The organism is Acidobacteriota bacterium (assembly GCA_040754075.1).
Taxonomy (GTDB): domain Bacteria; phylum Acidobacteriota; class Blastocatellia; order UBA7656; family UBA7656; genus JBFMDH01.
Window position 1 is genome coordinate 1 of record JBFMDH010000035.1, and the last position, 57,671, is coordinate 57,671.

Genomic DNA, 57,671 nt, shown 5'->3' on the forward strand with positions numbered 1-57,671 from the left:
TTTTGGGATTATGTTTGGCAAGCACTTTGGTAATGGCGGCGGTCAAAGTGGTTTTGCCGTGGTCGATGTGACCGATGGTGCCGACGTTGACGTGCGGTTTACTGCGATCAAATTTCTCTTTTGCCATAATTCTCCTTAAATAATTAGCCGAATATTTAGCGAGTTATGATTTCTCAGCACGGGGCTGATTTGTTATTCGGGATTAAATGCCTGATGTATCTTCGCGGGTTGATAACATCGCGGAACCGATCAGGGTTAAGCCAGTTTCGATGGAGCCGCCGGTGAGGATTGAACTCACGACCTCATCCTTACCAAGGATGCGCTCTACCACTGAGCTACGGCGGCACACAAAAGCGGGAGACGGGACTCGAACCCGCAACAGCTAGCTTGGAAGGCTAGTACTCTACCATTGAGTTACTCCCGCCTGGAGTTAAGTAAAAAGTGAAAAGTAAAACCGAATATCTGATTATTTTTACTTTTCACTTTTTACTTGCAATGGTGCTGGGGGAAGGATTCGAACCTTCGTAGGGCGTTAGCCCGCCGGGTTTACAGCCCGGTGCCATTAACCACTCGACCACCCCAGCATTTTCAACAGCAAGGTTGAGTTTATCTTGCAACCTTCAACCCATCCGTTCATCTGAAGCCCTTTCAAACACACTTCTCTTGGCTTCTGAACGAAAATAAGAAACGGTCATTCTAAACGAAGATAGGATTTACACGCAAGGCGCTTTTTACATCAATCATCCCTTTGTTTCGAGATGCGTCGCTGAGTGCGCGGATTCCTTATTCTTTAAAGATAAAATAAAAAAGCGACCTTAATTAGGGTCGCCAGTCTTGATAATGCCGATGGAGGGAGTCGAACCCCCGACATCCTGATTACAAATCAGGCGCTCTGGCCAGCTGAGCTACATCGGCGAATGTATTGAAAAACAGCTTTCCAAACAGAAGGTTGATGATACGCATCGCCTTACTGCATTGCAAGCATAAAATAAAATTGCTCTCTCGCCTTTGACCTACGGCTTTGCTATTATTCGCCACCTATGCGCGGAATCGTTTTGGCGATAGCACAACGGTTATTGATTATCATTCCGGTGATGTGGGCAGTTGTCACCTTGGTTTTTTTACTCATTCACTTTGTGCCGGGCGATCCTGTCCGCCAACTCGTTGGGGAAAATGCTACCGAAGAACAATATCAAGCCGTAAAGACCGAACTCGGTTTAGATAAGCCTTTGCTTACCCAATACACCGACTATTGGAAGGGACTCGTTCGCGGCGATTGGGGAACCAATCCGGTGACCAGAGAACCGGTTCTCAAACGCATCGCTTCGCGTTACCCTTCAACGATTAAACTGGCGATTGCCGCAATGATCATTGCCATCTCAATCGCTATCCCCCTGGGAGTGACAGCGGCTACGCATAAAGGAAGTGCCATCGATAGTTTTTCAACTTTTCTCGCGCTACTTGGAATTTCGCTTCCCGGCTTTGCCCTGGGTCCCTTATTGATGCTGATATTTTCGGTTGAACTCGGACTGATGCCGGTTTCCGGCGCGGGAAGTCTTGCCCATATCATTTTACCTGCGGTAACCATGGGAGCCGCGATGTCTGCAATTTTGACGCGCATCGTTCGTTCAAGCGTTCTCGAAGAACTCGGCGAAGATTATGTGCGCACCGCTCGTGCCAAAGGACTACCCGAACGCACAGTCATCTATAAACACGTGTTGAAGAATGGTTTGATTCCGGTTGTCACAGTTATCGGTCTGCAATTCGGTGTATTGCTTGCCGGCGCAATTATCACCGAACGGGTTTTTTCCTGGCCCGGGGTTGGCAGTTTATTGATTGATAGCATCAGCGAGCGCGATTACAAACTCACACAAGGCTGCATTCTGGTGATTGCTTCAACCTATGTTTTCGTCAACACGGCAACCGATCTGCTCTACCGGTTCCTTGACCCGCGCATCAAAGTTGATTAATTGGGACTATGGGTTATTTGACCAAAAGTAAAATCATCCGACCGAAACATCGAAGCATGGCGCTGAATCGTATTTATAAAGGCAATAGTCTGGAACTAATCAACCGTTTGCCGGATGCCTTCATCGATTTAGTCATTTGTGACGGTCCCTATGGAATCACTGGAAATGATTGGGACAAGATTTCCGATATTCAGTCGTTCAACCTGAATTTAATTCGTCTGTTTTCGCAAAAATTAAAGCCCGGCGGCGCGCTTTATCTGTTTGGTAAACCCGATTGCATCGATTTTATTGATTATCGCGAGTATTTGAATCTGAATGCGAAACTCGTGTGGTATCAACCGAGCCGTTTGGCGCAAGGCAAAAAAAATTACACCAATAACTATGACCTGATTTGTTATTTCACCAAAGGAAAAGCGAAAACTTTTAACCTCGATGACATACGTGTGCCGCAACTGGTTGAACTCGAACATCGCAAACGCTGCGAAAACGTCCCATCAGTTCGGAATGGGCACTATGGCAAAACCAAATTCAATGCGCGCGGGAAAAATCCCGGTGATGTGTGGGGGGATATTAAACAACTGACTTATAAATCGCACGAATTGGTCAGTCGTGATCTGCTTCATACAATTCAAAAACCAATGAAACTCATTGAACGCCTGGTTCGCGCCAGCTCCAACGAAAACGAAATTGTCTTAGACCCCTTTTGCGGGGTCGGAACGACTGCCGTCGTTTGTCAAAAGCTCAGGCGAAATTTTATCGGATTTGAAATGAATCCTGCTTACATTGCGATTGCCAAAAAGCGCATGGTGCAGGCAATTCTGGAAGCTTGATTTTTTTTTGGCGTTTATAAAAGTTATTACAAAATCGTTGTTTCAATTATCAACTGAAATCATGAAAAGAAATTCAGGACATGAATAAAGTCGCAAAATTCGGATTGGTAGTAATTATTGTTTTTGTTTTGATGGCGGCGCTTTCGCCGCTCATTGCTTCATGGGAAAAAGTTCAACAGCAGGATTTGATTGCAAGGCTCGAATCACCTGACGCCACACACTGGATGGGGCGCGACCAGTTGGGGCGCGATGTGATGACGCGAATCATTTATGGGGCGCGCGTTTCCATGCTGGTCGGATTATCCGTGGTGACGATTTCATCGATTATCGGCGTCCTCATCGGTTCATTCGCCGGTTATAAAGGCGGTTGGACTGATCGGCTGATTTCCAGTTTTTTATTCAATGTCTTTTTATCGTTTCCGGGCATTTTGCTAGCCATCGCGATGGTCGCGTTTTTAGGGCCAAGCGTGCGCAATTTGATTTTTGCGCTGTCGATTATCGGTTGGGTCGGATATGCGCGGCTGATTCGCGCGCAGGTTTTGAAAGTCCGTGAATACGATTTCGTTACCGCTGCGCGGGCGCTCGGCGCAAGCGATTTCAGAATTTTACTCAAACACATTTTGCCCAATTCGATTCAACCGCTGATTGTGCAGGCGTCGCTTGGCATGGCGGGTGCGATACTGTCTGAAGCGGGGATGAGTTTTTTAGGATTGGGAGTTCCCGAACCGATTCCTTCGTGGGGCAAAATGATTGATGATTCGCGCGAGTTCTGGTTCACCGCGCCACACCTGTTTATCTTTCCGGGACTGATGATTGCGCTCGCCGTTCTGGCATTTAATTTTTTAGGCGATGGACTGCGCGAACGCCTGGACCCGCGCCAACGACCGCGCTAAAGAAGGTAAAAGCAAAAAGGCAAAAGTAAAAAAGCGGTAGATTAGAAATTAACCTCTTCCGTGTTGCCGCCGGTCTTCGGATAATGAAACAATTCGATTCAAGATGTCCGAGCCAAAAGATTATGCCAGGCTGCAATATATTTATGTGACGACCACTGGTCGTAAAAGCGGCTTGCCACGTGAAATCGAAATCTGGTTTGTCGAACGGGCAGGGAAGTTCTACATTCTCGCCGAACATTTTTTCAAAGCCAACTGGGTGCAAAACATTCAACAAAATCCCTGCATTCACCTTCGATTCGCCAAAGATGAATTTCCAGCGACTGCGCGAGTGCTTGATGAAACCCGTGATGCTGAAACCTGGCAAGCGGTGCAACGACTTTCACGAGAGAAGTATGGCTGGGGCGAAGGTTTGCCGGTGGAAATCAGCCTTGATGAGGGATGGTAAAGAACGTGGTCTGGTGAATCAGTTTCGGTTCTGACTCGGTTGTCGAATTGAGGCATCTCTCTTCTTGAATTGCGCTGACGGTTTGCCTGGAGACGTTAGTGAGCATTAGGCGATTAAGAATTTCTCTTGAGGAATAATCAACTTCGTTCAATATGCGAGATGCTTTTTTCGATAACCTTTTATAAAACCCAAGTGCTCCCCCTCCGATTACCGAAGAATATAAAGCAATGTTGGGAATTTCATAAATCCAAGGCATTGGTGAGAAATAGTATTCATCATTTGAATTAACCGCCAACAGCGCAGTGTATAAACACACAATGGTTCCGACTAAACCGGCACATAAACTCATTATCCCGATATTTTTCAGTGCCTTTAATCTGCTTTTTAATTCGATTTCGCTTTGCGTCAAGGCATACTCGTAGGCAACTGCATAAAAATCGTTTTCTTCGGCTTGGGTTGCACAAATATTTTGCTTGGTTCGTATAACCTCATAAGTCGAAGTAGCAAGGGGATGAGTTTTATAGCGTTGTGAAATTTTAATTGCCTCTGCGATTTGACTGGTGGTTAAAGCGAGTAGGATTCTGCGCGTGAACAATTTTAAATTTTTTTGTATGGATGAAAACGACAACTGTCTCTCGATAATGAGACCAACTGATGCAAAAAATAATATCCACAGTGAGAAATACAATAGCGCCAGGAACGCATCATTGTCCCATAGTGGGCGGTAATATTCATAAGATTCAAGAGGACAAGCCTGTACGACTATTGCCTTCGACTCATTGATTAAAGGGAGCGCAATGAGTAAGAACCAAGCGAATATCATATCGTTTGTAAGTGACGAATTTCTGGTTGATCGCATAGAGAACTCCTTAATCCATTCCTGCTTGCCAGAAAGCCTCAATGCTTAGCGCAAGTAGCCAGAGAGTTAGTGATGGTGAATTATTGAAGGAATATTCGGCGCTGCATCTTTAGACACTCTCAGTTCTGAAAAAGTTCCCCATCTGCGGCTTCACAAATCGCAAGCGAGAGTTTTAAATTAAACGAGAAACATCAAATTGAACAAAAGGAGAAAATTTTATGACATCGGCGATACCGGAAAAATATCTTGACCTGTTTGATAAGAAAGCTTTTGCGAGTTTAGCGACGATTTTGCCCAATGGCGCGCCGCAAGTGACTCCCGTATGGGTTGATTTCGACGGCACCCACGTCATTGTGAATTCGGCTCGCGGTCGGCAAAAAGATCGCAATATGAAACAAAACGCTGCCGTCGCGCTTTCGATTCTCGACCCGGAAAACCCCTACCGCTACCTGGAAGTTCGCGGTCACGTCAGCGAAATCACCGAAGAGGGAGCCGACGCGCACATTGATAAAATGGCGAAAAAATATATGGGATTGGATACCTACCCGTATCGAAGCGCCAATGAAGTGCGGGTGATGTACAAAATCACGCCTGAACATTTCACCCATATGGGCTAAGCGATTTAATGGGGATGTCAAAATGATGAAGGTTGAAAGCGTCTCTATCTTTTCAACCTTCATCAAGAAAAATATTCTAAACGAGAGTAAAAACTTATGCCTTATGTCGCGGTTTTCTTGAATTGTTCGGCAAGCATTTCATGGCGATAATCAAATAACCGCTGCAATTTTTTTCGCACGAAAGCGCCTGCCACCCACTCGCCCAACCAACCCATCGGCAATTCGTAATCGACTTCATCAATCATCAACGTCGTTCCTCTATCGGTAGGCACAAAACGATGCTGATGGAGCCAGCAGGCAAATGGCCCACGCCTTTGGACATCGATAAAAAGTTGGTTGGGAATATACTCGATGTGCTCAGCTTCCCACCTCTGCCACAAAAAGCCGGTTTTGGTTTTGAGCAACACTTTGGAACCTATTTGAATGCCCTTGGTGCGCTCAAGCACTTCGACCTTTTCCCATGGTGGTGTGAGAATTTCAAGAGCCTCAGGGGTTTCATGAAAGGCAAATACCTGGTCAATCGGAGCGTCGATTTCCGATTGCTTGATAAATTTCTGTTTCGACATTGGGAGTTTCACAGCGGGTTATTGGTGCCCGCCCAATCTGACAAGGTCTTTTTCGATTGGTGAAAATTTGCGATACAGGCGGCTTGCGTCCCTTTTTATTTTCCGTCCTGCGGAATCAATTTGTAAGCAATGTCTTTATAAACGATGATGGCGCGGTCAAAAGCCGAAAAGTATTTCTGCAAATCGGAATGTTTTTCAAGAATGCTCTTATAAGTGTCGCTATCTTTGACAACCGTAACCATAGCTATCTTTTTATCGCTGCGGAAATTTTCATCCGTCCAGACACCATCGACCAGCCAGAATCGTTTGCCGGAAATGCGGCGGGAATTGGCAGGATTGACGCGGTCGCGACTGGAAGGCTCTCGTAACGCGCTACCTGCACTGAGTGCCTTTGGCGTTCCACTTGAACCGCCGGGCGCACTTGCGCTTGGACTTGAACTTTCTGGGCGAATAGTTGGTTTACTCTCTTTTGATTTTGAAGAATCGGTGGTATTGCCCTTTTTTATAGTGACGGACTTGCCTGATTCACTGTCGGCTTCTACGCGCGTTGCATCTTTGGATTCTACGCGACCAAGCGGTTCAGCCGCAGGCGCGGGTTTTGCCGCTTCAGGTTGCGCGGTTGATGGCGCAGCCGTGGTGTCATCTGTTTTCGCTGCCTCATCACGTTTATCACTCGCAGCAGCCCGTTCTTCTTTTGCGGGTTCACTGGCTGGAGTCGTAGTCGGCTGGTCATCCGTTGTCGATGCACTGGCTGGCGCGGCTCCCGTTTCATCTTTGCCTGCGGTTGTCTGCGTTGCCGATTTTTCGCTTGGTTGTTCCGCCGGATTCGTTGAATTAGGGGGAGTGGAACTCGGCGGTGTGGCAGGATTAGCAACCGAACGCCCAGCATGTTCATGGGCATCTTCGGTAGCCGGCTTGGTTTGGGCTATTTCGGAGTTCGGATTTTTTTGCGTCAGTACCAGCGGAATCGCGATAGCGAGGATGATGGCGGCACTTGCCGCCAGCGCAAATTGCGGTGAAGCCAGTAGCCCAAGCCAGGCTTTCAGCTTTGCCAGCCAACTCGATTGTTCAATGCCTGATGATTTGACCTTATGATTATCGATGACTGGTGCTTGAGCCGCTCGGCTTGCCATCGCAGCCGCGGCAACAGCCTTCACCTCAATGCCATCGGCTTCGACCAGACGAGCAAGCGCGATAACATTCTGGCGACACATTGAACAGGCGGAAAGATGAAATTCATATTGCGCCTGTTCACTTTCCTTCATTGCGCGCTCAAGGTAGGCGTTTGCTAAATCCGGGTCGAATCCTTCGCACTGTAAATTTGGTTGCACCTGCCGCTTCAGATAATTTCGCAGCAGATGATCCATTACCCCATCTTCGGTTTTTCCTAACTTCTCCATTGCTCTTTACTGCTTCCTTGCAAGAGAACGCCTTTAAGCGTTCGGCTTGCGATTTTTTTTTAATTTTGCACAACGGCTTCACTACCGGTTTTATCCACTTCTCTATCGGAAGGTTCATACAAATATTCACGCACACTGATGTCCATTTCTTCAGCCGCCAAAGCGATGGCTTCGCTGACCTCCTGGCGGTTGAAGTTGTGGTCACGTGTCAAACTTTTTTCCACTAACTTGCGGGTATGTTTTTGTACCTTAGTAATCCAACGACTCACCGTCGCTTCGTGAACCTCGAACATCTGAGCAATCTCTTTGAGCGTCAATTCGTCGTAATAGTAATAAACCAGAAGCAACCGTTCACGCGCGTCAAGCCCATCAATTGCCCGCCGCAAAGCATCCGCGGCTGCGGTTTTATAGCGTTCACGAATAAAAGCGATTTCCGTGGTCGGCGCGTTTTGCGGCGATTCCGCCGAATGCGCCAGCTTTTCCATATCATCAGGTTCTTCGGGTTGCACAAAGCGACTGGTTTGCCTGTGCGAGTCGGCTGACAGTTGAAAAACCACGGCTCTTAACCACCCACGCAACGAACCGCGCCCTGAATAAAAGGTGAATTTGCTCACCCGCTGACCTTCGGATTCGCGCAACCCATACAGTTCTGCAAAGGTTGAATCAGCCAGTTGTTCGGCGGCTCCCGCATCCTGGGTCATGGTTCGCGAAATGTTTACCAGGTAACTGCGATAATCGCGGAAAAAATCTTCCCAGGCTTGATCGTCGCCCTTGGCGCAAGCCAGCGCTAAGGTTAAATCATCGAGATTGAGTGAGGCGAAATATTCCTTCAATTCAATTTTTGCCGTACCACTTAACTCCGCATTCGCATCGGCGAAATGTTGCGGCAGATATTTTTTTGCAGACGCATAGAGAGCGGTCGCGAAATCGTCTTCGGTGACGCTGAATTGATTCTGTATGCGCGCGAAGGTTTCGGCGATCTCTTCTCGCAACGCATTTCGGAAATCTTCAACACTCATGTGCGGTCTCCGCTCTTTTTTGAGCTGTTCACATCTGCGCTTTAATGATGATTCATATCCTAGCACAAACCGCTATTCATTCAAGAAACGATTTGCTCTTTAAGCGGTTCTTATCAAATTGGTTTCGCCGGTATTGATAAGACTGACACGCGGATTTGTGCGCCAATGATTGATGATTTAAACCGCCTGGGATTTTTTGCTGTCTGGCGCTTTGGAACTGAGATAGAATTTGCTTTGGCGCGCCACAACCTGCGCCAAAACAGGCAAATTGAATCGATAACCGATTCTCAATATAAAAATATTTTTTAATGGTTTTATGAGTGAAAAAAAATCTCATCTCCCGGTGTTTTTTGACCCGAATAACAAACGCTGGACCCGCCTGAGAAAGAGCATCTATTTCGCCGGACTGTTTTTTTCATTAGCCTTTGGCGTTTTGATACTCAGCATCCTGATTAATCCCAATCTGCCGAATTTAAAGATTGAAGGCAAAGACAGCAAAGGGCATCCGGTCGCCGCTCTATTTGACCCGCATCAGAAAGAACTGAACGATACCAAACGCAAAATTGAAAAAGAGATTGCCTTGCGCAGAGCCTCGATAAAGAAGCCGTTCAGTCAAAGCTTGCAAACCGGCGAACCGCTCTCGGTTGGGTTTTATGTCAACTGGGATGAGTCTTCCATGACTTCACTCAAAGACAATATTCAACGTCGAAACATTCAACTCGATATCCTGATTGTCGAATCGAAGCATCTGGCGGATGAGTCGGGAAATCTCGAAGATGATGATGCCGATAAACAAAGCGAAGTGCTTGAATTTGTCCACCAGCATAGTCCGCACACCCGTGTGATGGCACTGGTCAACAATGCCAGAGACGCGCAGTTTCAAAAAAACTTGCTTGCCAAAATGCTCGCGAGTTCCGAAGCCCGCCACCGCACAATAGACCAGCTTTTTCATTACGCCGAAGACCATAAACTTGACGGCGTGAGCATTGACTTTGAAAACCTTGATGATACCAGCCGCGCGCATCTGGTTGAGTTTATGAACGAGCTTTACCCGCGTTTTCGTAATGCGGGGCTTGATGTTTCAATCAATCTTCCGGCAGATGATGAAGCTTTCGACTACGGCAAACTGTCGGCGGCTGCCGATTACGTGATTTTGATGGTCTATGATGAACACGATTCATCATCAGGCGAAGACGGACCCGTTGCCAGCCAGGATTGGTTTCAAGATATTTTGCGACTCAGGCAACTGGATGTTCCCGCTGAAAAGACCATCGTCGCAATTGGCAGTTATGCCTACGATTGGGAAGTTGAAGATAAAAACGGCAAGCCGTTAAAGGCAGCGGGCGAAACCCGAACCTTTGAAGAAGCGATATTAACTGCCAAAGAATCTTCGTACCCGGAAGCTTCCGCAAATCCCCAAGACCTGATCAACATCGCACTCGACAGCGATTCGCTCAACCCTTATTTTGAATACGCCGATGATGAAGATAATGTGCATCGCGTCTGGTTTTTGGATGCCGTCACCGCGTTTAATCAAATGTCTGTAGCCCGCGCCTTTTCGCCGCGTGGTTTTGCGCTCTGGCGGCTCGGCAGTGAAGACCCTTCGATATGGGATTTCTTGGGCAAACCTGAAAGACTCAATAGAGATACCGCTGAAAGTCTCAGTAAAATCGTTTATGGATATAATCTCGATTACGAAGGCAAAGGCGAATGCCTGGAAATTGTTTCTTACCCCAGAGACGGCGAACGCGCTGTGTCCTATGACGATAAAAGCGGGGTGATTAAACAGGAAAGCTACCGGCAATTTCCTTCACCGTTTGTCATCAAGCGATATGGTTATGCGAAAAATAAAATTGCGTTGACTTTCGATGATGGACCTGACCCCAATTACACCCCGCAAATCCTCGACATTCTCAAAAAATATCAAGCGCCCGCGACATTTTTTTACATAGGCTTGCAAGGCGAACTCTATCCGGAAATTTTGCGCCGCGAATACGATGAAGGGCACGACATCGGCAGCCACACCTTCACCCACCCGAATGCCTCTTCGATTTCCGATATCCAATTTAATCTCGAACTCTCGGCAAATGATGTGTTGCTGGAAAGCATCATCGGTCATCGCACGACGCTCTTTCGTCCGCCGTTCGCGCAAGACGCCGAACCGACGACGCCATCGGAAACCCGCATGCTCAAATTCATTAACGACCGTGGCTATATTGATGTCGGCATGTTGATTGACCCGCACGATTGGCAACAACCGAAAGTCACGACCGATGAAATTGTTGAAGCTACCGTTGCCGAAGCCTTGAAGGGAAGAGATAAATCCAATGAAAGACCCGCCAATATTGTTTTATTGCATGATTCCGGCGGCGTCCGACAACGCACCATCGAAGCCTTGCCGCAAATTATTGAAAGGTTGCGCGACCAGGGTTTTGAACTGGTGACGGTTTCCGAATTGCTCGGCAAACCGCGCGACGAAGTGATGCCGCCGGTTCCAAGCGAGGGCAAATGGCGAATGCTGCCGGCGCGTGTTGCTTTCCAAACGATTAATATCGCTTCAATGGTTTTGCGCTATCTTTTTTTAGCAGGAATCGTTCTGGGAATTTTTCGATTGCTGTTTATCGGCACTCTGGCAATTATCGAACACGAGCGCGAACGTCACCTGAAATACGACAACGATTTCAAGCCGACGGTCGCGGTCATCGTTCCCGCTTACAACGAAGAAAAAGTCATCGTGCAAACTATCGCCTCTTTGCTGGCTTCGGATTTACCCGATTTTGAAATCGTCGTGGTTGATGATGGCTCAACCGATAAAACTGCCGAACGGATTTTGGAAAATTTCGCCAATGAAAAGCGCGTGCGCTTTTTCACCAAAGCCAATGCCGGGAAACCCGAAGCTTTAAATTTCGGCGTGCAACACACCGATGCCGAAATCGTCATCGCGCTGGATGCCGACACCATTTTCACGCGCGACACCATCCGTAAACTGGCGCGCCATTTTGTTGACCGCAAAATCGGCGCGGTTGCAGGGAATGCCAAAGTCGGCAACCGCATCAACCTGATGACGCGCTGGCAGGCGCTTGAATATGTGACCAGTCAAAACCTCGACCGTCGCGCTTTCAATGTCTTGAACTGCATTACTGTGGTTCCGGGCGCGGTCGGCGCGTGGCGGCGCGAACTGGTATTGCAGGCTGGAGGCTTTAACGATTTAACCCTTGCCGAAGATGCAGACCTGACGATGGCGATTCGCAAACTCGGTTATCGAGTCGCCTACGAAGACGAAGCCATCGCGCTCACGGAAGCGCCCGACACGGTGCGCGGATTTATCAAACAACGATTCCGCTGGATGTACGGCACGTTGCAAGCTGCCTGGCGACATAAAAACGCCCTTTTGAATCCGCGTTATGGCAGTTTAGGATTTATCGCGTTGCCGAATGTTTTGATTTTTCAAGTGCTGTTTCCTTTGATTTCACCGGTGATGGATTTGCTGATGGTGATTTCGTTGGCAAGCACCATCTGGTATCGCATTCAACACCCTGCGGACACCCCGAATGACACGGTGATGCGCGTGGCGTTTTTCTATGCGCTGTTTCTGGCAATCGATTTCCTGGCGGCGGCGCTGGCGTTTTTACTTGAAGCGAAAGAGAACAAGCGATTACTCGTGTGGCTATTCTTACAACGGTTTTTCTATCGCCAGTTGATGTATTACGTCGCCATCAAAGCGACCCTCGCATCCTTGAAAGGGATTGCCGTCGGCTGGAATAAACTGGAACGCAAAGCGACAGTGAAAGTTTGAAAATTTAAGTTCCGTTTAGAGGCAGTCTTTGATTGCCTCTTGCGCGTGAAAGACCAATTTTAACCAGAGGTCTAGTGATGAAAAAAAATGTTCTTGTCGGTTTGATTACCCTAACGGTTTTTCTTTTAACCACACACCCAACCATCTTCGCCCAAAACGGCGCAAACAAAAAATTAGAAAATGCGATTGCCGCCTTGAGAAATATTGATCAAGGCAAACTGAGCGAAGCACAAAAAGAAAAAAAGTCTCAAGAGATAGATAATGCCTGGCAGGTAATCAAAGCATCAGGGAAAGCAGGATTGACAAGGCTTAAACGCGAACTTCAACTAATTAAAAGCAACAACCGAAAAGATGATTTTTTTAAGCTCAACGCTGCGGCGCTTCTCTGGCAAATCGGCAAGTTTGACGAAGTTTCAACCATTCTCGATATTTGGAAAACCACACCGTTGAAGACCCAATATACTTATGTCTTTCTTACTGCCTTTGATGCGGCATTGACGCAAGACGAAAGAGCCTTGCCTCTGCTTGAAATCTGTTTAAGTGATAAAGATGGTGAACTCACAATCGCCTTGCATTCTTTGACTCTCCGCTCACCTTTAACGCATCAATTTTTATGGGAGACTTTTGGCGCGAAAGGGCTTCTGGCTTTGAACCGGATTTTGGAAACTTCCGATGATACGGTTAAGTTGCAAGCAGCGATTTATCTACTTGAACGGGCGCGTTATGAGAAATCGCTGCCGCGAATAAGAGAACTGGCGAAGAGCGATGACCCAAGGGTTCGTGGCACAGCCATAAAAGCATTAGGTGTATTCGGTCACCCGCAGGATTACAATTTTCTAATATCGGGATTGGATTCAGAACATCCGATGGATCAATACTCATTTGTTTATGCGCTCTACGAATATGAAGATTTACAAGCTGCGTCTTCACTGTATAAACTTCTGAGCGAAGAAACAAATGAGTTCCCAAAACGGGAAGCGGTTATTGCTTTACTGCATCTTCCATCGGTGCAATCACTCGATGTTCTACAAAAATATTGCGCTTCGGTAAAAACTCCGCACGAAGCGCAAATTTGTGGTTCCACGCTTGGATTCTATCTTGAACGCCAGGGCATGAAATGGCGTGGCTGGGATGCCTATGCAAAGATGACGGGAAAAGAGAAAGAGGCGTTGGTTGAAGAGCTTCGCAGCCGCTCCGATTATAACGATGAATCTATAAAAGCAATTGCAAAACCATCTCACGATGCATTCGTCAAAGCCGCCAATGAATGGAAAAAGAACCACCGCTTGGAATGTAAAAATGAGGATTGCGACATTGAAACTCTGCTTTCCGCTGCAACACCCGATGATATGGACTTGCTATTAGAGGTGCGGGCATCTTTGTATGCCCGGCTTTCTGATGAGTGCCTCTACGAAGTTGAAACCGTAGACAGAACGTTACGCAGGCTGGGCAGAAGCCGCTACCGTAAAATAGCCGGATTGACCGATAAAGTTGAAGCCAGAGAATAGGCTCGCTCTGGCTATTGCTTGGCTTTTATTTTCTCCAAAACCTCGGCGACTTTTTGCCGATGTTCTTCGGATTTTAAACAACGGGCAATGCTGGCGTTGATTCGCTTTTGCGCGGTCTTCATATCCAGGTCAATCAGTTCGCGGGTCAGGCGTTTGGTCTCAAATAACGCGGCGCGCGGTTTGGCTGCGAGAATTTCTGCCAACTTCATCGCTTCGTTCATCAAGGCTTCGCGTTCGCAGAGATGATTGACCAAGCCGATGCGATAGGCTTCGGCAGCGGTGATGTTCTGCCCGGTCATCGCCAATTCTTTAGCATTCGCCAAGCCAATGGTTTTATAAAGCGGGTGGATGATTTGTGTCAGTCCGATGTTGATTTCCGCCTGTCCGAATATCGCTTCGTGCGCGGCTAATCGAATATCGCAAAACGCCGCGAGATCAAAGCCTCCGGCAATCGCTGCGCCGTTGACGGCGGCAATCACCGGTTGCGGCAACCGCCAAATCCTGCGAAAAATTTTGGTCACGGTTTGTAAATATTTATTGGTCTCTTTTTTCGTCCAATCAACCAGCATATTCAAATCCAGTCCGGCGCAAAAATGTTTGCCCGCGCCGGTGATAATCACCACATTAATCGCCTCATCGTTTTTAATCGCTTTTAATTTCGCTACCAGTTCATCAACCAGTTCCGGGTGCAAGGAATTGCTTTTTTGCGGATTGTTTAAAGTGAGGGTTAAAATTGCCCCACGAGGTTCAGCGAGTATAAATTGATGTTCCATTTTGGTCTCCTTGGTTTTCAGTTTGAACCGCAGGGAAGTTGAAGCCGTATCATAAAACAGCAAACGGAGGGCGTAAATGTTTTGTCCGCGATGCAGCACCGAAAATCTCAATGAACCGAAATATTGCCGCAAATGCGGATTGCATTTGACCAGCGTCCATATGTCTCTGGACGGGCGACTGGATGAGGTCATCGAACAAGTCCGCAAAGGCGAAGGCATTTTAGGCGGCGGCGCGGTGACACTCATCATCTGTGTGGTCGCTGCGCTCCTCATTACACTTTTTGAGTCAGGGATAAATATTGGCGTCCTCTTTTATTTAGTCATTGGGCTGTTAGTTGCCGTACCCATGCTTTACGTAGGGATGAAACGCATTACCGGAGCGAAAAAATTAATTGAAGGCAAAGCCAGAGAATTGGAGAGTAATAAAAATATTCAATTGACCACTGCACCTACGACTGACCCTGTGCTTGCCCTACCTGCCGAAAGCCCGTCCGTCACCGAACACACGACTTATGATTTGCCGCCGGTTGAAACCGTCTCAACCAGACAAATGCAAAGTGAATAAATGAATTCTTATTGCCAACGTTGACAGCCAATCTATGCGAGAATAGCATTCTCATTCAATTGATCTTGTAATCATTGATAATTCATTCTACCAGGGAGAAATCAGATGGCTACCATTCATGCCTTTCGCGCTCAACGTCCCTTGCCAGCCAAAGCCGCAGCAGTTTCCGCAGTCCCTTATGACGTCGTCAACACTCAGGAAGCGCGCGCGCTTGCCGAAGGCAATCCGCTCAGTTTTTTAAGAGTCTCGCGACCTGAACTCGAACTTGCGGACGACACCAATCCTTACGCAGATGAAGTGTACGCGCGCGCCGCCGCCAATTTCGAGAAATTGAAACTTGCTGCGCCGCTCGTCGTTGAAGAGACCCCAAGCCTTTACGTTTACACTTTGCAGATGGGCAAACAGATTCAAACCGGCATCGCCGCCTGCGCTTCAGTTGATGAATACGACACCGACATCGTTCGTAAACACGAACGCACCCGCAAAGACAAAGAAGATGACCGCACGCGCCACATCGTCACCTTGCGCGCGCAAACCGGGCCCGTGTTTATGACCTATCGCGGGCGCGATGAAATCAATCAACTCGTCAATGACACCAAAGCGGGCGAGCCGCTTTATGATTTCACCGCCGCAGATGGCATCAAACACACCATTTGGCGCATGAGCGATGAAGCAACCGCGAAAACCAGCGAAGCCTTTAAAGCGGTGCCGCTTTTTTACATCGCTGATGGACACCATCGCGCCGCCAGCGCCAGTCGCGCACGCGCCGCGCTTAAAGCCGAAAACCTCAATCACACGGGCGACGAAGAGTACAACTTTTTTCTCACCGTGCTTTTCCCCTCAGACCAACTGCACATCATGCCTTATAACCGTCTGGTGAAAGATTTGAACGGAATGAGCGAAGGCGATTTTCTTGATGCGCTGTTAAAAGAGTTTGTGCAGGTCGAAGTCGGTTCCCCCACCCCCCCGCACAAAGGCGAAATTTCGATGTACATTGGCGGGCGCTGGATAACTTTAAAAGCGCAACACGTTGATGCCACCGACCCGATTCGCTCACTCGATGTGAGTGTCTTGCAGGAAAAAATTCTTGACCCGTTGCTTGGTATCAAAGACATTCGCACAGACAAACGCATTGATTTCGTCGGCGGCATTCGCGGCACTCAAGCTTTGGAACAAGCGGTTAATAGCGGACAGGCGGCAGTGGCATTTTCAATGTATCCGGTATCGCTCGATGAACTGATTGCGGTATCGGACGCCAATCAAATCATGCCGCCAAAATCGACCTGGTTTGAACCCAAGCTCAGGGACGGGTTGCTCAGTCATTTGATTTAGGATTCTGTACTTTGTGCTTTGTACTTTGTGCTTTGTACTTTGCAATTGAAGTTGGGAGGTTAAGTGGAAAAAACGAATTTTGAAAAATTACAGATTTATCAACTATCCGAACAACTTTGTGATGATGTTTGGAAGATGGTTGTTAAATGGGATGCATTTGCTAAAGATACTGTTGGGAAACAGCTTGTTCGATGTGTTGATAGCATCGGCGCAAATATTGCCGAAGGAACCGGACGCGGTGTGGCGACAAAAGATAACCAAAGGTTTGCCAGAATTGCCAGAGGCTCTCTGTACGAAACCCGACACTGGTTACGACGTGCGTACAATCGAAAATTATTAGGGATGGAGCAAGTCAATAAAATTAAACCGATATTAGATGAACTGACGCCCAAACTTAATGCATATTTGCGTTCAATAGGTAGCACTCAAAAGTCTTAAGAATGTAGAACCCAAAATACGAAGCACAAAGTACAAAGTACAAAGCACAAATTTAATGAGGACTTATGAAAATTTTAATCGCAGATAAATTTGAACAAAGCGGAATTGAGGCGCTGAAACAGGCGGATTTTGAAATCGCTTATGAACCCGATGCCAAAGATGATGCTTTACTGAAAGCGATTGCCGATAGCGGCGCAGATGTTTTAGTAGTTCGTTCAACGGTTGTCACTGGCGCGATGCTTGAAGCCGGACGTTTGAGCTTAGTAGTTCGCGCTGGCGCTGGCTACAACAACATTGACGTCAAGACAGCATCGGCACGCGGCATCTATGTCGCCAACTGTCCAGGCAAAAATTCCATAGCGGTTGCCGAACTCGCCTTCGGTTTGCTTCTCGCGCTCGACCGTCATATCGTGCAAAACGCCGTCGATTTGCAAAACGGCATATGGAACAAAAAGACCTATAGCAAAGCTCGCGGTATTTACGGCGCAACCCTTGGACTGATTGGCACAGGCAAAATCGGGCAGGAGATGATTAAACGGGCGCGGGCTTTCGGAATGCCGGTGGTGGCATGGAGTCGTTCGCTCACCGATGAAACCGCCGAAGCTTTAGGGATTGAGCGCAAAGCGACACCTTTGGAAGTCGCGGCGGTTGCCGACATCGTCAGCGTTCACGTCGCGCTCAAAGATGAAACCCGCAATCTGCTGAACGAAGCGTTTTTTAATGCTATGAAACCCGGTGCCTGTTTCATCAATACGGCGCGCGCCGAAGTGGTTGACCAGGAGGCTTTGGAAAAAGCTTTGAATGAAAAAAATATTTTCGCCGGACTCGATGTTTTTAAAGGCGAACCCACTGGCGGCACCGGCACGGTTGAAGACCCGATTTTCAAACACAAAAACGTCATTGGCACGCATCACATCGGCGCGTCAACCGATCAGGCGCAACAAGCAATCGCCGATGAAACCGCGCGTATCATTCGCGAGTATCGCGATAACGGGCGCGCGCCGAACGTGGTGAATCTCGCGAAAAAATCACCGGCTACGCATATGCTGGTGGTGCGCCATTTTGACCGTGTTGGCGTGCTTGCGGGCGTTTTCGATAGACTCAAAGAAGCGGGCATCAATGTGCAGGAGACCGAGAATATCGTTTTTGATGGAGCCGTTGCTGCTGTTGCCCGCATCCACCTTGATCAAAGCGCCGGTGAAGCGACTTTGAATTCAATTCAAGCCGACGAAAATATTATCGAAGTCAGTTTGTTGAATTTGTAGAAAAATTGACAGCGATGCGCATCAGTTGAACAAGCGGTCTTTGATTGCGCTATGGCATCAATAACAACTAACGGTTAAATGAGCGGTCTTTGACCGTGAAACCCGATTGGTGAATTTGTTTTCCGAAAATTGATGAATTAACAGCCCAAGTTAATCAAGAGGTGAAAAAAATGACAGAACGAATTTTTAATTTTTCCGCAGGTCCCGCAGTTTTACCTTTAACTGTTCTCGAAGAAGCTCAGCGCGATCTGGTGGCGCTTCCCGATGTGGGCATGTCTGTGCTGGAAATCAGTCATCGCTCGAAAACCTTTGACGCGATTATTCAAGGCGCAGAAGCCAACATTCGCCAACTCGCAAACATTCCTGAAAACTATCAGGTGTTGTTTTTGCAGGGCGGCGCGTCTTTACAATTTTCCATGCTGGCGATGAATTTTATGCCACTCGCAAACAAGGCGGATTACATCGTCACCGGCGTCTGGTCAAAGAAAGCCATTAAGGAAGCCCGGCGCGTCGGTCAGGTCAACATCGCGGCATCAACCGAGTCTGAAAATTTCACCCGCATCCCGACCGATGAAGAAATCAAACTCGACCCCGAAGCCGCGTATGTTCACTACACCACGAACAACACGATTTACGGAACCGAGTGGCATCGCGCGCCTGCATCGGGCGCAGCGCCGCTCGTTGCCGATGCCTCATCCGATATTTTCAGCAAACCGATTGATGTCGCCAAACACGCGATGATTTATGCCGGAGCGCAAAAAAATCTCGCGCCTGCGGGCTTGACGCTTGCCATCGTTCGCGATGATTTGCTGGCGCGATGTTCAGATAGTTTGCCTACCATGTTGAATTACAAAACCCACGCCGATAACAAATCGCTTTACAACACGCCGCCGGTTTTCCCGATTTATATTCTTCATCTGGTTACCAAGTGGTTGATTGCCGAAGGCGGACTCGAAGCGATGGCAAAACACAACGCAGAGAAAGCCCAAGTTTTATATGACGCGATTGATGCGACGGAATTTTATCGCCCGCATGCAACCGCTGACAGCCGGTCATTGATGAATGTGACATTCAGACTTCCGAGCGAAGATTTGGAAAAACAGTTTGTCAGCGAGGCGACCAGAGCCGGGCTTGACGGACTCAAAGGACACCGTTCGGTTGGCGGCATACGGGCTTCGATTTATAACGCCTTCCCGAAAGCCGGGGTTGAAGCGTTGGTCAGCTTTATGAAAGAGTTTGAACGCGCCAACGGTTAAATAAACATACTCAAAAATCTTCTCTGCAAAATCGCATTGCAAGAGTTGCCGGAATGCCCTGAAGAGGCATTTCGGCAACTGAGCATTTTAAAACCAGGCATTACTTCATAAACAACCGCCAGAGATTTTCAGGTGACCGCACACGCGCAAAAGCCCTTTCAGCATCCTTCGCAGAAGTGGCAATTGCTTGGTCAATCTTCATAGAGGTCGTCAGATACGGCGTCGCTTCACCAGGTTGATAAAAACTCTCAACCACGGTTAACGGTCGCCATATGCCTTTGCCGATGGTTACGAATTCCGAAAAATCTTTCCTGATGCGCAATTGTCCGCCGGCATCGAAAGTTTCAATACGTATCGGATGAGCTACAGGCGCTGTGCTGATGTAATAAACGGTTTTGCCAGCGCCGCCGGGAATCTGCATTTGCGGATAGGATTCGATAATTTTTACCAGATTATCGCCGACCGACTCCATCGCGTATTCGGTTTGCGGGAACAAGGTGATCCAAAAAGGTGAAGTTGCCCAACTCACCAGCGGTTTCATAAATTGGGCGTCGTAACATATGGCGCTTTTGATACCGGCGCTTGATGGCGCATAGGCATTGTAGCGATGTTGACCCCTTATGCCACTGAAAAAATTTGAACCGTCATAAGCCATATCTTCAACGATGATTTGTGAATCGTTGTCTTCAAGGGTTCCGCTTCGTGTATCGGTTATTGAAAATCGTCCATCATGGGTGAATGCGCCTTCAAGTTGATGGACATTGCGAACGACGCCGAGATTTCCGACTGAGCGAAAGTTATATTCAACGGTGGCGCGTAATTTTTTGATGCCTTCGACGCGCGGATGCAAGAGGTAACTCTGCGCCAACGCCTGCGGCAGGCTTTCGAGTGCGCGGGTTTGCATAGCGTTCAACTGTTCGGCGGTTTGTTTGATTGAGGGAGGTTGTTTGGCGAGGACTTTGGCGGGATTGCCTGAATAAAAGACAAAGTTGTCGCCACCCGTGACCACCAGGTTACTCAGTTCGCTTTCGTTAATCCGGTCAACTTCGCGAATCTGTGTGCCGGTCGCGCAAGCCTGTACGGATGCCGACCAGGTATTGACATCGCTGATTAAAGCCAACGGCTGACATTGAACCGCCGCGTTTGCCTCCTCAAGCGTTGTCGGTAAAGTGCTGGGAATTCCCGGACAGGGGTTATTCGAGGAATAAACCTTAACATTGACCTTATACCCGCGAGGATTGCAGTGTATTCCCGTCGCCGCAGGCCCACAACTGAACGTATCATCCGAGCGCACGGTTTTGCTGTTCGGACAAGCGGACGGACTGGTGAATGTCACCCCAAGTACGGTGATGCTCCACTGTGCACATTGTTGTTCGGTCTGCGATGTGCCGGCAGCAATTTGCAAAGTTCTCGATTGGTTGTTACATGCCGGAGCCACCCCGACACTGCCGCTTTGTTGCCCTGAAACCGCGTTTAGGCTGCCGACGATTAAGGTGAATAATAAACAACAAGCTAATAGAGTTTTCATGTGAAATCCTCCTGAGAATTTTGAATAGATATGGGTTCCTGTAGGTGAAGATTCAGGAATCGGAAAGGGAGATTTAACAGATGGGAGAGTTTGGCTGGCGCTCTATTGCGCACAAAGTATTCCAAATGATGCGAATGCAGAAAATGGAATACCGCGCACGACTATACGCCGGTTTACCACTGATCGTCAATCGCCGTTGCCGGAAAATAAAAAGTGTTGTTAATCAAAGTCAGATGTAGTAGAAGAGAATAGAACCTATTCAGGGAGTGAAATGGATGAAAAATCCGAGTGTTAAAGGTAAAGAAATGACGACTCCCCCTAAAACCTATTCGCCGGAGCAGATTCGCGATTATCTATCAGACCTCAAAGAGTTGCTCGATTATATCGAAGAATCGCAAACCCATTACGAAGTTCTGGATGTTGATGAACTGGCAACTACAGGTGAAATCAAAATCGCTTACATGCGCGCCGCGGCTTTATTGAATCCCGGACAATTCAACCTGGAGTTGCCGCAACCCGAAGACTTGCTGCCGCGCATTGATGAAGCTTTTGAAAGAGTATCCCTGGCATTTTCGGTGCTGGTCAACTTCACACGCCGCGCCGAATATGACGATACACTTTTTGAACGCGAATCCGATGAAGCGGCAGGTGCAGAGAACTTTGAGCATTTCGCTGCGACCGTGGAAAGCGAAATGCATCTCGCGGATATTGAAGAACGCCAGCGTGCCAACGAACGTCGCCGTCATCGCCGATTTGAACTGGCATTGCCGGTTACTGTCATGGGCTATAATCAAAATGGCGATAAATGGAACGAAATGACGCAATCGGTGGATGTCAGCGTTTCCGGCGTTTTAATGCATCTCACAACGGCTGTACAAAAAGGTCAGATTTTGAAAATCTCGATGCCGATGCCGATGACGCTTAGAAATCATGCCTTCTTTGAAAATTCCTATGAAGTTTATGCGATAGTCCGACGGATTGATGCCGGTGAACAATCGGCTAAATTCATTGGCGTGGAATTTATCGGTGAACAGCCGCCACAGGCTTATTTTGAAAAGCCCTGGGGCATCTTTCAAACCGACACTCCGAATATGGAAGAGCGCCGACGCACCCCGCGTAAAAAAGGCAAAAAGACTTTTCGCATCGAATATTACAACAATGAATTGATATTAATTGGCAAAGAAGAAGCCGTCAGTGAAGATTTCGGATTGGGCGGCATACGCTTATGTGTGAAAGAAGCGCCCGGCACCTTTAATCTGGTGCGGGTCATCAGCGCCAGCGGAAAATTTGACAGCCTCGCGCAAGTGACCAAACGCAGTCGCGGAAAAGACGGCATCGAACGCCTGAGCCTCGCCTTTATTCATAACAGCGAGCGGGTGAATTAACCCGGTTGATGCTCCGAAAATTTCTCCGATGAACGCCACTTAAATAACCTCCTTGAACTGAAAGCCACATCTGTCTGCCGCTCGCTTGTCCGCCCAGGCTCACCAATTATTCAATCGTCACTTCAGTAAATTGTTCGCCGATGTTGCCCGCCAAATCCGTTACGGTAAACCCAATTAGATATTTGCCTGCGGCAACATCCAGGCTTCCGACGGTAAGGTCGGTGTCCTGGGTGATATTAAAAATATCATTCGCATCATTGGAAGCGACCAATTGGGCGTCACCGTTACGATCAATCGAAACATAGACCGGACGAATCGCATCGCCGACTTCGAGTTCGATTTCGCGCGCTTGTTTTCCGTTAAAGGCGAAGGCATAGACGAATTCGCCGACAACCTCTTGCTCATTAAAATCGAGGTAAAAATAGAGCGTCACATCACGCCATTGTCGAGTGCCGCGCAAGCGAACCTGTGCGGGAACTTCGACATAAAAGGTATCCTGCGCGTCTTCGAGTTCCTCAAAATTGGTAATCGGACAAATCAATTCTTTTTTACCATCACTGATTGAAAACCAACTGCCGTCCCATTCTTCGCGCAAAATCCCTTTTTCATCCGGCGCGGTCGGAATCTCACCAATGATGATTTGTTCGTTGTCATTCAATTCGGCAAGCACGAAGGTTGCATCTTCGATATCGTCTGCCTTGACCTGCGCGCTGACCGTGATGACATCGTTTTGCGCGATGTCGTTATCTGTGGTTGCTACATTTTCGATTTTGGGAGCCTGAGTGTCGGGGGTTGGCAGATTTAGAAAATCCACTAAAAAGGGTGCCCATTTGCCGGTCAAGGAAAGCGGCGTATTGAGGTAATCGCCATTTGCGGTTTGCGGGTTGTTCGGAAAATAGATGGAAAGCCCGTTGGAGCGGGGACGCGCTTCACCACTGGTCTTGTATAAAATGGCAGATTTGACGGCGGCAATGACAGCGTCTGCGGCTTTGACAGTGTCAACATCAGGTTGTTCGCGCTTGAGATTCTCGGCGTAATCAACCAGGTCGTACAATTGCGAGCCGCCATCATCACCTTTGCCATATTCTTCCGTATGACTGCGGGCGCGCGACGTCTTTATCCAGTTATTGCGTCCGCCGGCTTTGATAAACGCTTGATTGCGAATCCCTAGATTGCTGAACGCCGTTTCCAGCGCAGAAACTTTGTCCAAATCAATAACGCTCAGCGTTGCGCCTTTGGCAATCCCATCTCTCTGGCTGTGAAGATAAAATTCGCGGAAAGCATCAACCACATATTTTCCGAGCGTCACCCCATCGATTTGCGGATTTTTAGTTAATGCCGTGATAACCGGCGTGTAGTTCCAACCATTGGCGGGTTCGACTTCTTCGGAGGCAATCATGGTTTTGCCAAACGGCGCGACCGCTTTCGCCGCTTCGAGGTTTGCCATCAAACAGGCATCAAACCCGATGAATTCAAATTTACCCGTTTGTGCGGCTACCTCTTTGAATCCGGCAGGCAATTCAGCCGATGTCAAGGAATCCCCGTCGGCGCTTCCGTCGCTGACAATACCGACCCAACCTGCGCCGTGATCGCCGAAAATCAAGCCATATTTTTTCGCGGGAAACTGCCCGGTTACGGTTTGCAGAAATTTTTTGAGCGTCGCCGGGTCGCCCATATTGACTTCGCCCCAATCGGCAAGCTCGCGCAGTTTGCCTTTTTCAATGACCATCAATTTGGCGGTCGTCCAGTTTTTCAGACCGCCGACCGGGAGATTGGTGTAACCGCGCTCATCGTCGCCTTTGACGCTGCGATCAGCCAGCACCACCAGATTGACCTGGGCAGTGCTTCCAACCGCCATGATTTCCTCCAAATCATTCAACTGTGGCGCTTCAAGATCATTGTCAGCATCCATATAAAACATCAACGTCCATTCGGCTTTGCCGCTATCTTGCGCGACCATCAACTGCGGCAACATACAGATTGTGGCAAACAAAATGATCGCTGTTAGCTTGCTTTTCATGGCTTCTCTCCCATCCTGTCAAAATAAGGTCTAAATGGGGAGAATGGCACGCAATCGAATTCAAGGCGGGAAACCTCTGTGTAATTGAAGTGCCATCCTCCTTTTTTGAGAATTGCAATCGGAAGTTAGTTGAGTTTGAACAGGCTCGGATTGTCCCTAATGATTTTCTCGGCTTTTGCCCCTAAATCATCGGCTTCTTTGACCAGTCCGCCTTCTTTTTTATTGTTGTCAGCGATTAACTGGTCGGTTTTTTCCACATCTTTTTCAGCCAGAAAAGTTTTGACAAACCCCGCTACGGCTTTAAAGCGCTCGGCTCGTTTCTTGAATTCCTGAGCTTTCAACCCGAGATATTCTTTGAATTTATCATCAACCTTCAACTTTGAAGCCTGTTCAAATTTTGCCGCAGCCTCACTGATACTTTTTTCAGATTGTTCGCTCAGACTGACTGCCTCATCAAATTTCGCTTGGTTGTCGGTTTTGTATGTTTCGGCATCTTCGGCTTTGGTGAGGTTTTCGCCCACCAGTTCGTTGAGCAGACGATCTGCCTTGTCGCTGGATGCCCTGGATTTATCAAGGATGCCATTTGCCTCGTTGATTAATTTATTGGCTTCATCGGTTTGCCCCGAACAGGCCACACTCAAACATATTAAACCCAGTAAAATCGCCAACCTGATAACGCTTTTCTTGCCAGACATGATTTTTCTCCCCTGATTTTTTATGCGCTTAAATCCCGATATGAATGTCTTCTCAATTACATAAACGGATTTTGGAAATCTAAAAGGGAATTGAAGCTAAAAAATATTTGAAAGAAAAAGGTGACATCGAAAGCCGCTCTCACAGCGATGCTCAATGCCGCGATTGGCAAAATAAACTCAGTGGCAAACGGTTGAGCCGTGAGTTGGATGGAGAACTGAGCAACGCAGAAATTTTGCAGCGGTGAATTGAGCGGATTGCAGGTTATTTGCCGGATATGCAGTCGGTAAATTCCACGCCAATCAACTTTTTGCCGCTCGATAATTTCATCACATGACGAACCATTGCCTTAACTGAATAGAGTTTTCTCGAATCATTAAACACCCGTAAATTCATGGGCATGGGTAAACCGATTCTCAGCAATGCATCTTGCTTAACCTCATGCTCGACTCTGAACAGCAAACCGGTTTTGGAAATGTTGACGGTTTCGGTAATCTCTTTCCAACTGCCATCATTGGCAGCCACACCCACGGGTAAATTCATCAGGATGCGTTCGGATTGGCGTCTTTCATCAGGCGTTACCAGCGAAAATCCCCATTCATTCTGCTCCGGGTTTAATGAAGGTTGACTCAACGGTTGCGGCTTCAAGCCGGGGTTGGTCAAAGGTAGCGAATAGGTTAAGGGATGTCCTGCGGGAAATAATTTCTGTCGGTTTTGCAGTATGCGGGCAAGTTGCAGCGATTCGCTCGCCGCTAAATCAAGATTGCCGGTGAACAGATAAAGCTCTTTCAGTTTTTGCCGGGCTTCGACATTATCGGGGTCGAGGTCAATAATTTGTTTAACCACTTTGATAGCCTGATCGCTTTTGCCGCAACTGATGAGCAAATCGGCTTGGGAAATATTATTCATTACTGATTCAACGTCATAACCGGGTTGGATGTCGTTTACCAGAATGACCGGTGAAGGTTTTTGCAGGGGTTCTTGCAACTCTTCAGGGGAATCCTTGCCGTTAAGCGCATTTAATTGCGCGCGGTGTTTCAGGTCGTACGGTTCCAGATTGACCAATCGTTCAAGCGATTCAATCGCCGCTTCAGTATTCTCCTGTGCGATGGCGGCTTTAACCAGTGTATTCAAGGTTGCAACCATCAGACCTTCGTCGTTTAAATGCAGATAAACCTGATAGAGGCTTTGCAAAGCGCCTAAATGATTGGGCGACTGTTTCAACATCCGGCGTAAAAATTCAATCGCCAGCGCATCTTTGCGGGTCTTGAATAAATGTGGCAAACAGGTGTCGAGTTGGTGCAGGGCTTTTTCGATTTCACCCTGCTGCGCATAGGCATCACCGAGGTTTAAAAGTCCGTGGAAACGTTGCGGTTGCAGATTATAAAGTTGATGAAAAACCGCTTCCGCTTCATCGAACGACCCCGCCGCCAGACAGGCATCACCGAGCAAATCGAGCATATCGGGATCATGCGCTCGCTTATTCAACCCGTTTTTGACCAGTTTGATAATGCGTTCCGGTTGCTGGCGTTCGAGGTAGATGGTCGAAATATTTGCTAAGGCTCTCAATGAATTCGGTTTGATAGACAAGGCTTTGGCATAGGCATTAAGCGCCCCGTCCTGGTCGTCTCTTTTTAAGAACTCGTAACCGGCTCTGAGAAAAACTTCAAGGGCTTTGTCATGCCTGCCATTCATTGTATAAACCGCGCCGAGTTTCATTAAAACCGCTGCATTGGTCGGGTTTAATTCGATAACCGTGTTATAAATGCTTGTGGCTTTGCTGATGTTGCCGATTCGCGTATAAATTTGCGCGGCTTCTAAATACATGAGCGTCGCTTCATCAAGCGAGCGATTTCTGGCGTAGAGGTTAGCCAGTTGCAAACGCGCTTCAAGGTGATTCGGACAAAGTTTCAATACCTTTTTGAACATCGCGATGGCTTTCGCGGTAAATCCTCTTTCGGCGTCAGTATTGGCGATGCGGGTAAAACAATCGATGGCTTCGGGAATCTGCCCGGCGCGAACGTATAAATCTCCCAGAATGTTGGTAATTGTAATATCGGTCGGATTCTCTGCGGCAATTTTGCAGTATTGATTGATGGCGGCTTCTAATTTTCCGTTGAATACCAACTTTTCGGCGCGTTGTAACGCTTTAAGCTGACTTGGGGAGGAATCAAATCGTTTGAACATCTGGTAATGCCTTTATGAAGTCCCCCTTTACCTATTAAAAACCAGAACTTTAGGGTGGTTTTATTTTCTGTTTCCCAATCTGGTCATCAAACAAGCTTGCAGAGCCTTGGGGTATTTTTTTCATAACATCATTTGGGGAATAGGTACATACTTTTTTTGGTTTAGAAGAGATTGCCATATCAGTTACTTTGAATCCGTTGAGGAAGCGGTCTTTGACCGCGTTGTCTTTGAATCTGTTGAGGAAACGGTCTTTGACCGCGATTTGCCGGACAACGCGACCAAAAACTTTGTTCAACCTCAGTCAATTGTTTGGCAAGCCGCTCCAGACTGCGCCCAAACCAGACAAAAAGACAGCCGGAATTTAATCATGATTAAACCTCAACTGATTAAACTCCGGCTGCGAATTGTTGCCTTATTCAACAATCACGCGGTCACTCGAACTTCTGCCAAAGGTTTCCGGGTGATACATCTCTTCGGCTTTCGTCGGCGGCACTACGAACACGCCCGGCGTGGTGGCTCTCGCAACATAGGAATAATTGTAAACTCCTTCCCAGAGTAGCGACGCGAAAGCCTCGACCCGTTCATCGCGCATATTCTGATGCTCGTACCAGGTGCGCCACCACCACCAGTAACCGCGCTGGAAGTCGCTGCTCGTCGGGTCTTGCGGAATGCTGCCGGTCGTCGCTAATGCCGGGTTCATCGGCTCAAGCCCCGCCGGTATCGGATCAACCAGGGCAACGTGATAACGCCGCGATTGCGCCACCATCGTCAGTTTGACGCGAACCTTTGCCCCGGCTTTGATGCGCCACGTCCCGTCGGCATCGCGACGCACATCATCGGCTTTTTCAACCGCTTCATATTTTCTCTCAATCGTAAAACCATAATCCGCCGGGTCGAGTTTTAAACTGGTCGGCGCGTAGGTCATGCCGACGCGGTAATACAAACGCCCCGCGCCTTCTTTACTTAAGATGAGATTTTGCTGTCCGCTTTGTTCAACTAAATATTTCATCGGCACATTGACGTTATAACGGTCGGTCGAACGCCCTTTGAATTCGTAACCGCCCGCGTAGGTTGAACCAAGCCAGGCGCGCGCCACGAAATCGGGCGTCACCTTTTCATAGGTGTTGAAATATTTATCGAGTGCCAGCAGCACGAAAGCATTCTCCTGAGTGTTTTCCCAACGCCCCTCTTTGCGATGGGCGAGAAGTCCGCGAACCAGTTTGGGAATCAAATCATTTTGCGGTTGGTCGCCAATTAACGCTTCAAGGATGATGCCATCGGCGCGACGCGAAGAATGCAACAGCAGGTGCGCGCCGTCCGTGTACGAAGTCACGAAATGGGCTGTGGCAGCCTCTTCCGTGGCGCGGTTGTTCAAGTGCTTACGAATCGCCGCGACTTCCGCTTGTGAACCGGCATCTTTCGAGAGCACAGGCAAAAGCCAACCGACGGCTTCAAGCGAGAGCTTTTCAAGCGTGGCTTCGGCAATGAGGCGTTTGGCTTTTACCGTATCCCGATCACCCATGCGATTGCGAACATATAGCGCATAGGCGACCAGCACGCGCCGCGTTTCGATTGAGTAATAACTTGGAATGTGGCTTTCGATGTTGCGCAAATACTCTTTCGAGCGCGCCAGCATATCATCGGGCACCTCGAAGCCTTTTTCTTTGGCGCGTTGCAAAGCGTGGGCGACGTGAATGCTCACATAGGGGTAATCTTCATCGCCGCGTTTCCAGAATCCGAAACCGCCGCTGGGATTTTGCATGCCTTGCAAGCGTTTGATGTCGCGTTTGACTGCGGCAAGCATCTCATCTGGCGGCGGCAAGCCTTTGGCTTTGAAGGCAGTGAGCACATCTTTCAACGCCGCAATCGACACGATGCGTGATGAAAGTTGTTCAGCGCATTCATAAGGGTACGAAGCCAGGTACAACACCGCATCGGTTAAGGCTTGCAGTTGCGTTGATGAAGTGGTGACTTCAAGCCCGCCGAATTGTTTGATGGCATCACCTGGCGCTTTCACAGGCTGAATAATTGCGCCCGCATCAACTTCGCCATAGGTCGCAAAGGCTTCGGTCGTCGCAGGCGTCCACACCGGAAGTGAGATTTCCGCTGCATCCGCCCATTCGCCCGATACGGCGGCGATTTGAAAACGCGCGGTTCCGGCTTTCATCGCCGCAGTCGGAAAACGCACTTCGACGCGGTCATTCGCAGGAATCGTGATGCGACGCCCGTTGCCATCTGTGAGTTCGGCATTGGTAGCGCGCACCGCGACCGCTACATCCATCGGCGCATCGGTTTGATTTTGCACGACGACCGGCAGTTCAAAGCGGTCGCCGAAATTCAAAAATCGCGGAGCCGACGGGCGAACCATCAGCGGCAGTCTCGCGGTGATGTTGGCTTCGTTCATGCCGAACTGTTTGCCACCGGCAACCGCAACCGCCATCACCCGATAGCGCGTCAGATTGTCTGGCAATTTGACTTTGACGGTCGCGCGTCCATCGGCATCGGTTTTCACATCGGGCGCAAAGACCGCCAGCGCGTTGAAGTTTTCACGCACTTGAATCGCAGCGTCTTCACCACTTGCATCGCCCGGCGCTTTGGCTTTCTTGGGCATGGCAGCAGCAGGCGGTGCAGGCGGCGGCAATGCGCCTGTGCGCATCTGCATTGTTTCAGCCACTCCACCGGGCACGCCACCCACAGCGCCTTTTTCCAGTTGACTGGCTAAATCCTCCGGCGCGGAAAGCAATACACGTTCGCGCAAATGATAAGCATTCATATCCGCGCCACGGGTTGAATAGAAAGTCCAAAGCGGGTCGCCGACGCGATAGCCGGTTAAACTCAAAATCGCTTCGTCAACCACAACCACGGCGATTTCGCTATTCGCGACGGCTGCGCCGCCCGCATCTTTCACTTCAACATCAACACTGGTCTCTGCGCCGGGCGCTAAGGCTTTATCTTTCGGCGTCGCTTTCACCGCAAGCTTTCTGGTGACCGGTGGAATCGCAAGATTCAACGAACCCGCGCCATACGCCGGGCGTTTCGGCAAAGCGTTATTGGGTTTGCCAGCATCATCCGCGCGCACCTGTGCGCCGACCAAATCGACGTTGACATAAATGTTCGGCGTGTAGCCTTCTTTAATCGGAATCCTTAGCGTATGCGAAGCCGAGTTCATGGTGAAGCGTTCGCTTGAAACGATGCCCGAACGATTGAGCGTCATCACCCCTTCGGCGGGGAAGAACGGCGCATTGACCAAAATCTCTGCGGTATCGCCCGCTTGATAATCTTTTTGATTGGGGATGAGTTGCACTTCTTCCTGTTCAATGTCGCGTTTGGGAATGACTTTGCCACCCGCGACCCACAAAGTGATTTCGCTTTGATTGGCGCGTTCGCGGTCATCGAATACGCTGGCGGTGATGCGATACTGTCCGCCTTCTTTAGTTTCAAATTTGCACTCAACCGCATCGGCAGCGGATTTGATTTCGCACTCCTGTGGGTTGACCTCTTTTTGAACCCACTCGCCTTTCTCCTGTAGCCAATCCAATAGCACGGCGCGAACTTTCACGGTGCGACCGGGCATAGCTTTGCCGTCAATATCGGTGGTGATGGTTTGAATGATGAGCGGTTCGCCTTTTTGTACGAAGGTGCGCGGCGAGCGAATGCCGACATACAACGAAGACGGATGCACCAACAGATTTGCCGACGCATTCCACGCCTGACGATTGACATCCATCACAGAGGCTTCGGCAGTGATGGCATAGGGGCGCGGCGGGTCTGCTTTATCGAAATCCACACGCAACCGGTGCTTGCCCGCAGCATCGGTTTTGGCATTGTAAGTCTTCACATTTGCTTGTGGCGGTTCGTAATAACTGCGCCACCAGGGAACCCATTTGCCAAAGGTAAAGTCATAGCGATTCGGCGGCGTGTAATTCGTCGGCGTCGAACGCACCGTCCAATTCACATCGGCATTCGGGAGTCCGCCGCCCGCGTAATAACTGGCGCTCACCGTGACCGTCGCGTTTGCGCCGACAAAATGAGGTCCTTCGCTTGCCTGTGCATTGACTTCAAATTCGGGGCGACGAAATTCCTGAACTTGAAATGAATGACTGTAAGTTGTACCGCCAAGCTGAGCGGCATTCCCCGATGAAGCCAGTTGCAAATTCGTATAGCCGAGATTCATGGTGCCCGGCAATTTAAAAGCGAAATCGAAACCGCCAAGCGCATTGACTTTCGCTGTGCCTTTGGAAATTTCGTTGCCGCGTGAATCGCGAATTAAATAACTGATGTTGGTCGCTTCGCCGTCGAGCGCCGCGACATCGCCATCTTTACCTGCGCCGATGCGACGAATCCAGCCTTTGACGTGAACCTCTTCGCCGGGTTTGTACATTTTGCGGTCATCGAAAACAAACCAGCGCAGCGAGTCTTGCAGATTTTTCCTGTACCAGTTGCCGCCCTCATTCCACCAGTTAGTGTCTTCCGGCAAAATGGCAACATCATTGCCTCTGCGGGCAACCAGCAAATCGTAACCTGCACGACCTTTGACCTCCGGCAATGCCATGCGCGCCGTGCCGTTGGCTTGTGTGGTTGCGGTCAATGTCGTTTCAAGAAGTGATAGTTGCACACCATCAAGCGGCTTGCCGTCTTTGAGTGAAGTCGCCCAACCGATTAAATCGGTGTGGTCAACGAAGGCATCAAGTCCGATTTGCGTGGCTTGAATCCAGGCTTTGATGGTGCGATTTTCCCAGCGGTTTTTCGATTTCACGGGTTGTTCAACAACTAAAACAACTTGCCCCAAACCGCCATTGAGCGCCGGTGATAAATCGATTTTGGTTTCAACCATTTCATCGGGCTGTGAATTGACCGGAACGAGTTTGGATGAAATCAACTGACCCGGCGGAGGCGCAGGACGGTTGTCGTTGTCGCGCACGAAAAGACCGAAAGCTTTCCAATCCTGGGGAGTGACTTTGTAAAGGCTCACTTTCAAATTGCTGTAGTTGATGCTGTAGACCGAAAAGCGCGGTTGCGCGGTCGGGTCAAGCACGATGAATTCACTGCCGGATGAAGCGAGCGCCGGCGGCGCGCTGCCGACATTGAAAGTGATGGTTTGTGATTTTTCTAATGTCTGATCGAAAGTGTCAGGGATATTCGCGGCGAGGGTGACGCGATAAGTGGTGCGCCCTTTCTTGATGCCGGTGATGATTAAGGTGTTGCCGTAAACCTGCGTCTTCATCGCTTGAATCGCCGGTTCGACGCGCACCATCGACGCATCGAAGGTTTGTGTATCAATGGGATTGGTGAATTGAATTGACCATTGATCAAACGGCGAACAACTGTTGTACCCGCAACGATATTCGCGCACACGCATCGCGCCGTAGGTGCGAAATGAAAATGATTTCGGTTCGGTGGTTTTGCGTGGACCTTCTGCCGAAGGTGTGCCCGCAGCAATCGTCACGGTGACATCGGTATCGCTAGGTAACATCGCTTTATTGCCGCTTACGTCAACGGCGCGAAATGCCAGCCAGCGCGTTTTATCAAAGGTCTTGGCGAAATTGCTAATCGTCGCGTCCTGATTGATTTCTTCCTGGGTTGCAAGTTTCAACCTGAATGATTGACCGCCAGCCGTGAGTTTAATATTTTGCAACACGGCTTCGGAATTGATGCGCTGGTCAAAGGCAACGAACATCAACGGGTCGCGACGTTGCGGTCCATAATTCGGATAAGAGGTTTCGACTTTTACCGGCGGCGTCGAAAAGCGAAAACGCTTCGCCGCCGCAAGAGTGGCTCCTGTAGCCGATTTCGTGCCAGCGGGGATTTCGACGGTGAAGTCTGTAGCGGCAGGAAAGCGTTGATCGTTGGCTGCTTCAAAGAGCAAGGTTTTCGTGCCCACCCAACGCCATTTGCCTTCGGGTTGCGGCGTGAGCCTCACGGGAACATTGGCTGCCGCGTCGCTTTGCGAAGTGACGGCGACCATCGGTTGAGAAAAGGTGACGCTCACCTGCGGAGCAAGCGGCACTTCGCCTTCGGGTGAAAAGCGCGCGACTTCGAGGGTGCCGCCCTGGACTTCGGGAACACGCGGCGCCTCGGGCGGTGGGAAAGCGCCTTGAACGGTTTTGCCGGTGCGCGGTGGCGGCAGGCTTTTATCGCGAACCGCAAAATCCTGTTCGTCACTCGCTTCGGCTTTGATGGGTTGTAAACGCCGCAACACATTTTGCGTATCGCTGTCTGAGAGTTTTGCGGCAACGGCTTGCGGGATGGTTTCGCGCCGTTCGCCGGATTCGATTCCTTCACTGAGTCTGAATTGCAATCCTTGATTCATATTGTTCTGAACTCCGGTTGAATTAGCAGGTCTTCTTGGCGGTACGCGCCTTTGGGCGCTGGCCTCGGTGTTTAACAAAGGCAGGCAAGTGAAAATTTGAATGGCAATTAAAAGCAATGCGATAGCACTTCGTTGGCACATCCTCATAATGGTTTCTCCTCAAATCGATTCAAAAATCAACCAACGGCAAACGACATTCTCTACCAGTCGGGTCGCATTTGCAAAGTGCAGGGTCGGTTGAATCTGCTTATTGTTTATTAACTTTCAATATGATTTTTCGTTCGTTTTGTTCACACAAAATATTTGATTCAAAAGCTGGAGAGCACTGAGGCACAGTAGGAGAATGAGGCTGGTCACTGAACTTGCAAAAATGAATGGAAGGCAATCAGGTGGTGATTTTGTTTAAACAATCCTTTGCCGCAACGCTTTGGCAACCGCTTCGGATTTGGAATGGACTTGCAGCTTGTCGTAAATATTTCGCATATGAAATGAGATGGTGTTGACGCTCACGCCTAATTTCGCGGCGACGGTTTTAAAATTGTGCCCTTCAACAAGGAGTTTCAATAAACGGGTTTCGTGTGCGGTCAATTGATAATCGACATTTTTGGGTGGCGCAAATTTGCGAAATAATGTGACCACACGGCGTGCCACCTCCGGCGACATGGGCGCGCCGCCGGTTACCACTTCGCGTATACTGTCGAGCAAACGCACGGGTGGAGTTTTCTTCAACAGATAACCGCATGCGCCTGCGCACATCGCGCGAAAGATGCGTTCGTCGTCATCATAAACCGTCAGCACCAGGATAAGCAGTTGCGGATAGCGGCTTTTGAGAATCGCGATTCCTTCGATTCCTGACATCCCCGGAAGCCCTATATCAACGAGGGCAACATCAGGCGGATTGGCGCCCATCTGCTGTAGGGCTTCTTCCATCGAATGAAATCGCCCGCCGCATGAATAGCCTTCGGTAAATTGAATCAAGGTTGCTAACCCTTCGCGAATTTCCTGACGATCTTCGATGATGGCAACATTGATGTTCATCTGCGGCGTGGGTGTTTCTGTGATGATGGCATCGGGCATAATCCAAATTTCTCCATGTGAATGAGTCGCGGCTTCAGTCTATGGCTTCGGGTTATTTTATCGCAACCGCAAAGTCGGGTCGCCAAGCAATATCCAGGTTCGGCGCACATCCGTATCCGTGACCGCTTGTTTGGCTGCCATCGCGGCTTCACCCAACCGTTTTGTCGGATTGCTGAATAGCTGCTTGTAAAACGCCTGATTCAACCGGTTCTGTGATTCCGGCAAGGTCAAACCCGAAGATGCCCAGACGGCAATCGCGCCGCCAGGCTCAGCTTTGATTAAGGCTTCGCCGAGCGCGTCCATCGTAGCGTCGTGCAAATAGCCATTCAAACAATTCATCAGCACAAACATCGGCAAATTTGCCTGATTGAGATTGACGGCTTCCGTAGCGGTCAACAAATTACCGCGCCACATATTCAATGAACCGTGTCCGGTGTAATTAATCAAGCGTTGACCTGTGGTCAGGGCGGCAAGTAATTGCGCCTTTGCGGTTGTCGGGTCTAAACGCCCGCGCTGCAATTCTTCAATGCGCATGGCGGCAGGCAGCACAGGTTTGAGATTGCGCGAAGCCTGCTCGAAATCAAAACCATCATTGGCGTCCGATACCAACAAGGCAGCAAATGGCGTAACAGAGGTTTCGTAAGCCGTAAGTTTTTTCACCAATGCCCCGGCTTCCGCAAGGGTTCGCATAGGCAATCGCCCAATGCTCAGTTCACTGATGCCGTCATTATCAAAGTCCGCGAACCAATCATCTGAGGCGGTTTCCATATAATTGGTATCGACTAGCTTCGTCGGTACAAGGTCCCAGTCGCCCAAACCCAAATAATTTTTGGTGTCATATGTCGCATCGCCCACGAGCATCACAAAGCGAAGTTTACCTGCCCAATTGCTTTGCGCATATTGCAGAAAATCGCGAATCGCCTGTGGTGATTTATGCCCGAAATTAAATTCGTCATAAAGGTCTTCGACATCCACCATCGCGACTTTAAACCCTTGCGATTCACGCAAACGTTTCAACGGTTCAAGGCTGGTAAAAAAGCCTTTCGCCGTGAGCATGACCAGATTGGCAGCATTTCTTTTATCGCGCCAATGTGAAGGGGAGTTGAGGCTTAGTGAAGCAGGTTGTTGCAACTGCTCATCGGTTATGGCGAGCAATTGGCGGGTGCCGGTTTCGGATGTCGCAACGGTGACGGCAAATCCGGTTTTCGATTCGCTGATGTGAGTCATTAACTGCGCGGGATTACCGGCATCCGTGATGTCGAAAACGCGAATGGCTTGATTTGTAAAACTGTCTACGGTGATTTGCTCTTTGCCCGAAACGTTAAATCTGAGGACATCATTATCTGCGTTGTATGTGTGTTGATAGGATAAGCGTAGGCAATCAACTGCGGAAACATCACTCGTGCCGTTTTGAGATGCAAGTCGAACGGTATTGAGTCCTTCGCGTAAATGCGCATGAGGTAAGATGAAACGAGTTGAGCTTTGCGCCTGACCGTTGAAGTTAATGAAGCCGGCAACCACGTCATTGATTAGTACAAGCACGCGGTGCGGCGTCTGCGTGATGCCTTGCAACGTCACTTCGAGCAGAGCCGGTTCCGTGCTTGGCGCAAGGTGTTGCAGGGTGAGCGGTTGATCAAGGAGTTGGGAAGTGACGATTGCGCCGAAGAAATTTTCGCGTTCGCCATTTTTAAGCGCCGCAAAATAGAGCGTGCGGTCACGGCGCTCCACGGTTTGGGTAAAACTCGCTTGAGATGAAGACACGCCTTCGTCCTCTACAGTTGGTATGCGCTTGCCGGGATGATTTCCGGCGATGAGCCAGTAGGCGCGCGCATCTGTCGAAGGCGTGTCTATGCCAAGACCGTAAAAATCAATGCTCTGCAATAGCCCGTCTTTATTGGTCGAAACCGCTATGGGCAATTCCTGACCGTCAACGAAGAGTTGCAGCATTCGCGGGTCAACTTTCACATCGAACCCGGTGGCGGCAAGTTCGTTTTGAGTGATGCGATAGAGTCCTTCGCGCTTGATATAAATTTTAAGGGCTGATTGAGAAGCCAGGGGATTGATGTCATCGCTGAGCGGTTTGCCGGATACAGCGGATGGCGCAAACCGCTCAACCATACGAGTTGCCGAAATGCTCACCGGTATCGCGCCCAGTTTATTCAGCAATGTGACATTGGCGACTGGTGGCGGATTGCCGCCAACGTAGGTTGTATAGAATGGGCCGTGCCAGGTGGATTGACCTTTGAGGTCGACATCCTCAAGCCAATAAACGGCTGTCGATTTTAAGCCTTTCACCTGCCCGTCAAACAGTCCATAGCTTTCACCGGTCAATAACCTGGAACCGGCACGGAGCGCCGATCCTGCGACCAGTTGTTGGTTGATTAATTGGCGATTACCGGCGTCTTCACGATAAACATTGAAACCCAGGTTATCGACTTCAAGTCCGGTCTGCCATTCCAGCAAGGTGCCATTGTCATAACCGGTGGCGGTGAAACTCACAAGGTCAATCGCCGTTGGCCCGCCGGGTCCGGCTATCGTCCAGGGTGAAAATTGGGTTACTCCCGAAAGCCGTACCCAATTGTCTATGGCATCTCTAAGGGTTGCCCCTTGCCCAGCCCAGACGGAACCATCACTGCGCCACAGTTCGATGGCCGCTTCGGCATTGCCATTGAGTTCGCCATCGAGATAGTGGAGTTGCAAGGTTGCCGAATAATTACTGCCCCCTGTGGGCGTGATGGTATAGGTGCGTTGCACAGCGTTTGGAAAACCGGCAGGCGCGGATTTCGTGAGGGTCACGGTGACTTCAGTAGGCGGCGTTCCTGAATCAAATTGAATGGTGTTGAAAGGATTACCAAAACTGAGCGGGGTGCCGAGCGTGATGCCTGTGCGACGCAAATTGCCGATAACATCACCGGTGCCTGAAGAGGTCGCGGCAGCAGGCATGGTCAAGGTGAAACCAGCAGTATTGAGGTCGCCATTTAAAGTGAGATTTCCGGTGACTGTAACATCGCCGGTTAAAGTGACGGTTGTGCCGCTGTTGATGATGATAGTTGAATAGGTGCCGGCGGCGAGGGTGAGTCCGGCGGTTACCGGGCGGCAGGCGGAGAACTCCGAAGTGTTGCCTGCCGCATCAATGGCAGTCGTGGTAATCGTTTGTCCGACGGCAACGGCAATCGGAAGCGTAACGGCGAAACTGGTGGCGCAGGTGGCGTCGGTGTTGACCGGAAAGGAGCCAATGTAGGTTTTGCCTTCGCCGTTGCCGGATGCGTCGCAAGATGGGTTGGCATAGAAATCAAGGGTGAAGCTGGCGCTTGCCGTGCTGTTGAGGGAACCGGCGATAAGCGTGGTGCCGGCATCATTACCGGCGGAAGTCAGGATGGGAAAGTTCTGCAAGCCGTTCGCGCCGGTGTCAGTGTCGCAGTTGTCGTTGGCAGTCAAGCCGAGACCGCCGAGGTCAATGCCGATGCCGGTGTTTGAGTAGATCGAGTTGCCACGAACCCTATTGCCGATAGCGCCGCCATCTAGGATCTGTACGCCGACGTGGTTTGAGTTTGTCCCGTTAAACGCGATGAGGTTGGCTTCGCCCGGACTCGTGCCGCCAATTACGTTGTTAGGAGAGCCTACACTAATCCCCGATATATTGTTGTGCCAGTTGGCAGTGCCTGTAACATCAGTGCCGATCAGGTTGCCTTTTACCACATTGCCGCCCGCGCCGTTGAGTTGGATGCCATACTGGTCGTTTCCGACAATGAGGTTGCGCGCGGCGGCAGTAGCCCCGCCGATTGTCACCCCGCTACCGAAACCACTAACCAGGATGCCGCTGCCGGCGTTGCCTATTACCGCCGTGCCCGCGGCATTGGTGCCGATGAGATTGCCTTGCACCACAAGACCGCTGTTCGGATGACCAACTGCCAGATGGACACCATTGCTGCCAAAGCTGTTACCATTGCCGGAAATGAGGTTGCCCGCTCCCGGGGCGGTGCCGCCGATAGTCACATCTATCACACTGTTGAGAAGAATACCGGTGCCGCTGGCGTTGCTGCCGAGCGAAGCCGTGCCGGCGGCATTGGTGCCGATGAAGTTGCCCTGGATGAGGTTGCCCTGTGCCGGGTTGGCGCTGTCGCCGGCGATGGTGATGCCGCTGGCATTGTTGCCGGAGATAAGGTTGCGCGCTTCAGGAGTGGTACCGCCGATAAGGTTATTGGCGCCGCGGAGGATAAAGATGCCATCTCCGCTGTTGCCCAGATCGACGGTGCCGGTCTTGTCGGTGCCGATGCGGTTGCCCTGCACGATGTTCGATGATGCACCGGCTTGGTTTAAGGAAATGCCGATAGAATTGCCGCTGATGACGTTGCCGTCGCTGAGGCCGGTGCCGCCAATCTGGTTGTTGCCGCTTTCGATGCGTATGCCGATAATCCCGCTGGTTTCAACGCGCGCATCACCGGTGGCGTTCAGACCGACGTAGTTGCCTTTAATTTGCGTGCCCGTCGCAAGGCTTCCGGTAATGTAGATCTGAGCGTTGTTATTGCCCGAAATGACGTTGCGCTCGTTGATCTGATCCAAAACCAGCCCGCCGATTATGGTGTTCGGCGCGTTGTTAATGAAGATGCCGCCGCCGTTGTTACCGAGGTCGGCGTTGCCGTCGGCTGATGTGCCGATGTAGTTGCCGCGAATCTGTGTGCCGGAAGCCGAACTGCCTTCGATGTGAATGCCGTACCCGCCGATGCTAAAACCTACCGACGCGCCAGAAAGGATATTGCGCGTCGCAGCGCCAGAGCCGCCGATGATGTTGCCGGGAGCATTGATGATGTGGACGCCGCTGCCGCTGTTAGCGAGAATGGCTGTGCCCGCTGCGTTCAGACCGATGATGTTATTTTGCACAATGTTGCCCGATGATGTGCTGCTCTCAATCTTGATCGCGTCGGCGCCAAGTCCTGTACCATTACCCGATATCAGGTTGCCTTCGCTAACGCCGGTTCCCCCAATCGTATTACCAGAGCTGTTGAAGATGCGTATGCCGTCATTGGTGTTCGGGAGGCGCGCTGTGCCAGCGGCGTTCGTGCCAATATAGTTACCCTTCAGCACATTCCCACTGGTAAATCCTATAAGCACCCCAAGGTCGTTGCCTGAAATGACGTTACCAATAAGTCGGTTGTTACTGGAAGGTAGCCACACGCCCTCAGCGCCATTGCCCAGATCAGCGTTGCCATCGGCTGATGTGCCAATGTAGCAACCTTCGACCAGGTTATTGCCCGCGTTCAGATCGATCCCGCCATCAAAGCAGCGATTGATGATAAGCCCTCTGATGTAGCTGCCTCCGGCGGTCGTATGGACATGTAGCCCGCTGGCTCGGTCGGTCTCAAATTCACGCACAATCTGCGAGCCGTTTAGTTCAATCAACGGCGGGCCAGTGTAATCCGGTCCTCCCTGGCTCCACCCATCTATGAAGACAGGTTGAAGGATTAAGGGGAGCTTCGCTCCCAGATTGATTGTCTTGACGCCTGGCCCGCCTGGTATAGCGAACTTTATGGTGAGGACGTCACCGGTGTTGTTAGTATTATGGGTACGCAAAATCGCTTCCCGTAATGAACCCGGAACCGGATTTTCATTATCGCCGCCACCGTCGTCTGTTGTGGTTACTATGGGCGGCGGCAAAACGTCGCCAACCCGGTAGACGCCGCGCCCGTGGGTAACGGCAATCAAGGCTTTGCTGAAAAATGCCGGGCCTGCCATAAAAAATAATTCGTCGACGGATACATTCGCCGGGCCGTCTTGATTTACGTCCCAGGTCGCGCCGCCGTCTTCGGAAGTGAAAATACCGACCTCGGTGCCGACGTAGAGCAGGTCTGTGCGGTCGGGGTGGTAAGTCAGGGCGCGCACCGGCACACTCGGCAATCCCGTCGCGCCCGCCCCGGTTACGTCCGTCCACGTCGTGCCGAGGTCGGTTGAGCGGTAGATGTTGTCAACGGCAAATCCGCCGAAGGTCGCATAAATCCAGTTTGGCGTGCGGGTGTTGTCGATCACCAGGCGCGTCACCACACGATTGGGGACGGCGGCAGTGTCGATCTGCGTCCAGGTAGGCGAGCCGGCCGTGCCGTTGGTGGTGCGGAAGATATCACCATTGTTATTGCCCACGAGGATGAAACTTGAACTGCCGGGGGAAACCGTGATGGCGCTGATTGGCGAGTTGCTCGCCGTCGGCGGTTTGATCGCAGTCCAAGTGGGATCGCCAGGGTTAGGGGGAAAAGCGCCTTTGACATTGGTGTGCCGCCAAAGGCTGATACCGCCCGCAAGCAAGGTGTTCGGGTCAAGGGGGTCGATGACCAGTGGGGCAATAAAGTTCGTAGGAGGGTTACAGGTGCCCCCTGGCGGCGGCGTGCAGGTCGCGTCAGTGATGCCGGCGTTGATAGAAGTTGACGTCAGTCCGCCGTCGGTGCTGCGAACGACTCCGAGATTTTGCGTCTCGCCATAAAAGTAATTTGAATCGGTCTGATCGGCGGCGCAATAGCCGCCATCGCTGCCCTGCATCAAGGTCCAGCCTTCGGTGTTGCCCGAAAACCTCAGCGTGCCGTTGTCCTGCGTGCCGCCGATGATGATTTGTGAAGCGTTGTTACCGGCACCTCCGTAAAACTGCGTGATGCCGAGATTGTTGTTCAAATCAAGGAAGTTCAGGGTGGTCATTCCGGCCGGGACTTCAGCATTGATGTCCTGGAGGCGGTGGATGCCGCCGTCGTTGCCGAAAAAAACTGTCTGGTTGTCATTGTTATTGAAACCGGGGTGGGCAACAATGATGTGATGATCGGCATGGGCAGAGGTTACGGTGCCGTCGCTGATCTGCGTAAAGGTGTTGCCGCTGTCGGTGCTGCGCCACAGGTGTATGCCGCCGACAATGACGAAGGCGGAATTGATCGGATTGACCCAGATGACGTTATCATACCAGCCTTGATTCGGAGACCCGGCGACAAAAAAGTTCGTGCCGGTATTGACTCGTGTGTAGTTTTGCCCGCCGTCGGTGCTGCGGTAAACATCGCCGTTATTCTGATTGACCGAAGCATAAACCAGACTCCCACCCAAAGAGGGCGCATAGGCTAACTCGACACGTCCATTGTTACCTGCTCCCGGATTGATTGGGGGATTGAAAGTTGCGGCATTCCACGTCTGACCAAAATCGGTTGAAAAGCTGGCTGACCCTAACTGGCCGACAATGGCGCGACTGCCATCACCCGGTCGAAAATCAACATCCATCGCTTGATTGGTTGTCGGCTGTGTCCAGGTCGTTCCCCCATCCGTTGATCGTTGGATGCCACCAGTAGCAATGAGATTTCCATTGACGTCTTGCGCCTGCGAGGTGGCTGCAAGCAGTGTACCGCCACCGGGCGAAATTGATAGCCGGTTGACAAAGAAGAAAGCGGCGTTCGCCGTGGATGAAAGTTGATTCCAGGTCACGCCGCCATCGGTAGATTTAAAAATGCCTGCCCCTTGAATGGCATCAATGTTGCCGAAACCTTCGCCGGTGCCGGCATACATGATGCTGGGGTTGGTCGGGTCGATGACCATCGTGGTGACCGCGAGGTTCGCCATAAAATCATTGACCGGCTGCCAACCCGAACCGCTGTTGGTGGTGTGCCAGATGCCACCCGACACACTGCCGATCCACATCTTGTTGGGTTCGGTCGGATGAATCACAATGGCACGGATGCGCCCGCCGATGTTGCCCGGCCCCAGCCACTCCCAGGCGTTTGGGCCAATCCCTGAACTGTAGAGGTCACTGGCTGGCAGCCCGGCTTTTTCCCGCGTTTTGCGCCGCTCTTCGCGGGCGGCGAGCATTAGCTGAACATGGCGACGGGCTTTCTCTAAACCATCGGGCGGGATGTAGCCCTTCTCATCCTGCAACTGTAAGCGCCGAAATTTGAAGAAGCCATCGGGATTCGTCGGTCCCGGCTCTGCTTCTTCGCTCTCACTGAGACCGATGAGTTGAGCAAGTGAAAATCGCGGTAGCCATTCATCCAATCCCAGGGCTGGTTCGACCCTATGGTCGACGGAGGCAATCGGTTTTTGCGGAAAATGCAGCGGGTTTTCTGTCGGCTTGTTTTGAACTGTTGATTTGCCTTTATGGCTAAGCGAAAGCCGATTTGAGTTTTTTCTGCTTTTTGACGACCGGGAAGACCTGGAGCCAACTGTCTCAGGTCGGCTGGCGCGTGTTTCCGATGAAGGCTTAGCCAATGGGAGTCTTGCGGTAAGGGCGCTTATCCCGATTACCAGTGCGATACCCAATGCCGAAAACAGGGCAATGAATTTACGGCGCAGATTATTCATGGCAACCCTCTTGTGAGCGAATCAATCCGGATACTGAATTTGGCTGGAGGTTATCGTCCCTTTTGTATTCGCGTTGTTTTTGCGTTTGCGAAATTTCTCTTGAGCGAACTTGAGAAAAGCGCTCAACCGTGTCTCAAATTATCGACAGCAGTTTAACAAGTACGTAAGCAAGAATCGCTATCTGTTTAGGTAGGTATTTTTCTGCTGAGGTTATCAAAAGGAGGCATGCAGAAATTTTTTCTGCATGCATGGATAGGGGCGATTCAAATTACCCTGTGCCGGTGGATTTTGAGCGGCGCTTGTAAACTGATTGATGTACCCAGACCCGTTGTAGAGGTGATCTGCAATCGTCCATTGATGCGCTCGGCTCGCTGACGCATACTGAATAAGCCGTGTCCACGGGTTGCGCTGGCGACATCAAACCCTTTGCCATTGTCTTTAATATCAAGATGGACATGTCCCTGGGATAATGAAAGCTCAATGAAAACCTCTGTACAGCGCGCATGGCGGACGGCATTGTTAATGGATTCTTTGAAGATTAAAAAAATTTCGCGGCGCTTGTCGGTATCGAGTTTGATTTCGGGTAGTCCATCGGGCGCGATAAATTCAAAATCAATCTCTTGCGCCGTTAAGGTATCGCTGGCAAAACGGCGCATTCGTTGAACGAGGTCTTGCAGATTGTCACGCTTGGGATTGATTGCCCATACAATGTCGCTCATCGAATCCACCAACTCCCGCGAAGTTTGCGCAATGGTTGAAAGCGGCGTTGAAAGAGCCGGATGATTGTCGGCAAGTTGAGCGCGGACGACTTCACTGATAATTGAAATCTGCGACAGACTGGAACCGATGTCGTCGTGCAGATCGCTGGCAATCCGCATTCGCAGGCGCTCAACTTTAAGTAGTTGAGCGATGCGGTAACGAAAGAGCGCATAGACGGCGGCGGCAACCGCCAATGCCGTGAGCGTCAAAAACCACCAGCGTTGCCAGAGGGCAGGCAAGATGCGGAATGAAAAGCTCGCGGGCGGCTGGCTCATCACCCCGTCCGCGTTGACTGCCCGCACCAGGAAGCGATAGCTGCCCGGCGCTAGACGCGCGAAATTAACCGTGCGTTGATCTGATAGCGGACTCCAATCTTCGCTTGCCCCTTCGAGCTTGTATTGATAGCGGAGTCCTTCGCCGGGGCTGAATCCCAACGCCACGAAGTCTAGCTGAACCTGGTTCTTGTCGGGGGCAAGTTCAATCGCGGCAATCCGGGTTTCGCCGAGCGCCGAAATCTGCTGCGTCTCGCCGCCAATACGCAATCCGGTGATCAGAACCGGCGGCGGCGTCTGGGGTGGGTCGGGTTGTGGTGTCAGCCGTGACAAGCCGCTTTTTCCGCCAAACCATAAATCGCCTTTGTGGTCGCGAAACGACACTAACACTTCGCCCGCAATCAAACCATCGGCAACCGTGAAAGGTTTGACGCGCCCGCTAATCGGGTCGAGCCTGTCTAAGCCGCGCGCCGTGCCGACGTACAAGCGCCCGTAAAGGTCTTCGGTAATGCAGTTGATGGTATTGCCGGATAGTCCTTGAGCGGTTGTGTAGGTGAGGAATCGAGGTTGCTCCGCGCTGGTGTCGTCGAGGCAAGTCAAACCGCCCAGCGTCGAGGCAATCCACAATCGCCCTGCGCGATCCAGATAAAGGTCATAGACCCCGCCCGCCGGCAGTCCTTGTTTGGTGGTCAATAGGGTGAAATGTCCGTCACGGAAACGAGCCAGGAAATCGGTATCAATAAAACCAATCCAGAGATTTCCTTCACGGTCTTCCGCAAAAGCAGTCGGGTCAGCGTTCTTCAGCGGCAAGCCATCAGCTTCCCCGTAGTGATGAAAGGTCTCCGTTGTTCGTTCCCAGCGCGTGATCCCACCTCGGGCTTCAGAGAAAGTCGCAATCCATATATCGCCGCGCGAGTCCTCATATAAGCGGAAGATGTCGTTTGAAACCAGTCCGTCTTTAGTCGTATAAATCGCTTTCGGCGGCGTGTTGGCGAGGCTGCCAACGTGACTGACTTTGGGATAGCGCACCAATCCTTGCCCGGTGGGGAGCCACCATTCTCCTGCCTGGTCTTGAAGCGTAAGCTGATTCCAGCCCCAGCCAAAGTAGGTGAGGTGTTGAGGCAGTCGCGGGCAAATCGCCCGGAAATGCTTTCCCGCAAACCAACTCAGCGGCGTCTTTGTGGACAGGATCGTCATGGCGCATAAATCCCCGGCGCGGCTTTCAAAAAGAGCCGAGATGCGGGATTCGCCAAGCCCTTCGGCTTCCGTGTAGGTGGTAAAGCCGTTTCGCGCCAGCTTGAGCGCCCCGTTATCCGTGCCAATCCAGAGATTACCATCGCGATCTTCCGTGATGGATTGCACAAACATCTTGCTCAGAATCAACTCGCTCGTATATTGAGGAAGTCGCAAATCATCCCGCCGGGCTTGCGGAATAAACTCGACCAGCGATGTAACCAAACCGACCCACAACTGCCCCGTGGAGGATTGAAATAAGCTTCTCGTATTGGCACTGGGAAGTCCGTTTTTCTCGGTGTAGACGCGGATGATTTTGGGCTGGTGAGTTCCGGGTTCCATCGCGATTTGCGACAACCCTTTGCGGGTCGCGACCCATAGGTGATCGTTGGTATCCACGAGCAGCGCAAGGATGTCGTTGGCTGGCAGACCCTGCTGCGTGGTGTAGCGTTCCGCGCGACCGTCAGACCAACGCCGGTAAAGCCCACTGCCTGCGCCGATCCACAAGGCTCCCTGCCGGTCTTCTACCAGAGCACGCACAATTCTATCGTTCTCAACCTCTCGCGGAAGCCCAATCTCTACCGGGCGAGCCATCCATTGCCCGTCCACCTGTTCGAGCCGGTAAAGTCCATGTCCGGCTCCACACCAGACGTCGCCTGCGCGATCCTCAAGCAGCGCGTTCACGCTCGCCGTCCTTTGTTGATCAACCGGATTGATGAAGACGAACATCGGGTCGTCCGTCGTCAGGTGTTGGTCCGTCATCTGTTGATTGGGTTGCTGACCGGTTGACAATGACCCGACAGTCCACGGGCGACCGGTGGGATTAAATTGGCAGAGACCGCTGAAAGTGGCTACCCAGTATTTGCCATCACGGGTTTCTAACAGGTTTCTAACCTGATTGTCAGGCAATCCCTGTTCGATGCCATAATTGGTGAAGGTATAACCGTCATACCGCGACAATCCCCCATCCGTGCAAAACCAGAGAAACCCGCGCGAATCGCGCACAATCCGGTTGACCGTGTTTTGCGCCAGACCATCAGTCGTGGTGAAGGACTTGACCGGCAACCGCTCAGCGAAAACGACATTTGCCGCGATAGTGAACAGCACAAGCGTCCAAATCAGAAGTCCCGTTACTGGTTTTGCCGTATGGCTCTGCATGTCAGCAACCCCTTTTCGGCTGAGGTGGTTTATGCGCTTTGCATTATGCACAAAGAGCGTCTTTAAGCAAAAGCGGGTTGAAGAAGCATTGGTCTGGCAGATTGGTTTTCAAAAAAGAAATTTGCAAGCCGGTAAATGACCTATTTTTTATTCATACCGGACTGATTGACCAGTACGCGGTCAGTCAAACGTTCGGGCAACCAGCGTTTCATGGCAATAGCGAATTTGGCGTGAAAGGGCGCCGCATAACGCGGACGCGGATGGTTGGTGGTTAAGGCTTCGACGACGATTGCCGCAATATCATCGGGCGTCCCTGCCATTTTTCTGAGGCGTTGATAGTCTTTGCCGCTCGCGGAATTTTCCAACAGCTGGTTATAAGGGCTATCAATTTCCAATAACTCTTTGCCGCTACCGGTTGCGACTTCAAGAAATTCGCTGGTGATAAAACCCGGTTCGATAATCACCACGCGAATGCCAAACGGCGCAAGCTCCAACCGCATGCCGTCGGATATTGCTTCAAGCGCAAATTTTGTGGCGCTGTAAATCGAAGAGAGCGGGCGCGAAATTTTTCCGGCAACCGAACTGATGTTGATAATGCTGCCTTTTTGTTGTGTGCGCATAACCGGGATGACGAGTTGCGCTAGCGCGACCGCCGAAAAGAAATTGGTCTCGAAATTCCGGCGAATGGTTGCAAGCGGAACGATTTCAACCGGGCCACGTTGCCCGTAACCGGCATTGTTGATGAGCGCGTCAATGCGTCCGGTCGCCGTCATCGTTTCATCAACCAGTTGTTTGCGAAATTCATCACCGTTGATGTCACCCGCAAACCTCAATGCTTTACCGCCCGCTTGTTCGATTTCAAGTTTTAATTTGTCCAGCCGCTCTTGTCGTCGCGCCGTAATCACGACCGTTGCGCCATCGCGTGCCAGGTGACGGGCGATGGCTTCACCGATACCCGATGATGCGCCGGTAACGATTGCGGTTTGTCCCGTAAGTTTCGCCATTATTTCATCCACCAGGGAGTGTCGGGTTGCTGCGTGTAGCTTGCAACCTCTTCTGCGTCTTCGGTCAATGATGCTTTGATTGACCAGACGACGGCAGAGAGTATCACCAGGGTGCCGACAAAGCGAATGAGTCCGGCGATTTTCGCGGTCTGTTTGAGCATGCCGTAACGACCGAGCAGATAGTTCCAATCGTGAATCACATCTTCGCCGCCAACCAGCGGCAATTGCAAAGCCAGCGAATCGCCCGCATAGATGGCGACATACAAAATGCTTTCGCCGACCCAGAACAACACCAGCGCGGCGGAAAAATATTGTTTTTGACGAACGAAATAACCGACAAAAATGAGCGGCATGATGACTTGAAAAAGCGAACCTCCGGCAATCATCAACACTTCGCCAAACGGTCGGAAGACCACATGCCCGGCTTCGTGAATCAACAGGTTGACGCCATCAATGAAATGCCACTGCATTGACCAGGCGCACCATAAAAAATAGAGACTGGCTAAACCGGCGATGATGAGTTTTAAAGGATTTTTCGGCATGGTCTTTCGTTCCTCAATCGCTTTCTGCGCTGAGCAACCTCAGATTAATGGGAGAAACCTAAGAACGAAAGACTTAATGCCGTCCGAAAAAAAAATTATCAACCGGCTCCCGGAACAAAGCCTTCATCGTCGCTCAGTGGTGAGGTGATCGGCTGTCCATCCAAAACCTTTTTGATGAAGGTGTAAAGTTCAAGGCGTTTGCGATAATCGCTATGTTCCTTAACGATATGAATGCAATCCACCAGATGAACATTCTGCCCGACTTTATTGGGCTTTTCCGGTCCGCGTTCACCGAGGGCACGGTCACTATCGCCTAAAAGAGGCACTTTGAAAAAGGTGCTCAATACCGGGTCGTTATCCGAATACAGCACATAAACATCGCGGCAGGCTTGAGTGGCGCCGAAAAATTTTTCGCCTTCCTGAATGGATTCATCATCGACCGCCGGCGCGGTCAAAATCAAATTGCGAATCAACTGTTTGCTGGGGTCAGCGTTTTGCATCGCCTTGAGGATGACTCGCGCTCCCAGACTATGGGTCATCACATCGACGGCTTTTGCCTGCGCGACGATTTTTTGCAGGCGCGCAAAAACACTGTCGGCAATTTTATTGACCCGTTTTTTGGCAATGATGTAAGAGATGCGAAAAAGCCCTCCGGGCCAGGCAATGCCGATGACCTCTTCATAAGCTCGCGCGCCGGTGCCGAGAATATTTTTGGCGCGCAGTTGGTTGTCAATCATCGCATATCCGCCGACCACATTTTCACGCTTGTTGCGATAGCCGTGAATAAGCAGTAGCAATCGCTTGTCCTTGATCTTTGCCATGAACTTTTCTTCTTCCACATCCTGTCCTTCAGATAAATTATCTAAAGGCACATCGCGAATGGCATCACGATCAGAATCATCCGTGTTACTCCAGAAATTTTTTCGGTAGCTGATGAAAAACATCTCGTAGACCTCCAAAACAAAGTAGTGGCTGGCAATCGGTGAGGAAGAGGGTTGTGAAAGGGTTTAAGAATATCGGGCGGACACGCCGCCCATTTTTATTAACTGGCTGTCCGGGTAATTAGAATCGGGTTTCAATGTAATAAGGCAACATAGCGCGCCACGTCGGCCAATCGTGCGGCATATCATGACCCCATAAATCGAGTTCATGCGGGATGCCTTTGGCATGCAGGATGTCGGAAAATCTGCGCGAGGCATCGGGGTTTTCATAATTGCCTTGTCCGGTGATGATGTGAATATGTTTTTTGTGGCGCAGGGCATTGAGTTCAAAACTGCCTTCGTGAAGGTTGGCGACGTATTCAACCGGGTTGTTGAAATAGACGTTGTCATCGTGATAGTCACCATCATAATACCCGCGAATGTCATACGACCCGCTCATGGCAATCATCCCGGCAAACAAATCGGGACGACGAAAGAGTTGATTGGCGGCGTGAAATGCGCCGAGGCTTGCGCCAGTTGTTACGATGCCTTGTCGCCCGTTACAACTCGTGAAAATATAGGGCACCACTTCATTGGTGAGGTAATTATTAAATTGCGCCTGTCGTAAAGCTTTTTGTCGGGTTGGCAATTGGCGATTAAGCCAGCTTTCACGATTGATACTGTTGATTGAGAATACTTTTACCTTACCGGCGTTGATGTGATGTTTGATGGTATCCAGCATATGAAAGCGTTCATATTCGAGATAATCGGCGGCTGCCGTGGGAAACATCAGTAGCGGAAATCCATAATAACCATAGGTGACAATCTCCATCTCTTTGCCGAGACTCGGACTATACCATTTGTCAATCACTCTCTGCATGCAATCAGTCCTTTCGTTTAAGCGCGTTCATCCAAAAGCAAAGTAGACCGTGTAAGCTAGCTGTATATTTCGGGTTTTTCAAGAGCGAAGCATCGTTTTTATTTGTGATGAAAATAAAAAAGACCCCTTGCGATTGAGGTCTTTTAAAATCAACTCCTGTGAACAGCGCGGTCAGCGACCGCTTGCTCAACGGTTTTATGCCATTATTTTACTGCTTGCGGACTTTGTTGTAGTGAATCACTTTGCGTTCCTTGGCGGTGTGTTCCAGGCGAAAAGATGCTTCATCTTTGGACTGTTTTTCGCTAATGCGATAAACCCCGTCTTTTTCAATTGCCGAATCATCACCGGTGGATTGTGAAAGAAAGGCTTCGGCGTCGCTTGAACTGACAGGTTTATTCTCGGCTTTTCCTGCGCTCACCGCTTCCAGCGCATACGAGCGCAACAACTTGTCTTTATAGGCAAGGAACAGACCGGGACTGGCGAACACATCAGCGGTCATCACTTTGCCGTTAATCGCCACAACTGCGCCGACAATATTTTTCGCTTGCAGATTGGCTTTTATGGCTTTTTCATAACCCGCGAGTTTGGTGCTCACGGCTTTATCCGAATAAACACTATTGAGGGTTCCGGTCGAGGTGTTCACGCGGTTTTTGGTAACTTTATCGGCGACCTCTTCCCAAACCGCGCTTTGATTTTTTTCCGCCTGGGCTTTTGAACGAACCTTGGGCGCCGCCATGTAATTGCTTGCGGTGCCGAAACTCATAGCGCCGGCATTTGCCCCGCCGTGACTTTGCCAGCGACCATGTTCGACACAATAAACATCGACGGGAACCGGTGCGTTTGTCGAAGCGACAATGCAATCATGTCCGACGATGCGGTCTTGTTTGCCGCCGAGAATAATTTCCCCTGCGATTAACACCAGCGTCTTGCCTGAATTGTTGGTCACCATCACGCGATTGACTTCAGCGTTGTCAGAACTTTGGACGACCGGTTGTTGAACCTGTGGGTTACGTTGCGATTGAATTCTATTGGTGGTGCGACTCGCGCCGGTAATTTCCGTGACTTTAACCTTGCCTGCTTTCAAGCCTTCTTCAAGGGTGATGAATTCTTCGGTGCTGATGGTTTCGCTTGCGATAACCGGAAACAGTGTGAGGTTTTCGTGAACAATCGCTTGTCCAAGTTTCCAACCGGCAGGCAGTTTATTCTGTTCACCGGTGTGGGGAATGAACCTTTTGGTTTTCGCTTTGACGCGATTGGAAAGCAAAGTGGAAAAACTTGCCAATAAGACGGCGACCATCAAGACGCCGATTAAGGGGAGCGTGTAATGTTTCATAGAGTTCTCCTTCTACGAGTGATTTTTGCACGAGTGGTAGAATCGTTGTTAGGTGAACGCAGCAAGGAAACTCAATTTGCGCGTTCATTTTGGCGCTCTGGGTTGCTTAAACCTGCAAAAAACAATTTTGTTCCGACAATCCGGAATTTTTTAACGGCGGCTTAGACTCTGGTTCAAGCGAGAAGGTTGGCTTGATGGAGGGAATAAAAAACTACGCTTTAGGGTAACCCAAAGCGTAGTTTTAAAAACTTTGAAATAGTCTGAAGACCGCTTATCTGCGGCGTGATTCGAGCGTCCAGGTGACGATGGTGATGACTTTATGTCCGTTGCCAAAGTCGAGTTCGTAAAGTTCAACAAGTCCATTTTCAGAACTTCTGACCAATCTACCCCACTGTCCTGGTCCGTCAATGTCAATATCATTCATCGCCGGTGGCGGTTCAGATGTTGGAGCCGCTGCCGCAGCGCCATCAGTATGAGAATAGATGGATGATAATTGTTGATAATCATGGGAATTGGGATGCTCATTGTTTGCGGTGCCATTGGTTCCCGCTGTTCCGCTTGGGTCATTGGTGTAATCCATGCACGAACCGAGGTTGAGGTTAGTGAAATTTTCGTCTTGATGGTCAAGCCCGAATGTGTGACCGACTTCTTGACAGGTGACAAACCGTCGCCAGGACGGCGTGTTGTAGCGTGCGGTGTTGAAATAGGTGTCATTCAGTTTAACCGTAGCCTGAGTGATGTGGTTGCCGCTTGCCCAAATAGAAGCGATACCAAGCCAGCCGTTGTTGCCATATCTGGCATTGCATACCTGGATAGCGCCGCTAACTGCCTTGCAAGTTTTCGGATTGGCGCTACCTGGTGCAATACTCGTGTTTAATACTTGAGAAGATGACCAGTCGGCAGACGCTTCTGCGAGGTATTGATCCCAGGCGGAGGTCACATTATCAAACAAGATGAGATTGATGGGGTTACTGCTGCGCGCCCAGTGATAAGAACCCCATGAATGATTTGCTGATGTGAGCAGGGTTGAGGCGGCAAATAAGCCGACCGCCAGTACCATTACCAATGAACGCCTGATTGAAAATTTGAACATAAAAGAGAACTCCTCCCTAAACAAATTTATAGATTATCTTTTCCGCAATTGCGGTTAAGATGACAGATGTTTCCCTGTAGAAACAGCCATTTATAAAACCGAAACGGGGAGGGGTTTTGGTGAAAACGACTATGTAAAATTAGTGAGGTTTCTTTATTTCTTAATCTAACGAACGGGGCGGCATTTCCAGTAATACTGCGAAAAACCTTCGGCATCATACAGCTTACGAAAAGTCATTTCAACTTCCTGAGCGATTTTCACCTCCGCAGGATTGCGGTCGGTCATCATTAAAAAAGCGCGCCCGCCGCCCTCGAAATCCACCACCGTCATCACCGATGGCGGGTCGGCATCAGCGTTTAAATAATCAATCGTATAGGTGAACAACTTCGCGCGTTTATCAGCTAAACGCAGAGTCTCGAAATGATCTTTCGTCTGACAACTGATGCAAAGCCGCTGGCGCGGATATTGAACCTTCTGGCACTGCAAACAACGATAACCATAGAAGCGATAGATGTCATCACGTTCGCGCCAGACCTGCGTAGCCGATGCCATCGGCGCTTGGCGGCGCGCCGCTTCGGTTTCAATCAACTCGCGAAATTTGATGTAACGTTCATAAGAATCAAGCCGCGCTTTTGAATTGAGATGACCTTTCACACCCAGACGATTTACCGCTTGCGCCTTTTTGATTTCATCGGTCACTTCAAAAATTAAGGCGTCACACCCCGAACCATAACCGACGACCAAAAGTTTTTCTCCCGCCTCGGCGGTTTCGAGTGCCGATGACAGCACCAGTAACGGCATTGCGGTTCCGGTGTTGCCAACCGTGTTGAACAGGTGGTCGGGAATCTGTTCGGCTTTAAATCCCAAAGCCTTCGCCACGCCTGCAAGCGTCCCGGCATCGGGCGCATAAAAAATCGCTTTCGCTATTTCACCGGGCGGAATCGCGTTGCGCTCGAATAGTTCTTTCACGGTGCTGGTGACGACCTTTTGATAGCCCTGAGTGATGGCAAAGCGTTCTTCCCAACCGGAAACGAAATCGCTCGTCGGGCGTCGCCAGGTGTCGGTGATTTCATCAACCGTTGAATGGGCGGCGATGAGTTCGGCAATGACATTTTGATTGCCGATTTCGATTGCCGCCGCCCCATCCCCGAACGTTCGCTCACCGGCGGATTTCGGCGCGGCAAGCCGGGTGTCGGCGGCAGTGATGATGAGGCTTGAAGCGGAACCGGCTTTGATAGAGTCAATCGCCGTCAAAGTGGCTGTGGTAGCCGCTCTCAGGGAATTGGCATAATCGGCGGTGCGCACATCGTGGCGTAAATCCGCGACCGTGGCAATCATCGCCGAAATCTGTTTTTCACTATAAGGCGAAGTCGTCGAAGCGAAAATCAGTCCATCGACATCGCGCCCGTTTCGCCAAGCGAGCAAATCGCGCACTGCTTCAACCGCCATCGTGATGGAATCTTCATCAACATTGGCGACGGCGCGTTCGGCGTCTGTTGCCCGTCCGCCCCACGCCGCAGCGATGGTTTGCTGGGATAATCGATAATAAGGAATGTATGCGCCAAACGAGGTGATGCCAGCCATATTTTCTCCGCCGCGTTTATACAAGAGCGACTTTCAAGGCGTCAAGCAAGGTCAGCCGCAAGCTTAGGATTTCCTGAACATTTACTCGATGTTCATTTCAAATAGAGCGAGCGCGACGCCTTCGTAATGTTTGGGCAGTTCGTTTACTTTTTCGGGATAAATATCGCCAAGATAGGTAAATCCGTGGGCAATGTAATAATCGATAAGCTTTTGATTGTTTGCCCAGGTATCCAGGCGAACAAACTGTTTATGATTTTGTCGCGCATAGGCTTTCGCCCATTCAACAATGTGTTTGACAAATCCTGCGCCTCTAAATGCTGAATGCGTAATGATGCGATGAAGATAAATTGCCGGGTCTTGATCTCTTTCACCCCAGATTAGCGGGTCATTGAAGGTGACGACAAAGGTGCAGGCGATTTGCTCATTGACCACGATTTTGAACTGGCGATGTTCGGCAATTTCGCGCTCGACCTGACGGCGCTCAAAACCGAGCCAGTGTTGCCCGAAGACCTTTTTTTGATAGGCAATCGCATCATCGTAAAACCCAAGAATCAAATCAATATCATCCATTGTGCTGTTGGTAATTTTCATACTGAAAGTTAAGTTTTTCTTGGTTGCGCCAAATCCCACTTGTTGCCATAGAGGTCATAGAAAACCACAACGGTTCCGTAAACTTCCTGGCGCGGCGCTTCCGCAAATTTCACCCCGTAAGCTTGCATATGCCGGTAGTCATTCCAGAAATCCGTGGTGTGTAAAAACAGAAAGACCCGCCCGTCGGTTTGATTGCCGACGCGCGCGAGTTGTTCAGGGGTCGCGGCTTTGGCAAGCAACAGAGAAGCGCCTTTTGAATCGGGCGGCGCAACCACCACCCAGCGTTTCCCGCCTTCCATCGGCGTGTCTTCCAGCAACACAAATCGCAACGCTTTGGTAAAAAATTCAATAGCTTCGTCGTAATCACGAACTACTAACGAAAGCATGGCGATGGCGCGATTCATTCAATTAATCCTTATCGGTTATCCTGGTAAAACGATTATCAATTTATCCCGCCGCAGAAGTTTTTTGTTCGCGAACACCGAAGGCATCCCAGTTGATTTCGGCAGTCGCTTTCGCATAATCGCGCGTATGTGAAGACCAGTTCTGGGTAATCTTGCCATCGGCGGTTTTGTACCACGAACCCGCGCCGGGGTCTGCCCACACGGTTGTTGCAAGCGCGGCTTGTAACTCTCGGTTAAACGCATCCTGCGCCGCTTTGGTTACTTCAATAGCAACCAGATTTCTCTCCTGCATTGCCGCGAGAGCCTTCACGATGTACTCAGCCTGTTGCTCAATCATAAAGGTAATCGCGTTATGTCCGAGATTGGTGTTGGGACCGTAAAGCATAAACATATTCGGAAACCCGCAGGTAGTGATGCCTAAATAGGCTTCAGGAATTTCCGCCCACGCTTCACGAAGATGCGCGCCGTTTTTGCCAGTCACATCGAGCGACCATTGCCAGCCGGTGGTTTCAAAACCTGTGGCATAAACAATCACATCAACTTCGTGATGCGCGCCGTCACCGGTTTCAATGCCGTTTGCAGTGATGCGCACAATCGCATTGGTTTCCAGTGATACATTCGGACGCATAAACGCGGGGTAGATGTCATCTGCAAACAGCACACGTTTACAACCGATGGGATAATCGGGTGTGAGTTTCTGTCGCAGCGCCGGGTCTGAAATCTGTTCATGCAAATGATCCAACGCCATGCGTGTGAATGCCGCGCGTCCGACCTCTGTCCAACTGAACGCCTGCCAGAACAAATAATCCGCCCACAGGTAAATATCTTCGCGGTTATGCACGGCGACATGCGGCGCAGTCATAATCAGCAATTTTTCTTCATCGCTTATCGGGCGGTCGCGTCTTGGCAAAATCCAGTTTGGCGTGCGTTGAAAAACGCTTAAATGTCCGGCGATTTTTGCGACTTCGGGAATGATTTGAATGGCGCTCGCCGCCGAACCGATGACCGCTACACGTTTGCCGGTTAAATCAATGCGGTGATTCCAACGCGCCGAATGAAACGAAACGCCCGCGAAACTCTCGCGTCCTTCGATAGCGGGAAGCATCGGACGATTGAGTTGTCCAAGCGCAGGGATGATGACCTGGGCTTCATAGGTTTTGCCTTGCCTTGTAGTGAGCGTCCACGCGGCGCGCTCGTCATCCCAGATTGCCGAAATGGTTTCGTCCGCGAGATGCAGATGCGAACGCAATCCGAAATTATCCGCGAGGTCTTCGGTGTATTGTTGAACTTCGTGATGGCGCGGGAAAAGATGGCTCCATTTCAAACTCGGCGCGAACGAAAATTGATAGAGCGCCACCGGCGTATCACAGGCGCAACCCGGATAGGTGTTATCGCGCCAGGTGCCGCCGACCTTGTCGCCTTTTTCGAGAATGACCAGTTCATTAAACCCTGCTTCTTTTAACTTGATTCCGGCACATAATCCGCCGAGTCCAGCTCCGATTACCGCGACAGTTGGTTTGGGTGACATCAACGCCTCCTGAATTTTTAATGATGACGACGGTGAAGTTGTTGGGAAAATTCTGCTCGTAAAACTCCGACCAATACTCACACGACAAAAGTCGGTTTGCAACTTGTAAGCAGATAAATCATGAAATTCCGGCAGGCGATTTTCTGCAAAATGAAAATCCTTTTAATTTCATTTTACCCATTTGTTTAAGAACAATGGCATGAAGTTAAGCGGCACGGAGGTAACGCAGGTTGTCTAACCTGCGTCAGTCTTGGTCGAAGACCCCTTGAAATTTCGAGGACGGACTTTTCTAAATCGGCGCAGACTCGACCGTCGGCGCTACCGTTTTCCTTAACTTCATGCCATTGTCTTTTCAAGGCAGAGAGCAAATGCTCAAAGCTACATCCTGAGCGGTTCGCCGGAGTTATTCGTTGAACATGGCGCTCAGGTCTTTGTAACTCACCGCCTCATCAGCAAACGTAAATGTCCCGTGGGTTCGCATTTCTTCAGCCGCGCGTAAAAAAGCGCCAAATGCCGCGCGCGACAGGGCGCTTCCCACACTGATGCGTTTGACGCCGATTTCTGAAAGTTCTGCAAGCGAGAGTTGCACGCCCTGCAATCCCATCACTACATTCACCGGGCGATCAACTGAACTGACCACCGAAACAATATCGGCTTTGCTCTTTAGTCCCGGCGCGTACAACACCTCGGCACCTGCCTCTTGATAAGCTTGGAGTCGCCGTATGGTGTCGTTGATGTCCGGGCGACCGACGAGATAATTTTCGGCGCGCGCCGTTAAAGTGAACGTGAAAGGAAGCGCGCGTGCCGCTTCAGATGCGGCTCGTACACGCTCAACCGCAAATGCAAAATCATAGATGGGTTGATTGGCATCCTTGCTCATATCTTCGATGGAACAGCCGACCAATCCGGTTGCGGCAGCCAGCCTGACGGTTTCGGCAATCGCATCAGGCGCGTCTGCGAAACCGTTTTCGAGATCGGCGCTTACCGGCAAATCCGTCGCCTCGGCGATTTCTTTGGTATGCATCAACATCTGGTCACGGTCGATGGTGTTGTCTCGCTGACCGCGTGAAAAGGCGTAACCGGCGCTGGTGGTTGCCAATGCTGCAAATCCCAGATGCGCCAGTATTCGCGCGGTTCCAATGTCCCAGGGATTGGGAATAATAAACGCTTGAGGGCGTTGGTGAAGTTGGCGAAAGTGGTCGCCTTTTTCAGTTTGCGTCAACATGTTGAACCTCATCAAATCAGCTTGAATATATGGGTCGGTAGTTTAGCATAAATTTTTTGCCTGCGAGTCCGCACGGTATTTTTATAAAAGAATGGTT

Annotated in this window: 41 protein-coding genes and 4 tRNA genes (1 of these 45 running past the window's edge); 15 read left to right on the plus strand and 30 right to left on the minus strand. The window is 50.3% G+C overall.

What is annotated here, in order from left to right:
- From AB1757_26380 to AB1757_26400, 5 genes are all read right to left on the minus strand, one after another.
- Positions 1-127, minus strand: a 127-nt coding sequence (locus AB1757_26380) for a GTP-binding protein (protein ID MEW6130590.1), incomplete at its 3' end; no start/stop codon positions are given.
- Positions 128-270: 143 nt separating this feature from the next.
- Positions 271-345 (minus strand) — tRNA-Thr (locus AB1757_26385).
- Between the two features lie 7 nt (positions 346-352).
- Positions 353-424 (minus strand) — tRNA-Gly (locus AB1757_26390).
- A 72-nt stretch (positions 425-496) separates the two neighbouring features.
- A tRNA-Tyr gene (locus tag AB1757_26395) sits at positions 497-584 on the minus strand.
- Between the two features lie 257 nt (positions 585-841).
- Positions 842-915, minus strand: a tRNA-Thr gene (locus tag AB1757_26400).
- A gap of 140 nt (positions 916-1,055) precedes the next feature.
- Here AB1757_26400 and nikB point away from each other — a divergent pair.
- From nikB to AB1757_26420, 4 genes are all read left to right on the plus strand, one after another.
- The gene (gene nikB / locus AB1757_26405) at positions 1,056-1,970 is read left to right on the plus strand and encodes a nickel ABC transporter permease (protein ID MEW6130591.1); all 915 of its coding nucleotides are present in this window, start codon (positions 1,056-1,058) and stop codon (positions 1,968-1,970) included.
- A gap of 56 nt (positions 1,971-2,026) precedes the next feature.
- Entirely contained in the window at positions 2,027-2,800 is a 774-nt protein-coding gene (locus AB1757_26410; GenBank protein MEW6130592.1) for a site-specific DNA-methyltransferase, read from the plus strand.
- A gap of 80 nt (positions 2,801-2,880) precedes the next feature.
- Positions 2,881-3,693 carry an ABC transporter permease gene (locus AB1757_26415; GenBank protein ID MEW6130593.1) on the plus strand — a complete coding sequence of 271 codons (813 nt, stop codon included), beginning with the start codon at positions 2,881-2,883 and terminating at the stop codon, positions 3,691-3,693.
- A 103-nt stretch (positions 3,694-3,796) separates the two neighbouring features.
- Entirely contained in the window at positions 3,797-4,138 is a 342-nt protein-coding gene (locus AB1757_26420) for a nitroreductase family deazaflavin-dependent oxidoreductase (GenBank protein MEW6130594.1), read from the plus strand.
- Here AB1757_26420 and AB1757_26425 read toward each other — a convergent pair.
- Positions 4,116-4,997, minus strand: a complete 882-nt coding sequence (locus tag AB1757_26425) for a hypothetical protein (protein ID MEW6130595.1) — start codon at positions 4,995-4,997, stop codon at positions 4,116-4,118. The two genes, AB1757_26420 and AB1757_26425, sit on opposite strands and share 23 nt — an antisense overlap.
- Positions 4,998-5,215: 218 nt before the next feature.
- Between AB1757_26425 and AB1757_26430 the strand changes: the two genes are divergently transcribed.
- Positions 5,216-5,614: a PPOX class F420-dependent oxidoreductase gene (locus AB1757_26430; GenBank protein ID MEW6130596.1), complete on the plus strand. Its 399-nt coding sequence runs from the start codon at positions 5,216-5,218 to the stop codon at positions 5,612-5,614.
- Positions 5,615-5,715: 101 nt separating this feature from the next.
- On the opposite strand, the gene AB1757_26435 is transcribed toward AB1757_26430, so the two are convergent.
- The 3 genes from AB1757_26435 to AB1757_26445 all read right to left on the minus strand — a co-directional run bounded on the left by AB1757_26435 (position 5,716) and on the right by AB1757_26445 (position 8,599).
- A complete protein-coding gene (locus AB1757_26435) occupies positions 5,716-6,180 on the minus strand; it encodes an SRPBCC family protein (protein MEW6130597.1) in 465 nt (154 codons plus the stop codon).
- A gap of 95 nt (positions 6,181-6,275) precedes the next feature.
- Positions 6,276-7,580: a hypothetical protein gene (locus AB1757_26440; protein MEW6130598.1), complete on the minus strand. Its 1,305-nt coding sequence runs from the start codon at positions 7,578-7,580 to the stop codon at positions 6,276-6,278.
- Positions 7,581-7,639: 59 nt separating this feature from the next.
- Positions 7,640-8,599, minus strand: a complete 960-nt coding sequence (locus tag AB1757_26445) for a sigma-70 family RNA polymerase sigma factor (protein MEW6130599.1) — start codon at positions 8,597-8,599, stop codon at positions 7,640-7,642.
- Positions 8,600-8,764: 165 nt separating this feature from the next.
- Here AB1757_26445 and AB1757_26450 point away from each other — a divergent pair, with 165 nt between their 5' ends.
- The 3 genes from AB1757_26450 (at position 8,765) to AB1757_26460 (ending at position 13,903) form a co-directional block, all read left to right on the plus strand.
- Entirely contained in the window at positions 8,765-8,908 is a 144-nt protein-coding gene (locus AB1757_26450) for a hypothetical protein (protein MEW6130600.1), read from the plus strand.
- Between the two features lie 7 nt (positions 8,909-8,915).
- Complete coding sequence (locus AB1757_26455) at positions 8,916-12,395, plus strand: glycosyltransferase (GenBank protein MEW6130601.1); 3,480 nt, start codon at positions 8,916-8,918, stop codon at positions 12,393-12,395.
- Positions 12,396-12,472: 77 nt separating this feature from the next.
- Positions 12,473-13,903 carry a HEAT repeat domain-containing protein gene (locus AB1757_26460; GenBank protein MEW6130602.1) on the plus strand — a complete coding sequence of 477 codons (1,431 nt, stop codon included), beginning with the start codon at positions 12,473-12,475 and terminating at the stop codon, positions 13,901-13,903.
- An 11-nt stretch (positions 13,904-13,914) separates the two neighbouring features.
- Here the strand turns inward: AB1757_26460 and AB1757_26465 are convergent, their stop codons facing one another.
- The gene (locus AB1757_26465; GenBank protein ID MEW6130603.1) at positions 13,915-14,676 is read right to left on the minus strand and encodes an enoyl-CoA hydratase/isomerase family protein; all 762 of its coding nucleotides are present in this window, start codon (positions 14,674-14,676) and stop codon (positions 13,915-13,917) included.
- 76 nt (positions 14,677-14,752) lie between these two features.
- Here AB1757_26465 and AB1757_26470 point away from each other — a divergent pair, with 76 nt between their 5' ends.
- The 5 genes from AB1757_26470 (at position 14,753) to serC (ending at position 19,532) form a co-directional block, all read left to right on the plus strand.
- Positions 14,753-15,241 (plus strand): zinc ribbon domain-containing protein, encoded by a 489-nt coding sequence (locus AB1757_26470; GenBank protein ID MEW6130604.1) that lies wholly within the window; start codon positions 14,753-14,755, stop codon positions 15,239-15,241.
- Positions 15,242-15,346: 105 nt separating this feature from the next.
- A complete protein-coding gene (locus AB1757_26475; protein ID MEW6130605.1) occupies positions 15,347-16,573 on the plus strand; it encodes a DUF1015 family protein in 1,227 nt (408 codons plus the stop codon).
- 63 nt (positions 16,574-16,636) lie between these two features.
- Entirely contained in the window at positions 16,637-17,011 is a 375-nt protein-coding gene (locus AB1757_26480; GenBank protein MEW6130606.1) for a four helix bundle protein, read from the plus strand.
- A gap of 65 nt (positions 17,012-17,076) precedes the next feature.
- Complete coding sequence (locus tag AB1757_26485; GenBank protein ID MEW6130607.1) at positions 17,077-18,276, plus strand: 3-phosphoglycerate dehydrogenase family protein; 1,200 nt, start codon at positions 17,077-17,079, stop codon at positions 18,274-18,276.
- A 170-nt stretch (positions 18,277-18,446) separates the two neighbouring features.
- Positions 18,447-19,532 carry a 3-phosphoserine/phosphohydroxythreonine transaminase gene (serC, locus tag AB1757_26490; protein ID MEW6130608.1) on the plus strand — a complete coding sequence of 362 codons (1,086 nt, stop codon included), beginning with the start codon at positions 18,447-18,449 and terminating at the stop codon, positions 19,530-19,532.
- 100 nt (positions 19,533-19,632) lie between these two features.
- On the opposite strand, the gene AB1757_26495 is transcribed toward serC, so the two are convergent.
- The gene (locus AB1757_26495; protein MEW6130609.1) at positions 19,633-21,060 is read right to left on the minus strand and encodes a hypothetical protein; all 1,428 of its coding nucleotides are present in this window, start codon (positions 21,058-21,060) and stop codon (positions 19,633-19,635) included.
- Between the two features lie 275 nt (positions 21,061-21,335).
- Here AB1757_26495 and AB1757_26500 point away from each other — a divergent pair, with 275 nt between their 5' ends.
- Positions 21,336-22,445, plus strand: a complete 1,110-nt coding sequence (locus tag AB1757_26500) for a PilZ domain-containing protein (protein ID MEW6130610.1) — start codon at positions 21,336-21,338, stop codon at positions 22,443-22,445.
- Positions 22,446-22,551: 106 nt separating this feature from the next.
- Here the strand turns inward: AB1757_26500 and AB1757_26505 are convergent, their stop codons facing one another.
- The 19 genes from AB1757_26505 to AB1757_26595 all read right to left on the minus strand — a co-directional run bounded on the left by AB1757_26505 (position 22,552) and on the right by AB1757_26595 (position 57,574).
- A complete protein-coding gene (locus tag AB1757_26505) occupies positions 22,552-24,465 on the minus strand; it encodes a clostripain-related cysteine peptidase (GenBank protein ID MEW6130611.1) in 1,914 nt (637 codons plus the stop codon).
- Between the two features lie 125 nt (positions 24,466-24,590).
- Positions 24,591-25,160: a hypothetical protein gene (locus AB1757_26510; protein MEW6130612.1), complete on the minus strand. Its 570-nt coding sequence runs from the start codon at positions 25,158-25,160 to the stop codon at positions 24,591-24,593.
- Positions 25,161-25,422: 262 nt separating this feature from the next.
- Positions 25,423-27,345: a tetratricopeptide repeat protein gene (locus AB1757_26515; protein MEW6130613.1), complete on the minus strand. Its 1,923-nt coding sequence runs from the start codon at positions 27,343-27,345 to the stop codon at positions 25,423-25,425.
- 49 nt (positions 27,346-27,394) lie between these two features.
- Complete coding sequence (locus AB1757_26520) at positions 27,395-27,640, minus strand: hypothetical protein (protein MEW6130614.1); 246 nt, start codon at positions 27,638-27,640, stop codon at positions 27,395-27,397.
- Between the two features lie 117 nt (positions 27,641-27,757).
- On the minus strand, positions 27,758-33,655 hold the full coding sequence (locus AB1757_26525) for an alpha-2-macroglobulin family protein (GenBank protein MEW6130615.1): 5,898 nt from the start codon (positions 33,653-33,655) through the stop codon (positions 27,758-27,760).
- 402 nt (positions 33,656-34,057) lie between these two features.
- Entirely contained in the window at positions 34,058-34,732 is a 675-nt protein-coding gene (locus tag AB1757_26530; GenBank protein MEW6130616.1) for a response regulator transcription factor, read from the minus strand.
- 57 nt (positions 34,733-34,789) lie between these two features.
- Positions 34,790-42,742, minus strand: a complete 7,953-nt coding sequence (locus tag AB1757_26535; GenBank protein ID MEW6130617.1) for a C25 family cysteine peptidase — start codon at positions 42,740-42,742, stop codon at positions 34,790-34,792.
- A 569-nt stretch (positions 42,743-43,311) separates the two neighbouring features.
- Complete coding sequence (locus AB1757_26540) at positions 43,312-46,470, minus strand: two-component regulator propeller domain-containing protein (GenBank protein MEW6130618.1); 3,159 nt, start codon at positions 46,468-46,470, stop codon at positions 43,312-43,314.
- Positions 46,471-46,610: 140 nt separating this feature from the next.
- Positions 46,611-47,474, minus strand: a complete 864-nt coding sequence (locus AB1757_26545; GenBank protein ID MEW6130619.1) for an SDR family NAD(P)-dependent oxidoreductase — start codon at positions 47,472-47,474, stop codon at positions 46,611-46,613.
- Positions 47,474-48,016 (minus strand): hypothetical protein, encoded by a 543-nt coding sequence (locus AB1757_26550; GenBank protein MEW6130620.1) that lies wholly within the window; start codon positions 48,014-48,016, stop codon positions 47,474-47,476. The genes AB1757_26545 and AB1757_26550 overlap by 1 nt, the downstream gene beginning before the upstream one ends.
- A gap of 98 nt (positions 48,017-48,114) precedes the next feature.
- Entirely contained in the window at positions 48,115-48,960 is an 846-nt protein-coding gene (locus AB1757_26555; GenBank protein MEW6130621.1) for a DUF726 domain-containing protein, read from the minus strand.
- Positions 48,961-49,078: 118 nt separating this feature from the next.
- Positions 49,079-49,816 (minus strand): alpha/beta hydrolase-fold protein, encoded by a 738-nt coding sequence (locus AB1757_26560; GenBank protein ID MEW6130622.1) that lies wholly within the window; start codon positions 49,814-49,816, stop codon positions 49,079-49,081.
- 208 nt (positions 49,817-50,024) lie between these two features.
- Complete coding sequence (locus AB1757_26565; protein MEW6130623.1) at positions 50,025-51,149, minus strand: DUF6569 family protein; 1,125 nt, start codon at positions 51,147-51,149, stop codon at positions 50,025-50,027.
- A gap of 271 nt (positions 51,150-51,420) precedes the next feature.
- A complete protein-coding gene (locus tag AB1757_26570; GenBank protein MEW6130624.1) occupies positions 51,421-52,242 on the minus strand; it encodes a hypothetical protein in 822 nt (273 codons plus the stop codon).
- A gap of 165 nt (positions 52,243-52,407) precedes the next feature.
- The gene (locus AB1757_26575) at positions 52,408-53,826 is read right to left on the minus strand and encodes a 3-oxoacyl-[acyl-carrier-protein] synthase III C-terminal domain-containing protein (protein ID MEW6130625.1); all 1,419 of its coding nucleotides are present in this window, start codon (positions 53,824-53,826) and stop codon (positions 52,408-52,410) included.
- 81 nt (positions 53,827-53,907) lie between these two features.
- Positions 53,908-54,417: a GNAT family N-acetyltransferase gene (locus tag AB1757_26580; GenBank protein MEW6130626.1), complete on the minus strand. Its 510-nt coding sequence runs from the start codon at positions 54,415-54,417 to the stop codon at positions 53,908-53,910.
- Positions 54,418-54,425: 8 nt separating this feature from the next.
- Positions 54,426-54,821 (minus strand): VOC family protein, encoded by a 396-nt coding sequence (locus AB1757_26585; GenBank protein ID MEW6130627.1) that lies wholly within the window; start codon positions 54,819-54,821, stop codon positions 54,426-54,428.
- A 43-nt stretch (positions 54,822-54,864) separates the two neighbouring features.
- Positions 54,865-56,349 carry an NAD(P)/FAD-dependent oxidoreductase gene (locus AB1757_26590; protein ID MEW6130628.1) on the minus strand — a complete coding sequence of 495 codons (1,485 nt, stop codon included), beginning with the start codon at positions 56,347-56,349 and terminating at the stop codon, positions 54,865-54,867.
- A gap of 403 nt (positions 56,350-56,752) precedes the next feature.
- The gene (locus AB1757_26595) at positions 56,753-57,574 is read right to left on the minus strand and encodes an isocitrate lyase/phosphoenolpyruvate mutase family protein (protein ID MEW6130629.1); all 822 of its coding nucleotides are present in this window, start codon (positions 57,572-57,574) and stop codon (positions 56,753-56,755) included.
- A 56-nt stretch (positions 57,575-57,630) separates the two neighbouring features.
- Here AB1757_26595 and AB1757_26600 point away from each other — a divergent pair, with 56 nt between their 5' ends.
- Positions 57,631-57,671 carry the start of a hypothetical protein gene (locus AB1757_26600; protein MEW6130630.1) on the plus strand. The gene runs 115 nt beyond the window's last position, so only the first 41 of its 156 coding nucleotides appear in the window; it begins with the start codon at positions 57,631-57,633; its stop codon lies beyond the right edge, outside the window.

What these genes read in the sequence shown, in the direction of transcription:
- AB1757_26425 (MEW6130595.1), bottom strand. Translation starts at nt 4,997, where the DNA reads ATGCGATCAACCAGAAATTCGTCACTTACAAACGATATGATATTCGCT.
- AB1757_26505 (MEW6130611.1), bottom strand. Translation starts at nt 24,465, where the DNA reads ATGAAAAGCAAGCTAACAGCGATCATTTTGTTTGCCACAATCTGTATG.
- AB1757_26410 (MEW6130592.1), top strand. Translation starts at nt 2,027, where the DNA reads ATGGCGCTGAATCGTATTTATAAAGGCAATAGTCTGGAACTAATCAAC.
- AB1757_26585 (MEW6130627.1), bottom strand. Translation starts at nt 54,821, where the DNA reads ATGAATCGCGCCATCGCCATGCTTTCGTTAGTAGTTCGTGATTACGAC.
- AB1757_26525 (MEW6130615.1), bottom strand. Translation starts at nt 33,655, where the DNA reads ATGAATCAAGGATTGCAATTCAGACTCAGTGAAGGAATCGAATCCGGC.
- AB1757_26475 (MEW6130605.1), top strand. Translation starts at nt 15,347, where the DNA reads ATGGCTACCATTCATGCCTTTCGCGCTCAACGTCCCTTGCCAGCCAAA.
- AB1757_26440 (MEW6130598.1), bottom strand. Translation starts at nt 7,580, where the DNA reads ATGGAGAAGTTAGGAAAAACCGAAGATGGGGTAATGGATCATCTGCTG.
- AB1757_26575 (MEW6130625.1), bottom strand. Translation starts at nt 53,826, where the DNA reads ATGGCTGGCATCACCTCGTTTGGCGCATACATTCCTTATTATCGATTA.
- serC (MEW6130608.1), top strand. Translation starts at nt 18,447, where the DNA reads ATGACAGAACGAATTTTTAATTTTTCCGCAGGTCCCGCAGTTTTACCT.
- AB1757_26595 (MEW6130629.1), bottom strand. Translation starts at nt 57,574, where the DNA reads ATGTTGACGCAAACTGAAAAAGGCGACCACTTTCGCCAACTTCACCAA.
- AB1757_26515 (MEW6130613.1), bottom strand. Translation starts at nt 27,345, where the DNA reads ATGTTCAAACGATTTGATTCCTCCCCAAGTCAGCTTAAAGCGTTACAA.
- AB1757_26590 (MEW6130628.1), bottom strand. Translation starts at nt 56,349, where the DNA reads ATGTCACCCAAACCAACTGTCGCGGTAATCGGAGCTGGACTCGGCGGA.
- AB1757_26500 (MEW6130610.1), top strand. Translation starts at nt 21,336, where the DNA reads ATGAAAAATCCGAGTGTTAAAGGTAAAGAAATGACGACTCCCCCTAAA.
- AB1757_26565 (MEW6130623.1), bottom strand. Translation starts at nt 51,149, where the DNA reads ATGAAACATTACACGCTCCCCTTAATCGGCGTCTTGATGGTCGCCGTC.
- AB1757_26570 (MEW6130624.1), bottom strand. Translation starts at nt 52,242, where the DNA reads ATGTTCAAATTTTCAATCAGGCGTTCATTGGTAATGGTACTGGCGGTC.
- AB1757_26530 (MEW6130616.1), bottom strand. Translation starts at nt 34,732, where the DNA reads ATGCCCGATGCCATCATCACAGAAACACCCACGCCGCAGATGAACATC.
- AB1757_26455 (MEW6130601.1), top strand. Translation starts at nt 8,916, where the DNA reads ATGAGTGAAAAAAAATCTCATCTCCCGGTGTTTTTTGACCCGAATAAC.
- AB1757_26450 (MEW6130600.1), top strand. Translation starts at nt 8,765, where the DNA reads ATGATTGATGATTTAAACCGCCTGGGATTTTTTGCTGTCTGGCGCTTT.
- AB1757_26415 (MEW6130593.1), top strand. Translation starts at nt 2,881, where the DNA reads ATGAATAAAGTCGCAAAATTCGGATTGGTAGTAATTATTGTTTTTGTT.
- AB1757_26465 (MEW6130603.1), bottom strand. Translation starts at nt 14,676, where the DNA reads ATGGAACATCAATTTATACTCGCTGAACCTCGTGGGGCAATTTTAACC.
- AB1757_26460 (MEW6130602.1), top strand. Translation starts at nt 12,473, where the DNA reads ATGAAAAAAAATGTTCTTGTCGGTTTGATTACCCTAACGGTTTTTCTT.
- AB1757_26555 (MEW6130621.1), bottom strand. Translation starts at nt 48,960, where the DNA reads ATGTTTTTCATCAGCTACCGAAAAAATTTCTGGAGTAACACGGATGAT.
- AB1757_26540 (MEW6130618.1), bottom strand. Translation starts at nt 46,470, where the DNA reads ATGCAGAGCCATACGGCAAAACCAGTAACGGGACTTCTGATTTGGACG.
- AB1757_26485 (MEW6130607.1), top strand. Translation starts at nt 17,077, where the DNA reads ATGAAAATTTTAATCGCAGATAAATTTGAACAAAGCGGAATTGAGGCG.
- AB1757_26550 (MEW6130620.1), bottom strand. Translation starts at nt 48,016, where the DNA reads ATGCCGAAAAATCCTTTAAAACTCATCATCGCCGGTTTAGCCAGTCTC.
- AB1757_26495 (MEW6130609.1), bottom strand. Translation starts at nt 21,060, where the DNA reads ATGAAAACTCTATTAGCTTGTTGTTTATTATTCACCTTAATCGTCGGC.
- AB1757_26445 (MEW6130599.1), bottom strand. Translation starts at nt 8,599, where the DNA reads ATGAGTGTTGAAGATTTCCGAAATGCGTTGCGAGAAGAGATCGCCGAA.
- AB1757_26510 (MEW6130612.1), bottom strand. Translation starts at nt 25,160, where the DNA reads ATGTCTGGCAAGAAAAGCGTTATCAGGTTGGCGATTTTACTGGGTTTA.
- AB1757_26430 (MEW6130596.1), top strand. Translation starts at nt 5,216, where the DNA reads ATGACATCGGCGATACCGGAAAAATATCTTGACCTGTTTGATAAGAAA.
- AB1757_26420 (MEW6130594.1), top strand. Translation starts at nt 3,797, where the DNA reads ATGTCCGAGCCAAAAGATTATGCCAGGCTGCAATATATTTATGTGACG.
- AB1757_26470 (MEW6130604.1), top strand. Translation starts at nt 14,753, where the DNA reads ATGTTTTGTCCGCGATGCAGCACCGAAAATCTCAATGAACCGAAATAT.
- AB1757_26435 (MEW6130597.1), bottom strand. Translation starts at nt 6,180, where the DNA reads ATGTCGAAACAGAAATTTATCAAGCAATCGGAAATCGACGCTCCGATT.
- AB1757_26560 (MEW6130622.1), bottom strand. Translation starts at nt 49,816, where the DNA reads ATGCAGAGAGTGATTGACAAATGGTATAGTCCGAGTCTCGGCAAAGAG.
- AB1757_26580 (MEW6130626.1), bottom strand. Translation starts at nt 54,417, where the DNA reads ATGAAAATTACCAACAGCACAATGGATGATATTGATTTGATTCTTGGG.
- AB1757_26545 (MEW6130619.1), bottom strand. Translation starts at nt 47,474, where the DNA reads ATGGCGAAACTTACGGGACAAACCGCAATCGTTACCGGCGCATCATCG.